Source organism: Flagellimonas rhodophyticola (assembly GCF_049332665.1).
GTDB lineage: Bacteria > Bacteroidota > Bacteroidia > Flavobacteriales > Flavobacteriaceae > Flagellimonas.
On sequence record NZ_CP186326.1, the window covers coordinates 3494119 to 3551286 of the forward strand.

The 57168-nt window shown below is 39.6% G+C and carries 59 protein-coding genes (2 of these 59 cut by a window edge); 22 read left to right on the forward strand and 37 right to left on the reverse strand.

All coding sequences use genetic code 11. From position 1 onward, the window contains the following. Nucleotides 1-20, forward strand: partial view of a hypothetical protein gene (locus tag ACOKFG_RS15675; protein ID WP_422861580.1) — the final stretch only. 727 nt of this gene lie to the left of the window's left edge; the window shows 20 of its 747 coding nt (coding positions 728-747); the start codon falls outside the window, past its left edge; it ends in the stop codon at nt 18-20. Here ACOKFG_RS15675 and ACOKFG_RS15680 read toward each other — a convergent pair. From ACOKFG_RS15680 to ACOKFG_RS15755, 16 genes are all read right to left on the reverse strand, one after another. Continuing rightward, nucleotides 17-541, reverse strand: a complete 525-nt coding sequence (locus ACOKFG_RS15680; RefSeq protein WP_422861581.1) for a hypothetical protein — start codon at nt 539-541, stop codon at nt 17-19. The genes ACOKFG_RS15675 and ACOKFG_RS15680 overlap by 4 nt on opposite strands. Nucleotides 542-596: 55 nt before the next feature. Continuing rightward, nucleotides 597-1478, reverse strand: a complete 882-nt coding sequence (locus ACOKFG_RS15685; RefSeq protein ID WP_422861582.1) for a D-alanine--D-alanine ligase — start codon at nt 1476-1478, stop codon at nt 597-599. A 158-nt stretch (nt 1479-1636) separates the two neighbouring features. After that, complete coding sequence (locus tag ACOKFG_RS15690; protein WP_422861583.1) at nt 1637-2356, reverse strand: NRDE family protein; 720 nt, start codon at nt 2354-2356, stop codon at nt 1637-1639. Next, nucleotides 2344-2829, reverse strand: a complete 486-nt coding sequence (locus tag ACOKFG_RS15695) for a DinB family protein (protein WP_422861584.1) — start codon at nt 2827-2829, stop codon at nt 2344-2346. Before ACOKFG_RS15695 ends, ACOKFG_RS15690 begins: the two co-directional genes overlap by 13 nt. 5 nt (nt 2830-2834) lie before the next feature. After that, nucleotides 2835-3488, reverse strand: coding sequence for a LysE family transporter (locus ACOKFG_RS15700; protein WP_422861585.1), 654 nt, complete (start codon nt 3486-3488; stop codon nt 2835-2837). Between the two features lie 18 nt (nt 3489-3506). Further along, nucleotides 3507-3953, reverse strand: a complete 447-nt coding sequence (locus tag ACOKFG_RS15705) for a YHS domain-containing (seleno)protein (RefSeq protein WP_422861586.1) — start codon at nt 3951-3953, stop codon at nt 3507-3509. A gap of 1 nt (nt 3954) precedes the next feature. Then, entirely contained in the window at nt 3955-4743 is a 789-nt protein-coding gene (locus tag ACOKFG_RS15710; protein ID WP_422861587.1) for a hypothetical protein, read from the reverse strand. A gap of 2 nt (nt 4744-4745) precedes the next feature. Further along, entirely contained in the window at nt 4746-5777 is a 1032-nt protein-coding gene (locus ACOKFG_RS15715) for a Rieske 2Fe-2S domain-containing protein (RefSeq protein ID WP_299174684.1), read from the reverse strand. After that, entirely contained in the window at nt 5777-6172 is a 396-nt protein-coding gene (locus ACOKFG_RS15720; RefSeq protein ID WP_422861588.1) for a hypothetical protein, read from the reverse strand. The genes ACOKFG_RS15715 and ACOKFG_RS15720 overlap by 1 nt, the downstream gene beginning before the upstream one ends. Beyond that, complete coding sequence (locus ACOKFG_RS15725; protein ID WP_299174686.1) at nt 6172-6387, reverse strand: hypothetical protein; 216 nt, start codon at nt 6385-6387, stop codon at nt 6172-6174. The genes ACOKFG_RS15720 and ACOKFG_RS15725 overlap by 1 nt, the downstream gene beginning before the upstream one ends. A 1-nt stretch (nt 6388) precedes the next feature. Continuing rightward, nucleotides 6389-8344 carry a thiamine pyrophosphate-binding protein gene (locus ACOKFG_RS15730; protein WP_422861589.1) on the reverse strand — a complete coding sequence of 652 codons (1956 nt, stop codon included), beginning with the start codon at nt 8342-8344 and terminating at the stop codon, nt 6389-6391. A 25-nt stretch (nt 8345-8369) separates the two neighbouring features. Then, nucleotides 8370-9608: a cation:proton antiporter gene (locus ACOKFG_RS15735; RefSeq protein WP_422861590.1), complete on the reverse strand. Its 1239-nt coding sequence runs from the start codon at nt 9606-9608 to the stop codon at nt 8370-8372. 9 nt (nt 9609-9617) lie between these two features. Beyond that, nucleotides 9618-11231 carry a glutamate synthase-related protein gene (locus ACOKFG_RS15740; protein ID WP_422861591.1) on the reverse strand — a complete coding sequence of 538 codons (1614 nt, stop codon included), beginning with the start codon at nt 11229-11231 and terminating at the stop codon, nt 9618-9620. A 335-nt stretch (nt 11232-11566) separates the two neighbouring features. Further along, on the reverse strand, nt 11567-12037 hold the full coding sequence (locus tag ACOKFG_RS15745) for a hypothetical protein (protein ID WP_299486311.1): 471 nt from the start codon (nt 12035-12037) through the stop codon (nt 11567-11569). A gap of 6 nt (nt 12038-12043) precedes the next feature. Then, on the reverse strand, nt 12044-12361 hold the full coding sequence (locus tag ACOKFG_RS15750; protein WP_298791293.1) for a hypothetical protein: 318 nt from the start codon (nt 12359-12361) through the stop codon (nt 12044-12046). Between the two features lie 52 nt (nt 12362-12413). After that, nucleotides 12414-12992, reverse strand: a complete 579-nt coding sequence (locus ACOKFG_RS15755; protein ID WP_299486314.1) for an RNA polymerase sigma factor — start codon at nt 12990-12992, stop codon at nt 12414-12416. A 127-nt stretch (nt 12993-13119) separates the two neighbouring features. On the opposite strand from ACOKFG_RS15755, the gene ACOKFG_RS15760 reads away from it, so the two are divergent. The 4 genes from ACOKFG_RS15760 to ACOKFG_RS15775 all read left to right on the forward strand — a co-directional run bounded on the left by ACOKFG_RS15760 (nt 13120) and on the right by ACOKFG_RS15775 (nt 15423). Then, nucleotides 13120-13413 carry an EF-hand domain-containing protein gene (locus ACOKFG_RS15760; RefSeq protein ID WP_299486316.1) on the forward strand — a complete coding sequence of 98 codons (294 nt, stop codon included), beginning with the start codon at nt 13120-13122 and terminating at the stop codon, nt 13411-13413. A 10-nt stretch (nt 13414-13423) separates the two neighbouring features. Further along, the gene (locus ACOKFG_RS15765; protein WP_299486318.1) at nt 13424-14191 is read left to right on the forward strand and encodes a YHYH protein; all 768 of its coding nucleotides are present in this window, start codon (nt 13424-13426) and stop codon (nt 14189-14191) included. 103 nt (nt 14192-14294) lie between these two features. Further along, entirely contained in the window at nt 14295-14765 is a 471-nt protein-coding gene (locus ACOKFG_RS15770) for a toxin-antitoxin system YwqK family antitoxin (RefSeq protein ID WP_422861592.1), read from the forward strand. Between the two features lie 25 nt (nt 14766-14790). Further along, complete coding sequence (locus tag ACOKFG_RS15775; RefSeq protein WP_422861593.1) at nt 14791-15423, forward strand: SCO family protein; 633 nt, start codon at nt 14791-14793, stop codon at nt 15421-15423. Between the two features lie 8 nt (nt 15424-15431). On the opposite strand, the gene ACOKFG_RS15780 is transcribed toward ACOKFG_RS15775, so the two are convergent. Then, nucleotides 15432-17018, reverse strand: coding sequence for an aldehyde dehydrogenase (NADP(+)) (locus ACOKFG_RS15780; protein WP_422861594.1), 1587 nt, complete (start codon nt 17016-17018; stop codon nt 15432-15434). An 81-nt stretch (nt 17019-17099) separates the two neighbouring features. Further along, complete coding sequence (locus tag ACOKFG_RS15785) at nt 17100-18233, reverse strand: formylglycine-generating enzyme family protein (protein ID WP_422861595.1); 1134 nt, start codon at nt 18231-18233, stop codon at nt 17100-17102. A gap of 138 nt (nt 18234-18371) precedes the next feature. Here ACOKFG_RS15785 and ACOKFG_RS15790 point away from each other — a divergent pair, with 138 nt between their 5' ends. Together ACOKFG_RS15790 and ACOKFG_RS15795 are read left to right on the forward strand one after the other, a co-directional pair. Then, nucleotides 18372-19592, forward strand: coding sequence for a sulfite oxidase (locus ACOKFG_RS15790; RefSeq protein ID WP_299486330.1), 1221 nt, complete (start codon nt 18372-18374; stop codon nt 19590-19592). Continuing rightward, nucleotides 19592-20077 (forward strand): monoheme cytochrome C, encoded by a 486-nt coding sequence (locus ACOKFG_RS15795; RefSeq protein WP_299486332.1) that lies wholly within the window; start codon nt 19592-19594, stop codon nt 20075-20077. Before ACOKFG_RS15790 ends, ACOKFG_RS15795 begins: the two co-directional genes overlap by 1 nt. A 13-nt stretch (nt 20078-20090) precedes the next feature. On the opposite strand, the gene ACOKFG_RS15800 is transcribed toward ACOKFG_RS15795, so the two are convergent. Beyond that, on the reverse strand, nt 20091-23126 hold the full coding sequence (locus tag ACOKFG_RS15800; RefSeq protein WP_299486334.1) for an aminotransferase class III-fold pyridoxal phosphate-dependent enzyme: 3036 nt from the start codon (nt 23124-23126) through the stop codon (nt 20091-20093). 90 nt (nt 23127-23216) lie between these two features. On the opposite strand from ACOKFG_RS15800, the gene ACOKFG_RS15805 reads away from it, so the two are divergent. Continuing rightward, the gene (locus ACOKFG_RS15805) at nt 23217-24590 is read left to right on the forward strand and encodes an exonuclease domain-containing protein (RefSeq protein WP_299486488.1); all 1374 of its coding nucleotides are present in this window, start codon (nt 23217-23219) and stop codon (nt 24588-24590) included. A 4-nt stretch (nt 24591-24594) separates the two neighbouring features. Here the strand turns inward: ACOKFG_RS15805 and ACOKFG_RS15810 are convergent, their stop codons facing one another. From ACOKFG_RS15810 to ACOKFG_RS15830, 5 genes are all read right to left on the reverse strand, one after another. Then, nucleotides 24595-25368 (reverse strand): aldose 1-epimerase, encoded by a 774-nt coding sequence (locus ACOKFG_RS15810; RefSeq protein ID WP_299486336.1) that lies wholly within the window; start codon nt 25366-25368, stop codon nt 24595-24597. Then, nucleotides 25368-26666 carry a M20/M25/M40 family metallo-hydrolase gene (locus ACOKFG_RS15815; protein WP_299486338.1) on the reverse strand — a complete coding sequence of 433 codons (1299 nt, stop codon included), beginning with the start codon at nt 26664-26666 and terminating at the stop codon, nt 25368-25370. Before ACOKFG_RS15815 ends, ACOKFG_RS15810 begins: the two co-directional genes overlap by 1 nt. Before the next feature lie 22 nt (nt 26667-26688). After that, nucleotides 26689-28101, reverse strand: coding sequence for a CotH kinase family protein (locus tag ACOKFG_RS15820; protein ID WP_299486340.1), 1413 nt, complete (start codon nt 28099-28101; stop codon nt 26689-26691). 29 nt (nt 28102-28130) lie between these two features. Then, nucleotides 28131-29111, reverse strand: a complete 981-nt coding sequence (locus ACOKFG_RS15825; RefSeq protein ID WP_299486342.1) for a pyridoxal-phosphate dependent enzyme — start codon at nt 29109-29111, stop codon at nt 28131-28133. A 163-nt stretch (nt 29112-29274) separates the two neighbouring features. Continuing rightward, the gene (locus ACOKFG_RS15830) at nt 29275-30516 is read right to left on the reverse strand and encodes an FtsX-like permease family protein (RefSeq protein ID WP_299174709.1); all 1242 of its coding nucleotides are present in this window, start codon (nt 30514-30516) and stop codon (nt 29275-29277) included. A 3-nt stretch (nt 30517-30519) separates the two neighbouring features. Between ACOKFG_RS15830 and ACOKFG_RS15835 the strand changes: the two genes are divergently transcribed. Next, nucleotides 30520-31749 (forward strand): DUF1343 domain-containing protein, encoded by a 1230-nt coding sequence (locus ACOKFG_RS15835; RefSeq protein ID WP_299486344.1) that lies wholly within the window; start codon nt 30520-30522, stop codon nt 31747-31749. Here the strand turns inward: ACOKFG_RS15835 and ACOKFG_RS15840 are convergent. Continuing rightward, complete coding sequence (locus ACOKFG_RS15840; protein WP_299486346.1) at nt 31746-32576, reverse strand: sterol desaturase family protein; 831 nt, start codon at nt 32574-32576, stop codon at nt 31746-31748. The two genes, ACOKFG_RS15835 and ACOKFG_RS15840, sit on opposite strands and share 4 nt — an antisense overlap. 21 nt (nt 32577-32597) lie before the next feature. Next, nucleotides 32598-33092 (reverse strand): YkgJ family cysteine cluster protein, encoded by a 495-nt coding sequence (locus tag ACOKFG_RS15845; protein WP_299486348.1) that lies wholly within the window; start codon nt 33090-33092, stop codon nt 32598-32600. Between the two features lie 80 nt (nt 33093-33172). Here ACOKFG_RS15845 and ACOKFG_RS15850 point away from each other — a divergent pair, with 80 nt between their 5' ends. Both ACOKFG_RS15850 and ACOKFG_RS15855 read left to right on the forward strand, forming a co-directional pair. After that, the gene (locus tag ACOKFG_RS15850; RefSeq protein ID WP_299486350.1) at nt 33173-33883 is read left to right on the forward strand and encodes a class I SAM-dependent methyltransferase; all 711 of its coding nucleotides are present in this window, start codon (nt 33173-33175) and stop codon (nt 33881-33883) included. A gap of 42 nt (nt 33884-33925) precedes the next feature. After that, nucleotides 33926-34789, forward strand: coding sequence for a hypothetical protein (locus ACOKFG_RS15855; RefSeq protein WP_298791335.1), 864 nt, complete (start codon nt 33926-33928; stop codon nt 34787-34789). A 5-nt stretch (nt 34790-34794) separates the two neighbouring features. Here the strand turns inward: ACOKFG_RS15855 and ACOKFG_RS15860 are convergent, their stop codons facing one another. Further along, nucleotides 34795-35427: a 7-carboxy-7-deazaguanine synthase QueE gene (locus ACOKFG_RS15860; protein ID WP_299486353.1), complete on the reverse strand. Its 633-nt coding sequence runs from the start codon at nt 35425-35427 to the stop codon at nt 34795-34797. Nucleotides 35428-35539: 112 nt separating this feature from the next. Here ACOKFG_RS15860 and ACOKFG_RS15865 point away from each other — a divergent pair, with 112 nt between their 5' ends. The 3 genes from ACOKFG_RS15865 (at nt 35540) to ACOKFG_RS15875 (ending at nt 38633) form a co-directional block, all read left to right on the forward strand. Continuing rightward, nucleotides 35540-37063, forward strand: a complete 1524-nt coding sequence (locus ACOKFG_RS15865; protein ID WP_422861596.1) for a helicase HerA-like domain-containing protein — start codon at nt 35540-35542, stop codon at nt 37061-37063. 9 nt (nt 37064-37072) lie between these two features. Next, a complete protein-coding gene (locus tag ACOKFG_RS15870; protein ID WP_422861597.1) occupies nt 37073-37603 on the forward strand; it encodes a hypothetical protein in 531 nt (176 codons plus the stop codon). A 73-nt stretch (nt 37604-37676) separates the two neighbouring features. Then, entirely contained in the window at nt 37677-38633 is a 957-nt protein-coding gene (locus ACOKFG_RS15875) for a DUF4440 domain-containing protein (protein WP_299486359.1), read from the forward strand. On the opposite strand, the gene ACOKFG_RS15880 is transcribed toward ACOKFG_RS15875, so the two are convergent. Next, nucleotides 38630-39052, reverse strand: coding sequence for a winged helix-turn-helix transcriptional regulator (locus ACOKFG_RS15880; RefSeq protein WP_299486361.1), 423 nt, complete (start codon nt 39050-39052; stop codon nt 38630-38632). The two genes, ACOKFG_RS15875 and ACOKFG_RS15880, sit on opposite strands and share 4 nt — an antisense overlap. Nucleotides 39053-39149: 97 nt before the next feature. Between ACOKFG_RS15880 and ACOKFG_RS15885 the strand changes: the two genes are divergently transcribed. Further along, entirely contained in the window at nt 39150-39989 is an 840-nt protein-coding gene (locus ACOKFG_RS15885; protein ID WP_422861598.1) for an alpha/beta hydrolase, read from the forward strand. A gap of 69 nt (nt 39990-40058) precedes the next feature. On the opposite strand, the gene ACOKFG_RS15890 is transcribed toward ACOKFG_RS15885, so the two are convergent. Together ACOKFG_RS15890 and ACOKFG_RS15895 are read right to left on the reverse strand one after the other, a co-directional pair. Further along, nucleotides 40059-41504 (reverse strand): Gfo/Idh/MocA family protein, encoded by a 1446-nt coding sequence (locus tag ACOKFG_RS15890; RefSeq protein WP_422861599.1) that lies wholly within the window; start codon nt 41502-41504, stop codon nt 40059-40061. A 64-nt stretch (nt 41505-41568) separates the two neighbouring features. Further along, entirely contained in the window at nt 41569-42357 is a 789-nt protein-coding gene (locus tag ACOKFG_RS15895) for a 3-keto-disaccharide hydrolase (RefSeq protein WP_422861600.1), read from the reverse strand. Between the two features lie 191 nt (nt 42358-42548). Here ACOKFG_RS15895 and ACOKFG_RS15900 point away from each other — a divergent pair, with 191 nt between their 5' ends. Further along, the gene (locus ACOKFG_RS15900; RefSeq protein WP_298791354.1) at nt 42549-42971 is read left to right on the forward strand and encodes a VOC family protein; all 423 of its coding nucleotides are present in this window, start codon (nt 42549-42551) and stop codon (nt 42969-42971) included. A gap of 2 nt (nt 42972-42973) precedes the next feature. On the opposite strand, the gene ACOKFG_RS15905 is transcribed toward ACOKFG_RS15900, so the two are convergent. Both ACOKFG_RS15905 and ACOKFG_RS15910 read right to left on the reverse strand, forming a co-directional pair. After that, on the reverse strand, nt 42974-43600 hold the full coding sequence (locus ACOKFG_RS15905; RefSeq protein WP_299486366.1) for a DUF2306 domain-containing protein: 627 nt from the start codon (nt 43598-43600) through the stop codon (nt 42974-42976). Nucleotides 43601-43607: 7 nt separating this feature from the next. Further along, nucleotides 43608-45335, reverse strand: coding sequence for an alpha/beta hydrolase-fold protein (locus ACOKFG_RS15910; RefSeq protein ID WP_298791357.1), 1728 nt, complete (start codon nt 45333-45335; stop codon nt 43608-43610). Between the two features lie 150 nt (nt 45336-45485). Between ACOKFG_RS15910 and ACOKFG_RS15915 the strand changes: the two genes are divergently transcribed. Continuing rightward, nucleotides 45486-45641, forward strand: coding sequence for a hypothetical protein (locus ACOKFG_RS15915; RefSeq protein ID WP_298791359.1), 156 nt, complete (start codon nt 45486-45488; stop codon nt 45639-45641). Here the strand turns inward: ACOKFG_RS15915 and ACOKFG_RS15920 are convergent. The 3 genes from ACOKFG_RS15920 to ACOKFG_RS15930 form a co-directional block, all read right to left on the reverse strand. Then, nucleotides 45638-46525, reverse strand: a complete 888-nt coding sequence (locus ACOKFG_RS15920; protein ID WP_298791361.1) for a bifunctional 5,10-methylenetetrahydrofolate dehydrogenase/5,10-methenyltetrahydrofolate cyclohydrolase — start codon at nt 46523-46525, stop codon at nt 45638-45640. The genes ACOKFG_RS15915 and ACOKFG_RS15920 overlap by 4 nt on opposite strands. Before the next feature lie 49 nt (nt 46526-46574). Continuing rightward, on the reverse strand, nt 46575-47903 hold the full coding sequence (gene ffh / locus ACOKFG_RS15925; RefSeq protein ID WP_298791364.1) for a signal recognition particle protein: 1329 nt from the start codon (nt 47901-47903) through the stop codon (nt 46575-46577). A gap of 100 nt (nt 47904-48003) precedes the next feature. Next, the gene (locus ACOKFG_RS15930) at nt 48004-49755 is read right to left on the reverse strand and encodes a hypothetical protein (protein WP_298791366.1); all 1752 of its coding nucleotides are present in this window, start codon (nt 49753-49755) and stop codon (nt 48004-48006) included. A 114-nt stretch (nt 49756-49869) separates the two neighbouring features. On the opposite strand from ACOKFG_RS15930, the gene ACOKFG_RS15935 reads away from it, so the two are divergent. From ACOKFG_RS15935 to ACOKFG_RS15945, 3 genes are all read left to right on the forward strand, one after another. Next, entirely contained in the window at nt 49870-50367 is a 498-nt protein-coding gene (locus ACOKFG_RS15935; RefSeq protein ID WP_298791368.1) for a sigma-70 family RNA polymerase sigma factor, read from the forward strand. 86 nt (nt 50368-50453) lie between these two features. Continuing rightward, nucleotides 50454-51365, forward strand: a complete 912-nt coding sequence (locus tag ACOKFG_RS15940; RefSeq protein ID WP_298791370.1) for a FecR family protein — start codon at nt 50454-50456, stop codon at nt 51363-51365. Beyond that, entirely contained in the window at nt 51346-53913 is a 2568-nt protein-coding gene (locus tag ACOKFG_RS15945; protein WP_298791372.1) for a carboxypeptidase-like regulatory domain-containing protein, read from the forward strand. The genes ACOKFG_RS15940 and ACOKFG_RS15945 overlap by 20 nt, the downstream gene beginning before the upstream one ends. Here the strand turns inward: ACOKFG_RS15945 and ACOKFG_RS15950 are convergent. Next, nucleotides 53897-54745 carry a zinc-dependent peptidase gene (locus ACOKFG_RS15950; RefSeq protein ID WP_298791374.1) on the reverse strand — a complete coding sequence of 283 codons (849 nt, stop codon included), beginning with the start codon at nt 54743-54745 and terminating at the stop codon, nt 53897-53899. The two genes, ACOKFG_RS15945 and ACOKFG_RS15950, sit on opposite strands and share 17 nt — an antisense overlap. After that, nucleotides 54745-56523, reverse strand: coding sequence for an arginine--tRNA ligase (gene argS, locus ACOKFG_RS15955; protein WP_422861601.1), 1779 nt, complete (start codon nt 56521-56523; stop codon nt 54745-54747). Before argS ends, ACOKFG_RS15950 begins: the two co-directional genes overlap by 1 nt. Nucleotides 56524-56629: 106 nt before the next feature. Between argS and ACOKFG_RS15960 the strand changes: the two genes are divergently transcribed. Together ACOKFG_RS15960 and ACOKFG_RS15965 are read left to right on the forward strand one after the other, a co-directional pair. Further along, on the forward strand, nt 56630-57055 hold the full coding sequence (locus ACOKFG_RS15960) for a hypothetical protein (protein WP_422861602.1): 426 nt from the start codon (nt 56630-56632) through the stop codon (nt 57053-57055). A 2-nt stretch (nt 57056-57057) separates the two neighbouring features. Continuing rightward, nucleotides 57058-57168, forward strand: partial view of a DUF1648 domain-containing protein gene (locus ACOKFG_RS15965; RefSeq protein ID WP_422861603.1) — the 5' portion only. It continues 402 nt past the right edge of the window; the window shows 111 of its 513 coding nt (coding positions 1-111); the start codon lies at nt 57058-57060; the stop codon falls past the right edge of the window.

Below are 57168 nucleotides of genomic sequence, written 5' to 3' on the forward strand. Positions count from 1 at the left end.
TTAGGGCTTTTACCTCTTAAAGTGCAAACTGATATTGCACGGAAACGCTACCTATAAACCCTTGTTCCACTTCCGCTCCACTGGTAATCGCATTGATTTCCCGTCCGAATCCTAGAGTAAGTCCTATTTGCGAACGCGTATTTTTGATGGGAAGAAAGTAGCCCCCCTCCAGCCAAGGTTGAAGTACCAGCGTATAGGTACTTCCGGAAATTGGAGCATCGGTAGGATCTATATCCGTCCAATTTATATTTAGACTCCAAACATCCAGATTCAAACCTGCAATAAACTTACCCTTTCCCGAAGGGAAATGTCTTCGAAAGCCGATAGAACCCCCAAACCCTTCTCCTTCTTCTGTAATGTTTACATCGCTAAAATCTTTGCGGTCTACAAAGTTTCCGCCCAATCTTAGAAGTACTGATGATTTTTCACTTATGGCGTGATCCAAATTGATTGTTGGAATAATTCCTGCCGGATACAGCTGTACAGAAACTCCCAAGTATACGGGATAATGCGATGAATCCGAATCCTGCGCTTGGGACATTGTATTGCCCAATAGAAACAACGTCAAACATAGAAAAATAAATCGCATTTTCATGTTATATAATTTTTAGCTGGGCTTCCAACTCACCGTTGGCTCGCAACATTTCCCTTCCGTCTTTAAAGCTTAAATAGGTATGCCCTTTTTTATGGTTTATGATGCTTATTTCATTCAACATTCCCCAATGTCTGGTTATCTCTTTCCATGCGAACCACAAGGAATGTTTAGGATCGTAAATGTGTGTAGCTTCTCCACCGGCACCATTAATTTCGATAATGCTGAAGTTTTCTCCATTGGAAAGATCTTCTAAGGAATTATGTAGGACATCCAATCGGCCATAGTGGAAATCCTCAATTTTCGAACAAATGTCATCGATAACCTTTAACAGTCCAGCATTCAATCTGTGGGTATCATCCACGAACTTGGCTCCTCGGGTATGACTTCCAAATGGTACCAGGATGAATTCCTCATCTTTATTCAAAACTTGGTTAAGCTTAAAGCCAAATCTTTTCTGCAATACTTTCAATTGCAAATGGCTCCTCGGGTCTTTTTTAATGAGCTGCAAAATGGAACTTTGCCCATCTCCTGTCACAGAGAGAAATTCTTTGGAAACTATTCCAGTGATTTTACCTTTCTTTTCCCCCGGCTTTCTAACATAGAAAATTCCAACTTCCTTAGCATATGGTATTAGTTCCTGTAATAAAAAGTTCTCAGGAGTTTTTGAAAAGTAATGCTTAAAATCATCCTTATTATGAATTTTGTCCACGCCAAAAGCCTTCATTCCTATATCTGGTTTTGCGATAAAGGGAAAACTTATCCCGGCGTTCAATACACGTTCTAAAGCAACCTCTGGTTGCTCATCCTTTGAAATAAAAACAGTTTGGGGAATATGCTGCTTTGGAATCATCTTATAAATTTCCATTTTAGATTCCATAGCCATGCCCCCATTTTTCATAGAAGGATTGGCAGCATTAAAGAAGAAAAAAGAACGCGCTTTTATAGAATAGTATAACCAAACTGGAAACAAAGGGTAATAAATCGCCCAAAGGGGCCAATACTCCCAATGTGTTAATTTGTGCCATTTTAACCTCCAAGAACTCATAACGTAAGCTGATTTGGTGAAAAAGGAATTATATGCTTCTTATTATTCAATAGGTCGAAATGTTTCAAAACAGACTCTTCCATACCTAAAACCGCTTGTGTTACGCTAAAAGTTTTTAATCCAGTGCCTCGGTTAATGATAAAGCCATTCTCATAATCCTCATGGTTGTTGGAATGAAAATCCACGACATCAGAAGCGGTTATTGTGTTGTTGTTGCCTATAAAATCAGCAAAAAGCGAGCTTCTTTGCTCGATGACCACTTCGTCATACAGCGTAGCCGAAGACCAGATATGGTCTTCATTTTTGTTCAAAGGTTTCATATGTTTCTGCTTTCCATCCCAACGAAGCTCAATCAATTTAGTACCATCGAACAAAACCAATGTAAAGGGTTCAATGTTGTTCAAATCCATTTCCTCAATAAAGAGCATAGGGTTGGGTGCACTTATGACTTCTAAAAGCACCACTCCTCTACTTTTGGAATAATTGCCTGTGGACTCATGTCTTTCGAAAGCACCATTAAGCAATACCGTCACCATACCGTACTCATTCAAAGCAAACCAAGTCCCACCTGCCTTTGGGTCTTTTGGAAACAACACCTTGACTGAGTTTATGATTTCCTCCTTGGGCTCAAACGCATTTGGGCGCGAAATATGTTCATCACGATTTGATGTAATGAAATAGCTGTTATTTCTTGAAATAAAACTTACTGTGCACATGCTTCTCTATGTTGCATTGTTGAAGGAGCAACCCCAAAAGATTCTGGAAGCTCAATACTGGTAAAATGGTTGATACCCACTTTGATCAGTGCATGATGATGTATGGTATGCTCCAAATTGTACATAACCTCTCGGTAGTAATTCGATTCCAGATTGGTCTCCATACCACCAAGGTCATAAGTTACCATTACGGTCTTGTTGGGTCGTTCCAAGTTAGATTGGATCAATTGCAATTGTGAAATGGCAAAATGCACATCTTGTTCTATTCTTTTGTTTCGCTCACGTTTATCGTAAGAAACATCAGAGCTGTCATACCCATTAATCAAACATTGGTAGAGTTCAATAATATGTCTGGTGTGTTGACCTATACTTGCGTTAAAAAGTGCTTCACAAGAATGTGCGTAGCAATCTTGAGGAAGTTGCAACAAAATTTCTTTGAATTGCTCAATAGTAGCTATTGAAGATTTAAACATAGCAGTTATTGTGTTTTAAGTTTAAGGCGTTTTTTAACCAGTAGGAACATAAGGTAGATAGAAAATCCAAGGTACAGTAGTCCCATCAATAAATTGGTAATCATACCATAGCTCTCGTAATTGGTAAAAATGTATTTACCAGCAAAAATGAAAACTCCCAGTCCCATTAAAGATCCTATCCCTATACCTGTGATATAAAGTGCGTACGATTTTTTAGAGGTATCCAGTATCCCTTTTGATGCAAGTACTTTGTTCCAAGTCATCCAAAATGGAATATGCAATGGATTTAAGGCACTTAATAGAAACCCCAATATAAATGCCGAGTTGATTTGAGGTAGCAAGTTTACTTTTGACCCCATTTCCGAAATTTGAGCAGAGGCCATAAAACTGATTATTGCCAAATACAGCAGCAATACTATCCCAAAAGGGATGAGATAGTTGGACAACTTCTCTCCGAATTGTAGTCGTTCATTTCCGAACAAAGTGAGTCGCACCACGATTAGCTCAACCAATACCACTGCCGATGCAAACCAAATGGCCGAAGTTAGGCTCTGCGACGCAGCTATGTCGAAAGCAGTAATATTTAATGTTCCCAAGGGAAGGGCTCCCAAAAAGCTCACCAACAGTCCTGAAAAACCAATCTTTGCGTACTTGTTCATTTTAAAAACTAAGAAACTCTACTTATTCTTTATTGTTTGCCAATTTTTGTCGGCTATAACTTGAAGGTCTTTTGGTGATTGGTCTGTCCAGAGTTGAAGTGTGTTAGTCCCTCCGGAATTGTAGAATAGGTATAATTTTCCATCCCTAATTTCAAAGGTTTCGGGGTTTACGCTTACTTTTCTTCCCGATTTTGCAACCGCAAAAGCGCAATACCCCCCATATTGTGGAATATACTGAGATGGATTTGCAGTAAACTTGTCCTTGTTTTCTTGGGATGAAAATTTAAAGTTAACCCCATCATATTGGGTACTGAATTCTTTACTTCCATTTATGGCATTGCCATCAAAATAAGCTACCACATCATAACCATTAATAGCATATCCTTTTTTGGTATTGTAGTCTATGGATTGGGCAAACGAGATATAGCCCAACATCATAAACAGTGCAATTGCAATCTTTTTCATTTTAATATATTGAAGATTTCTTATCCAATTTTTCAATCTGGGAAACATCGATACGCATAGTATACCAATCTCCCATTTTTTCCACCTCACCACTAAGCAGCGAAGGTTGACCTATATAGGGAAGTATGTCTTTATGGATTGGGTTTCCTTTCAAATCAGTCAATAAAAAGTACTCAGATAAGGCATTATTGTCCGAAGTGACCAGCACAGGGGGAATTCCGCCAGAAATACAAAGAGCAGCGCAGCTGCGGTGTATTTTACCGTAGCCAGGCTTCATCACTCCAAAATAACACTTGGGGTCCACAATTTCGCCGGTCAACTTTTGTTTGCCCATTACCTCCGGGAGCACATAATCCTTGACTTTTGAATTTGTCAAGCTTATTTTTTGGCTATCATCAATTTCCAATAGGGTTTTACCATTATAATAAATTAGATTTCCTTCAATGGTTAAATGCTTGCCATTCAAATTCCCTTCATTTTGTTTGATGTCGTCCAAATAAGAATTGGCCCCAAACTTTCCAAATCCAAGTAAAAGCACATTCTTGTAAGTATCTTCTCCCAATTTTACTCGAAGCATGGGATATGGAGCTTCTTGATAGGTTCCAGAAACTTTGGTAGGGGCATTAAAATCAAAAGCACTATTCGCAGCTTCCTTTTGAAAAAATCCGAACAAAATAGCTCCTAGCAACAATATAACTATGGCAAAGAGCACAAATCGTTTGGTTGTTCTTTTGGTTCCTTCCCCCAAATGGTCCACGTAACCGATATAGAATTCATCTTTCTTTTCCATTTTCAACAGGTTACAGGTTGAACTTCGGTTCCTTCTTCAAATCCATTGGGATTGATGTACACTTTTTGTCCATCCAATCGCAACTCATAAGTAGTCACTTTTTCGGTAAAAGGTGGTGGCGATTGTCCATTATGAGGCAAATATTGATAGCCATGCCAGGGACAGGTAACACATCCATCTACTATCTTACCTTCTCCGAGGGGTCCACCTTGATGTTTGCATACATTATGAATGGCTGATAGCTTTCCTTCGTATTTAAAAATAGCCACCCGTTCTTTCCCTACGGTAAATATTTTAGCTCGGTCATTTGGGATTTCATCGACCTCGCATACTTCCAACCAATCTTCAGAGTTCTTTTCGGAATTAAATTTGTCAATTTTCGATTCTTTAATGGCAGTAATCAAATGCAAGCTGGTTACTGTGATAAATCCAACAATTATTATCCCAATGGTAAACGGGGACGTTTCTTGCTGAAATGCTCCCAAAAACACATGCATCAAAATAAGTCCATAGGCCAGATAGACCATCATATGCAATCCTTTCCAAATTTTTGGGGATAAATTTTTTAGAAAGAAATCATGACTTGTCGAAGCCATATAGAATAGAATAAGCAGGGCTAAAAAGCCCAAAACCTGAAATGGAAAATTGGTCAACGAGTCGTAATCCATATTCGAGGTGAATATGGCATAAATCGGGTTTACATCTCCCAAAGTATGAAACTGAATAATGGAAAAAGCTCCATGCACCAAAGCTGCCAAAAACATGCTTACCCCTAGATGACGACGATTATACAAAATGGGAAGAAATTGGGGATTCAACCTGCACAAAGGGCCAATAACCAAAATAATATGAAGCATTAGTATGGCAAGAGAACCAAAAGCCCTAATAATCATGGTTTCTGCCGTTGTTTCCGGATTCAGCGCCAGTGTTAAGGCCACAAAAACCACTAAGTAAATAAGCATACAAAGAGCGATAATCTTGTCGTAGGTTTTCTTGTGTTTGTTCCACAGCACCAATTTGTAATCCAATCCCATTAGAATTCGAGTTTTAGTATTTCTTGATTTTTGATGACATCTTTAATGATAATGCCACGGATTTCGCTTTTTAATGGAAAAGAATAGGTTCCCACTCCTTCTATTTGCCCGATTTCTTGATTGTCATTTAAGGAAAGGATTATTGAGGATGCGCTTTTTAGTGGCTGTTTCACATTCATCTCTAAAACTCTAGCGCCATCTTTTTCAATCACAACGGCATCCATCAAATTATGCTTTGCTTGATCAATTGGGTTTGACAAACTTTCTATTGTATGATTTGTATCTGCAGTCTGACTAAAATCCAAATCTTTTATGACCAGAATCAATAAAATGGGAATCACTATCGCTAGGAACAACCAAATGTATTTATGTCTTTTTCGTAAACCTGCATCCATTAGTCCGCTGGTTTGGATTTAAACAATTTTCCAATCAAAAAAGGCCAGGTTGCGATTACTCCAGGAAGCAACAACAATCTGACTTTCTTCTTGCTGTCCTCCATTAAAGGGTCGACTTTTGAAGCTCCTAAAAAGATAAAATAAAATCCAAACAGCAGCCCAAGGCTAAAATAGGCGACTAAAATGATCAAAAAGACCATGATTACAGTGTCCATATTAAATCAGATTTACATCTGTCATTACCTCTAGGACCCCAGGTCCTTTTTGGTCGAAAAGTTCTTTCATACCTGTTTCCAAATCTTCTTGATTTTCGATTCTTTTACCCCAGGCACCACAGGATTGCGCAAATTCAGCAAAATTCGGATTAGACAAGGAAGTTTTCCATACATCAAACTCCCCTGCTCTCTGTTCCTTGGATATCTTACCCAGTTCGTGATTATTCAAGACTATGAGCTTGACTGGCATTTTGTATTTCACTAAAGTGGTAATCTCGGCCAAATACTGGCATAATCCTCCATCTCCAGCCACTGCGATCACAGGTCTAGAATCTCCGACGGCCGTCCATGCACCAATTGCAGCAGGAAGGGCAAAGCCAATGGACCCCAAATATCCTGACATCAAAAAATCATGTTCTTTGGATTCAAAATAACGTCCGAAGGAATATGCATTGTTCCCTACATCAACACACATCACGGCATCCTCAGGAGCCAGTTTATTCATCGCATCGAAAACTGCTATGGAACTAACTCCATTTTCCGAAGTTTCCAGAAGTCGTTTTGCCTTTTCGGCTTGCCATATTTTCCATCGCTCAGCGATTTCTTGAGTTTGGTCCGTGGTATTTATTTCGCCTTTCAATTCACCCTGAAACAATTCCAAAGTCCTGGATATTTCTCCCCAAACCGCCACCTCAACTTGATGGAATTTACTCAAGGCCAGGGGGTCAAAATCAACCTGAATAATAGGTTTTTTAGGTGTTATTCCAGTGTGATTGGAGAAAGATGCTCCAAAGACAATCAGCAAGTCCGATTCGTTCATAAACCAGGAAGCAATGGGTGTTCCACTCCTACCCAAAACTCCACCACCCAAAGGGTGATTATCTGGAATAAGTCCTTTTCCCTTAAAGGTGGTAACTACACAAGCATTTAGGCTCTCTGCAAATTTTACGATACTCTTTTTATGAGCCCTTGCCCCATGACCCATAATAATTACTGGTCGTTTCGATTTTTTGATGAGCTTTACCGCATCATCCAACGCTTCTTTTGGAGGCGCTATCTCCATGGAAGTGATTCGGTTTTCAGAGGTCTTTGCGCGTGCACCGGGCTTGGCCTTCCGTTCTTGTACTTCATCTGGGAAGGTCAAATGAGAAACATCGCGTTTTAAAATGGCATGTTTTACTGCCAAGGACATTAATTCACCATGTCTGCTATCACTCTGCACTCTATGATTAAACTCGGCAACGCTCCCAAAAGCCCGAACCAAATCTACTTCCTGAAAATTTCCTGTTCCGACCACCTGAGTGGCCACCTGCCCTGTAAGGGCAAGCAACGGAGCACGGTCTACTTTTGCATCCCACATTCCTGTGAACATGTTCGTAGCACCCGGTCCGGCAATGGAAAAGCACGCAGCTGGCCTTCCTGTTAACTTTCCGTAGGCAGAAGCAGCAAAAGCAGCGGCCCCTTCATGCCGAATCCCATAAAAGTTCAATTTTCCTTTTTCCTCCTGTCGTCTCATGGCATCCGCAAATCCCAAGTTAGAATGTCCAACCATTCCAAAGACCTTGGTAACGCCCCAGTTCACCATGGTTTCCGCCATAATATCAGACACTGTGGTTTCGTGTGGCTGTTCTTCTTCAAGCCCTATATAAATAGCGTCATTTTCCTCTTTAACCTCAAAAGTCTCAATCCCATCATCAAACCCACCAGGAGGTAATCCGGTACAGGGATGAAAATCCCAACCGTGCCATGGACAGCGAAGCATTCCATTCTCGATAGAGCCTTCTCCTAATGGTCCACCTTGATGCGGACATCTATTGTCCAAAGCGGAAAACTTACCTTCGAAATGGGTTAGACAAATTCCTTTGTGGGCGGCGGTAACCGTTTTAACCCTGCCTTCTGGAAGTTCGCTTTTATTATCAAGTACCTTATGCCAAACTTTTTTCTTTGAGGTTGCCATTATTAGTGTTTTTCTAGTTAGTTCATTAGTTTTTAAGCATTTTTGCCACCACCTTATCTATAGTTAATCCTTGAACGATAATGGAGAACACCACTACACAATAGGTGACAAATATCAAAGCTTCCCTGAATTCTCCTTCGGGCAATGTTAGTGCCAATGCTATGGAAATACCACCTCTTAAACCTGCCCAGGTCAATACCGCAACCTTGTTTTTATTGCTTCGATGTTCTTTTTTAAAAAATATATTGGATATAAAAACCGAGATGTATCTGGAAAAGAGGACGATCGGAATTGCCACCAAACCAGCTATCAAATAGTCGGGATGAAAATTGAGGCTTACGATTTCCAGTCCGATCAGAACGAAGAGAATGGCATTCAAAATTTCATCTAGGACCTTCCAAAATATATTCATGTTTTCTTTTAGTGGTTCGCTTTTACATGACTTATGAAGATAATCTCCTATCATCAGCCCCATGACCACCATGGCCAAGGCCCCTGAAACATGTATCATGGAAGCCAACCAATGCCCTCCCATGACAATCGCAATTGAAATGTGGACTGCAATAATTGGGGATTCATATATTCTATTTAGAAAAAGTTTACCTATAAATCCTAATACGAACCCTAAAGCAATTCCGCCAAAGGCTTCTTGCGCAAATTCTAAGAATATATGTGATGGCTCAACACCATGCCCCCCAGTCATTGTGGCAATGGACAATAGTGAAATGAATACTACAATACCTACACCATCATTAAAAAGGGATTCCCCAACAATTTTTATTTCCATGTCCTTTGGAGCTCCAGCTTTTTTGAGCAATGCTAATACTGCAATGGGGTCTGTAGGTGAGATTAAAGCACCAAAAACCAGGCAATAGATATAATCTACGTTCATGCCGAAAAGTCCCACTGTATAATAGAACAGGGTGCCAATCAAAAAGGTTGAAATCAATACACCGATAGAGGCATAGATCAAAACCGGACCTTTTTCTTCAAGAAGTCGATGCAAATTCACATGAATCGAGCCCGCAAAAAGTAAAAAACTCAATAGAAAGTCGAAAAGGATGGTTCTAAAATCAATTTCGTCAATGACCGAACAAACGCTCACAAATGCCTCATGATCAATAAAATCCAAGGCGCCAATAGCCAAAGAAGCGACGATGGCCAATAACATTATGCCGATAGTATCGGGTAGCTTTAACAGCTTTTTATTGATAAAACTGAGCAGTGAAGAGAGTGCGACTATACCTGTAAAAATTTGAAACATCGTTATGATTTATCTAATTCCCGCATAATCAATTCCTGTAAGTTCATGCATCTCTTTGTTGAAAGTAGAGAGGTCATCATGGTTAAATTTCGATATATCATCGTATCCACAAGAACGGGCCACTACTTTAATCAAGTCGTTTGTTGCTGTAAAGAAATTATATAGTTGCTTAGCGGAAGCTTCAATAATCAATCTGCTTCGCAAGTTTTCTTTTTGAGTGGCAATACCTACAGGACAGTTGTTGGTACCACACGCTCGCATTCCTAAACATCCAATGGCTTGTATCGCTGAATTTGAAACAGCAATTGCATCGGCTCCCATCATCATCGCTTTTGAAAAATCTTCAGCAATCCGGAGTCCACCTGTGATGACCAGCGTAACATCTTTTGCTCCAACTTTATCCAAATATTTTCTGGCTCTTGCCAGTGCCGGAATTGTAGGGACGTTTATGTTATCTCTAAGAATTGTAGGTGCGGAACCGGTTCCTCCTCCTCTTCCATCTAAAATGATGTAATCTACCCCAACATCCAATGCAAACTGGATATCTTTTTCAATATGACTTGCTGCAATTTTAAACCCAATAGGGATGCCACCCGTGCGTTCCCTGACCTTTTCTGCAAAAGATTTAAAATCTTTTACCCCATGAAAATCTGGAAAAGTTGCGGGACTAATAGCTGTTTCGCCCTCGTTAAGCCCTCTAACCTCTGCAATTTCCTTGCTCACTTTATTTCCGGGCAAGTGCCCTCCTGTGCCGGTTTTGGCCCCTTGGCCGCCTTTAAAATGAAAAGCCTGAACATTATCCAACTTATCCCAAGAAAAGCCAAATTGGGCAGAGGCCAATTCGTAAAAATATCTGGAGTTGTTCTTTTGTTCATCGGGCAACATGCCTCCCTCTCCAGAACATATTCCAGTTCCGGCCATTTCCGCACCTTTGGAAAGCGCAATTTTAGCTTCCCGTGATAAGGCACCAAAACTCATATCGCTCACAAAAAGGGGAATGTCCAACACTAAAGGCTTTTTCGCCTTTGGACCAATCGTCACCTTAGTGGCAACTTCTTCATGGTCCAATAAGGGCCTAGAAGCCAACTGAGCCGGTAAAAATTGAATATCACTCCATTTGGGCAGCGTATTTCTATCTACGCCCATCGAAGCTGAAAATCCGTGATGACCCAGATTTTTCAAACCGTTTTTGGCCAATTCTTTAATATAACCTGTATACGGTTCGGTGTCCTCCGGGTGGGTATCGGCGTAAGTGCCTAAATAAGCCTCTCTATCAAATGGCTGCGGATGCTCTGTTTCAAAAGTAGCTACTTCATTCTCATCGACTTGAAGCGAATCACCATCTATATATTCTTGGAATTTATGCAGTTGCTCATCATTATTATATTCGCTGATTCCAGTATCATATCGATAATCCCATCCATGAACCCCGCAAATAAGATTTTGTCCATCTACATGTCCATCTGCCAAAAGAGCTCCACGATGATGGCAACGACCGTATAAAACAGATATTCCCGTTTCGTGTTTTATAATGACTAAATCTGTATTTTTTACTAAGGCGTAAGCTGGTTGTTTTTCTTCAAGGTTGGAAATTTTGGCAATCTCAATAAGGTTTTGTGACATTGTTGGTGCGGTATTGGAGTTAGTTGATTTGTTTTTAGGTCGAAAAGTTTCACTTCATATTACAATAGTAAGTTAAGGTTAATACCATTATGTTCAACCAAAACACTTAAAACGAGTCGTCTACACCCCTGTTGTTACGTCTTTTCAAAAGAAAACCCAAGAACCTAATGCTCTTGGGTTTTCATAACCAAAAAATCTAATCACCAATCAAAAAAATGGAATCTGTTCCATTCAACACTATTCACAGGGTGTGAACTCGTGTTTTTCTGACAGTATGTATTTTTAGATGCAGCTACTTAAAAAAACTTGTGTTATAATGTTTGAATGAATGGCTGTCAATGTGGAGGTGGGCCTGGAGGGCCGTGTCCAGGCCCAGGACCTGGGCCTCCTCTAAGTGCCCGCTTAACAATACTTTCCAATTTAAGTTTTTGGTCTTTATTACAGATATTTTCAATTTGTCTAAAGTAACTGAAGATTTCTTTTTCTTTTGCAGCACTCAATTCGCCAATTAAATTGGAAATGGAATCCGCTTTTTCTTCTGTAAAATCGGCATCGTCCATTCCGGTAAAAAGCTGTTCTTTTAAGTTTCGGAAGCGATCACTAATTTCCCTCATCTTAAAATGGTGTATCCTGTCTATTTCCATGAATTCCGATTGTTGGCCCGGATCAAACCCAAGTTGACTTGAAATAAATGTACTTGGCGGACCCTTTCTTTTTTCCGGTTCTTTCAGTAGTAAGAACAGAAGGACAGTGTTCATTACCATCAAAAAAATCAACAAAATCGCTAGGAGTAAATTCTTTTTCATAAGCTCCTAATTTAAAATAGATTGTTGGTCTGTGGAAGAAATCCCAAAAGCATCCGCAAATGTAACTATCTCCTCTTGTTGGTTTGAAGAACGATAATTATAAATCGCCACGGCATTCAACACTACAAAGAGTAATAGGGCTGCTACTTGGTATTTCAGGGTAAACCATCCCAAAATAGGTAATGCCTCTTCTAACTCTTCCCTATTTGTTAAACGGTGAAGCACCTTATCCTTAAAGAATGGAGAGGTATCGACAGTTTCGATTTGGGAAGCTGCTTCCAAAACCTCATCTATCTTTTGCTGTGTAGTTTTTTTACCATCCATGATTGTTAATGTTATATTAAATTAGATGTATTTTTTTATCCAACCTTGCGGTCTATTTTTCATTTTTATAATAAACTGCTAAAATCTTTTGCAAATTCTTCCGTGCTCTAAACAAAAGTGATTCGATTGAGGACACACTCTTTTCGGTGACCTCACTTATCTCTTTGTAACTCAACCCATCAATCTTGTTCAATGTAAATGCAACTTTTTGGTCTTCGGGCAACCTATTAATAGCGTTAAAGAGTGTTTCACTTTTTTCCTTGTTCTCTAGCTGAATACCTGGATGATCAAACTCGGTGAAATAGTTGGATTTATCCATAGGAATATCACCTCCAGTAATAGATTGCATAAAGCCAAAGCGTTTTTTCGCGCTTTTCTTCCGGATGAACTCCAAACTTTTATTGACCGAAATTCTATAAATCCACGTGGAAAGTTTGGAGTTGCCCTTGAACTTATGCACCGAATGGTACACTTCGACAAAAACTTCTTGAGCAATATCTTCAGCATCCTCCCTGTTGGGGACAAATGAAACACACGTATTGAAGACCTTGGCCTGATACTCATCCAACAACCTGCTATATGCAGACTGTTTTTGATCTTTAAGATCTGCTAAAAACTGCTTGTCTTCCAATAAATTGAGTGGTTATTCTTAGTGCAATTTAGAAGGTTTTTTAGAATAACAAGTGAAAAAAAATCTTCAAGCGCACAAGTTTTTAAAAAGATTGACATCTAAAACTAAAAGGCTAAATAATAATAATATGATGAACAAAACCATGAAGCTTAGTATCTATTTAGGTATTGTCGGGGTACTATCCTCTTGCAATCTATTCGCTCAACAAGAAGACAAAAAAGGTGAACGCAAAGGTCCTCCTTCCTTCGAAGTGCTCTTAGAGAAAATGGATAAAAACGATGATGGAAAAATCTCCAAGGACGAAGTCAAAGGTCGTTTGGAAAGACATTTTGATGAAATTGACCTTAACGAAGATGGTCTATTGACCGAAGAAGAATTTGAAAAAGCTCCTAAACCCAAAAGAGGTCCAAAAAAACAATAAAAATATACCTATGAAAAAATCTAGGAATAATAATCAGTTCCCTACTATGCTAATAGCAATGTCATTTTTGTTTATAGGTTTTATAGCTTGTAGTTCAGATAGTGATGATTCTGAGTCTGACGAGGAAACAACCGGAGAATTGCATACAGCTTTTGCAGCATTTGACACAAACAATACAGATATCTATCTGGAGGGCTCCAATGTGGTTATCGAAACCAATGGACTTCCCAATCATACCACCGTATATTGGGGAACAGGGGAGGACCTTTATATTGAAGAGCCAGGCGTTGAGATCACACCGAGTATAATTCCCAACTTCAATGCAGATGCCACGCTACGAGTACCCCAAAATCCAGAACTGGCTTCCAACAGCTCTTCAACGAGTCTTGGAGCTATTGGTATCGCAGTAAGCGGAGCTGCAATTTTTAATGACCAAGAAGGCAATGGAGCGCTGAGTGACGCAGCTGTCAGTCTTGATTACACTGGTGGGCATATCGGACCCGCTGAATATCATTATCATTTGGAACCCACAGCTTGGTCGGAAGATGATGAAGAGCTCATTGGGATTTTGGCTGACGGATTCTTTATTTATGGAAGAAAATGCGATTCTACGGGAGGTTACCCTAGCGATCTAGATGCCTCAGGAGGGCATACATCTGTTACACAGCATAGCACGGAAGCAGAGTATCATTATCATATTGAGAACGAACTCTATCTAAATCAATATTATGTCATTTTCCCAGGAGATTATCAAGGCACTCCGAATGCCATCAATTAAACTGGTTTCATTTTGTATACTTTGTCTACTGTTAATAACTAGTTGTTCACAAATCCATTCAAAGAAGAGAAGCATTAAACAAAAGGAGGTTCTCAAAAGTGAATTGGTATTAAACCAGACCGAAGGTAGATGGTATCATTTGAACCTTCCTTTTGATGGATATGCGTTGGAATATCATAACAATGGTATTCTAGCCGAAAAAACTGGCTACCACAATGGCAAAAAAGAAGGTATGGCCAAAAAGTGGTTCGATTCTGGAGTGTTACGAAGCAACGTTTTTTATCAGGCCAATAAATTGGATGGCATTTGCAAATCTTGGTGGCCTAATGGCGTATTAAGCACAGAATCTTCATATTCCATGGGGGTACGCGATGGCGTCCAGAAAAAATGGTATCCAAATGGTCAATTAGCCCGTATTATGCATTTGAAAAATGGATTTGAAGAAGGATTACAGCAAGCATGGCTCAGAACTGGGAAATTATATGCCAACTATGAGGCTAAAAACGGTCGCTTTTTTGGATTAAAACGCTCTAACCTTTGTTATGAACTTAAAGATGAAGTGGTACAACGCTAGTTTTATTTGTGTCATATGCATTTTGATGACAAATCCATTCTCCAGTTGTAAAAAAACAGCAACCGCAGAGAAGGAAAGTCGGGTTGCCACTTTGCCATTTTATAATGACCCGTCTTTCACTCCAAAATGGATAGCCCCTGGGAATGATTCTATATCAGGAATGCATGCCATTCCCAGATTTAAATTGGTCAATCAACTTGGTGATACCATTACTGAAAAAACGTTCGCAAATAAAATCTATGTAACGGACTTCTTTTTCACTTCCTGCCCAGGCATTTGTCCTAAAATGACCAATAACATGGCCTTGATTCAAGAAGCTTTTGAACAAGATGATACTATTCTATTATTATCCCATTCCGTAACCCCAGAATACGATTCGGTGCCTATCTTAAAAAATTACGCCGATGCCAAAGGAGTACTGCCCAATAAATGGCATTTGGTTACTGGAGTCCGTAAAGAAATATACAACCTCGGAAGGTTTGCCTATTTTGTCGAGGAAGATTTAGGCATCCCCAAAGGGGATGATAATTTTCTTCATACCGAAAACTTCATCCTGGTAGACAACAAAAGACATATCCGAGGAATTTATAATGGATTGAACAAAACCGCAATTTCCCAGTTGATAGCTGATATCAGAACTTTAAAAAAGGAGCTATAGACTGCCGATTATTGTTTGGGAAGCACATAAGCTCCATTTTCCAATCTTAAAATTCCAAGTGGATTTGTTTTTTTAAGTTCATCCGGAAGCAACACATCTGGGTAATTCTGATAGCAAATAGGTCTAGTAAATCTTGTTATCGCAGCTGTTCCTACAGATGTCATTCTAGAGTCTGAAGTAGCAGGAAAGGGCCCACCATGAACCATAGAGTGGCATACCTCAACCCCTGTTGGGAATCCATTGATAAGTAGCCTCCCTACTTTTCGCTCCAAAATTTTGAGTAAATCAGAATATTCCATTAAATCAGCCTCGGTACCTTGAACAGTGGCCGTAAGATGTCCATTTAGTCCCTTGGCAATTTTAATCATCTCGGCCTTGTCCTTAGTTCGCACCAAAAGTGTTGATGGTCCAAAAATCTCTTCTTCCAATTCTTTGTCTGAAAGAAAGTCATCTGCAGATACAGATAAAACCTCTGGAACACCTTGAGCTTGTCGTTCTCCTTTTTTTCCAGCAGAAATGGATTGAACAGTTTCTTTTGATTTTAATTTTTCAAGTCCACGGTTATACGCACTTTGGATGGCATCTGTAAGCATAGTTGCGGATTCGGCATCAGAAATATTCTCCTTTAATACATTTTCGAAAAGATGAACTTCTTCCTGATTGGGAACAATGGTCAATCCGGGATTGGTACAGAATTGCCCAACGCCCAACTGCACAGAATTGGACAGACCCACTGCCAATGCTTCATGATTTTCTTTTAAAGCTCCGGGTAATACAAAAACCGGGTTTGTACTTCCCATTTCAGCGTAAACGGGTATCGGTTCTTCGCGTCTTGCTGCTTCATCAAATAACGATTTTCCACCTCGAAATGAACCTGTAAACCCAATTGCTTTAATGAGCGGATGTCTAACCACCGCTTGTCCAACGGCTATAGAAGCTCCATGAACCATTGAGAACACTCCGTTGGGCATTTCGCATTTTTGGGCCGCTTTATTTATTGCAGTTCCAACCAACTCTGAAGTTCCTGGGTGAGCTGGATGTGCCTTTACCACTACAGTGCAACCTGCTGCTAAAGCCGAAGCTGTGTCCCCACCTGCTACAGAGAATGCTAAAGGAAAGTTACTGGCTCCAAAAACCCCAACTGGACCCAACGCAATTTGCATTTGTCTTGTATCCGGTTTGGGAACCGGGATTCTGTTCGGGTCGGCCGTATCAATTCGTGCATCTACCCAGGATCCATCCCGTAACAAAGAAGCAAACAATCGCAACTGACCTGTTGTTCGTCCTAACTCTCCTGACAACCTTCCTTCTGGTAATCCCGTTTCCTGAGAGCCGATGGCAGCAATTTCGTGCTCTATCTTTGATAATTCCTCCGCAATAGTTTCTAAAAAAACCGCTCGTTCATAACCTGTTTTCTCTCTGTAAACTGAAAATGCCTTCTCGGCAAGTGATATGGCTTTATCCACTTCCTCTAAAGTGGCTTCGTAGTAAGCAGTGCCTAATTTTTCTCCTGTCGAGGGGTTACTTCCATAAAAAAGGGTTTCTCCTTTAGCAGAGTTTGAAAACCCCAAGATATTCTTACCGGTTAATTCCATTAGTTATTAAGGATAGGTTTAACTGTTATCTATGATTTGAAAAATGTAGACAAATGTATTTATTCAAACTTTAAATGCAACTCATTTCGTTAGCATATCTGCACTTGCGACGGTTCTAAATCCCAAATGCCCCATTGATGAATCCATTGTTGAAGCCATTCTTGCAGAAATACGATAGCTCGCACAATAGGAATCACTGCATAAAAACGACCCTCCACGAATCACTTTCTCCCTTACATAGGGGTTGGTTGGATTGAACGGTTCTTTAGCTCCTCTGGGGTTACGAACAATACCTATCGTCTTAAGTTCTTGATAGTAGTTAGGATTGTACCAATCGCCGGTCCATTCCCATACATTGCCAGCCATATCAAAAAGCCCAAATGCATTAGTCGGAAACATTCCAACAGGTGAACTTCCTTCAAAACCATCATTTTTTGTGTTCTCCACAGGAAATTCTCCTTCCCATGTATTGGAATATTTTGATAATTCGGAGACATCATTCCCCCAAAAGAAAGTGGTTCCGTCCTCTCCCCCACGAGCTGCATATTCCCATTCCGCTTCAGTAGGCAATCTTCTGTTAGCCCATTTGCAAAATGCCAAGGCATCCTCATAGGAAATATGAACCACTGGGTGGTCTTCCCTTCCTAAAATTGAACTATTGGGTCCTTCTGGTTTCTTCCAGCTGGCACCAATCGACCAGCTCCACCATTGTGAAAAATCATAAAGGTTAGGTAAGGATGTCTTTGTTTTTCTGAAAATCAAAGATCCCGGTTGCAAGATAGAATCATGTGGTTTAGGAGTTCCTTCAGGAAGCTGTTGTTTAAGTTCTTCCCAATCAGGAACACGCTCGGCAATGGTTACATATCCAGTTTCGTTTACAAATTCGGAGAATTTTGCATTGGTAACCGGAGTAGCGTCCATGAAAAATCCATCAACAGCAACTTCATGTGCTGGTTTTTCATGCTGCATTGCTTCGGCATCCTGCTGAACCGCACCTTGCTTAAAAATGCCTCCAGGAACCCAAACCATCCCATCAGGAAGTTTTATGTTTGAAGGTAACTTCTTGATGAGTCCAATCGTATCTACCTTCTTTGACTGAATCTTCGTTGCTTCTTTTTTACTTGTTCCAATCTCATTTTTCTTTTCAACGCAGGAGCCGATCATAACAATAAGCGTGGTGAAATATACATATTTAAAAAACCGAGATGAAGCCATGTAAATGATTAGATTATTTTGTTACCAGAGTCATCAAAGGTAAATCATTATTATATTCAGATTTTGCAATAATTGTGTTTTTCTACATACCTTGAATCCCAAACCAAGTTGTAAGTCGTTTTCGTAAAAATTATATAAATGCAACGAAGAAAATTTGTCAAAAAAGGCGTGCTCATCTCCTTATCAACACTTCTTGGAGCGGAAATCGTTTATGGGAAAAACCTTCCTATGGGATACGAACTTCTTGGACTGCAAGACCCGGACCCCTTTAAAATGTTTGACAAGGATAGCCAAATGGTTGTATTGAACGATAAACCATGGAATATTGAGGCTCAGGCTCATTTATTGGACGATAAAATTACTCCTAACAGATACATGTTTATCCGTAATAACGGTATAATCCCATCAAATACCTCCGTAGACGATTGGACCCTTTCTTTTGATGGGGAATCCGTGTATGAAAAGAAAACTTTCTCGCTAAAAGATCTGAAGTCTAAATTCAAACAATATACCTATCAACTCACTTTGGAATGTGGTGGAAACGGTAGAAGCGAATTTGACCCTCCGGCCAAAGGAAACCAATGGACCGTTGGAGCAGTTTCTTGTGCTGAATGGACAGGGATTCGTCTCCGTGATGTTCTTGAAGATGTTGGCATCAAAAGTGATGCAGTCTATATTGGTTATCACGCTGTGGATACCCATTTGAGTGGCGACCCTAAAAAAGAACCTATTTCAAGAGGGGTGCCGATTTCCAAAGCCCTGCAAGATGAAACATTACTTGCTTTTAAAATGAATGGGGAAGAAATTCCATTAGCCCACGGGTATCCACTTCGATTGATTGCCGGAGGATGGCCAGCTTCGGCATCCGGAAAATGGTTAAAGGGCATCAGTGTAAGAAATAAAGTGCATGACGGCACAAAAATGACAGGTACTGCTTACCGAGTGCCTTGCGAACCCGTTGCCCCAGGAGAAAAAGTAGCGGATGAGAATATGTGTATTATTGAATCCATGCCGGTAAAATCCTTGATCACTTATCCCAAAAGCGGAGCTGTTATAAATGAAGGAAAATCCTTGAAGATTCGTGGTCATGCTTGGGCCGGTGAATTAAGTGCCGAAAAAGTAGAATATTCAATAGATTTTGGAAGTAGTTGGAAGGAATGTTCTCTTGAAACTCCGGCTAATCGTTTGGCTTGGCAGCACTTTAGTGCCGACCTTCGGTTTCCGAAAAAAGGATATTATGAGGTTTGGGCTCGTGCCACTGATTCGAATGGAGTCGCCCAACCCATGGTTCTTCCCGGCTGGAATCCGAAGGGTTATCTTAACAATGCTTGTCACCGAATAGCAATAAAGGTTAGTTAATGGAAGACCTGAACAAGTTCAGAAAAAGTGCCGACCAGATCCTTAGATTGATGTACCTAGTGTTTTTTGTGTTTATCATTATTGCAGGGTTTCTTGTCTATCTGCTGGTTGACCCTTCATTTTCTGCATTTAAAAAAAATGATTCGGAAGAAAATTATATTTCCATTCAAAATCAAGAAGTCGAGGATTTTGACAAGATTGAAAATGGTATTCACGTGCGAACCGGGTTTGTGGAAGGAGAAGGTTTACAATTGGTTGTGAACAATTGTACGAGCTGTCATTCAGCCAAATTGGTAACACAAAATAGAATGAGTAAGGAACAATGGTCTGCCACTATCAGATGGATGCAAGAAACCCAAAATCTATGGGACCTTGGCCAAAATGAAGAAGCTATACTTACCTATCTGGCCACTCATTATGCTCCAAAAAAGGGAGGAAGGCGCCAAAATCTAAGTGATATCGAGTGGTATGATTTAGAGCAGTAATGCAGTTACTCTTTTAAGAAACATCCTGAATCATAAAATCTTCTGCCAAAACTTTCCTTAGATAGAAAATCAATTCTTCCGCATTTTGCATCGAAAAAACAATTGGCGGTTTTATTTTGAGGACATTATGGTCCGGTCCATCCGTGCTCATCAGAATCCCATGGTCCTTCATGCGATTGGCTAAATAATTTGTCCTTTCTCCCAGAGGATTCATTTCTGCATCTACCAGTTCAATTCCTAAAAAGAGTCCTTGCCCCCTAACATCTCCAATTACTGGAAAATCAACGCTCAACTTTTCCAATTCGTCCTTTAAAAAATCACCAACCGAGAGTGCGTTTTCTTGTAGTTTTTCCCTTTTGACGGTCTTAAGCACTTCAGCCCCAATGGCACAAGAGACCGGGTTTCCTCCAAAAGTGTTGAAGTATTCCATGCCGTTGGCAAATTTTTCCGCAACTTCTTGAGTACATGCCACGGCGGCCAATGGGTGGCCATTTCCAAGTGGTTTACCTATGGTAATAATATCAGGAACAACATCATACAATTGGAAACCCCAAAAGGTTTTACCCATGCGGCCACAACCTACTTGAACTTCATCTGAAATACAAAGTCCACCAGCTTTTCGAATATGCACATAAGCTTTGGAAAGAAATCCTTCTGGAAGTACGATTTGACCGCCACAACTTATAATCGGCTCTATGATAAACCCTCCAACTTTACGTCCTTTGGAATGTACTGCATCAATTTGATGTTGCACTTCTTCGGCATAATATTTCCCCGCGTCTTTCCCCCTATATTTTCCTCTGAAGGCATCAGGTATAGGAAAAATGTGGGTATGCTCTGGCACACCAGCTCCCCCTTTTCCATCAAACTTATAGGAACTGATATCAACACACATATTTGTATTGCCATGATAACCCATTTCTGAAGCAATAATATCTTTTTCGCCTGTTACGGTTTTGACCATTCGAAGTGCTAGTTCATTGGCTTCGCTGCCCGAATTTACAAAGTGAAGCACCGAAAGTTCCTTTGGAAGGGTCTCCAATAATTCTTTTGCCAATTCATTGATGTTGTCATGCAAATATCTAGTGTTGGTATTTAGTAAAGCCATCTGTCGCTGTCCGGCTTTTACCACGGCATGGTTTTCGTGTCCCACATGCGCCACATTGTTTACGGTATCCAGGTATTTTTTTCCATTATGGTCAATCAGGTATTGTCCTAATCCCCGCACCATTTGGATAGGTTCATCGTATTGTAAACTCAAACTTTTCCCCAAGTGTTTTCTTCTATAACTGAGAAGCGTTTTATTGTCACCACTCTCATGGCTTTTAAGTGCTTCCAGTTTAAAAAGGTCATTGGGGTCTGGGCATAGTTCCTTCCAAACACCTAACTGATCGGGATAGGCCACTCCGGGAAAATCATCGACGTACCCTAAAAGGGACATCATTATTTGAAAATGAAGATGGGGCGCCCAATTCCCATTTTCAGGGAAATTTCCTAAAAAACCTATACGCTCACCGGCTTTAAGCTGGTCTCCTATTCTGTGTTTCGTCGCACTCTCGGGAGTAAGATGGCCATATAGTGTATAAAATTCCAATTCCTTAAAACTATGCTTTAAAATGACCAAGCCTCCGTACTCTTTATCACCTTCATCATTTGTTGCTGTGATAACTTCGGCATCAAAAAGGGTATGGACTGGGGTAGTATCCGGCAGCCAAAAATCCACACCTAAGTGGACTGTTCTGCTTTCCCTTCCTGAATTTCCAACTTTATCATAGGAAGACGAGGTATAGAGTGCCCGGGGCTCCAAATATCCTCCCGCAATGATTCTATCCGGATGTTCTTTTTGAAGTCTATCAAATTTAAATTGAAGGAATTCCAAATCGTTAAACTCTTCTTGGTGTCCCACCCATGGACTGGAGACACTTAAATCGACATGAACTGCATCATTCATAGCTGCCGATGGAAACAAAGATTTTAGTGAAAAACTATTTTCTTTAACCCATTGATTAAACTCCTCCCTATTAGGATGTGCATTAAACCCACAGGCATGACGAAAGCTGAAATGCGCAAAATCAGGATTTACTTGGTACCATTTTCTCAACACTTCCCAGGCTGGTTTTTCGCTAACAAGTAAATAGGTGTTGTCGGGTTCTTTGACCTTGTTCTGGGCCGATTTTGTAACCGAAATAGCCAGTCGCATCGCTATCGCTGCATACAAATGTTCCAACTCCTCTTCCATTAATGGAAACGTTGAATGATATCCTTTTACAATAGGTAATGCTGCATCCAAAGCATCATTATGATGCATTATTGCATAGGCACAGGCGATTGCAACATCATTTATAATTTGGGTATGGATTGCATCACCATAATCGATAAATGCATTTACGTTGGGAGCAACTAAATCCTCCGAAACTATAATGTTATTGTCGTTCGCATCATTGTGGACAACCGATTTCCTGAGTTTTAGATATTCATTTTGACCTTTTTCAAAAAGAGCAATGAAAGAAGAAAGAATTTTACGCTCTTCATCATCAAATAAGTCAAGATGTTTTTTAACCCAAAGGGACTGGGCAACATCCCATTCAAAAATTCTATGTGCCTGAGGGTCATCAAAGCCTTGGAGAGCGGTAGTCAACAATCCACATTGTTCTCCCAAACTATAACGAAGCTCATCCAACTGTGGGTTTACCCCGCTCCAAATTCGACCTGGAATCCAACTGAGCAGACGTACTTTTCTCAAATCTCCATGATCGTCCATGTATTCAGAAATGGGTTTTCCGTCTTTATCTAAGATAACCTTAGGAGAAATCAGGGATTTGCCATGTTTCTCAACATATTGTAATAATCGCTGCTGATAATCAAGATAGTCTTCATTCTCGTCCTTTCTGGAAACTTTAAGGATGTATCCATTCCCCTCGGCTGTCTTTATTCGAAAATTAAAGTCAATCTCCCCAGGTAAAGACGTGGCTTCTCCTTTAATTCCAAAAAGTTTCAAAACCATTTGACCTGCTTCTTCAGGCGTAATTTTCAACTTGTGATATTCCATGGGCTCTTAATAATTCAAAAGTGAAATTATTGTATTAAGATTTTGTCCAAAGTTTGCCAACTTTTTACAATATCCCTAATTTCAAGATTCATTTTTATCGATTTGTATACCATCATCGACATAGAGACTTCCGGCAACGGAATTCGCGGTAACAGGATTACCGAAATTGCCATTTTTAAATTTGACGGAAATCAAATCGTTGATGAGTACACCTCATTGGTCAATCCGCAGTGCCCAATCCCATTTTACATTACAGGTCTTACTGGAATTGATGACCAAATGGTTCAAGATGCTCCTACTTTTAAAGAAATTGCGACCTCTGTTCTAGAAATGACTGAGAACTGCATTTTTGTAGCGCATTCCGTGAATTTTGATTATGGGGTCATTAAAGAGGAGTTTCGACAGATTGGAGTTGATTTTATCCGAAAAAAACTGTGTACGGTCAGATTATCACGACAATTGATTCCAGGACTCCGTTCCTACAGTTTGGGGAAACTTTGCTCGGCAGTGCAAATCCCATTGACAGACCGACATCGGGCCCGTGGTGATGCGCATGCGACAGTTTTATTGTTCCAAAAGTTGCTGAATACACCTGATTCAGAAGTCACTGTCAAAAAGTTTTTGAACGCCAGGAGTCAAGAAGCAACGCTTCCTCCCCATCTGCCAAAATCCGTTTTTGATAATATTCCACATGAGCCGGGAATCTACTATTTTAAAAATCAAAAAGGAGACATCATCTATGTTGGAAAGGCCATTAATCTTAAGAAAAGGGTTTTGGGTCATTTTTATGACAAAAGCACCAAAGAAATACGAATGTGCAGCGAAACCGCATCTATAGATTTTAAACTTTCCGGTAGTGAATTGGTAGCGCTTTTGATGGAATCTGCAGAGATAAAACGATTATTTCCACCCTATAATAGTGCGCAAAAAAAGATTGTAAAGCAATACGCAATTTTTGAATATGAAGACAGAAATGGGATTATCCATTTGGCCTACAATGTGCTAAAGGGCGCGCCCAACCCTATTAGAGTCTTTTATAATCAAACCGATTGCAGAGCCTTTTTAGAAGAGATTTGCAAAAATCATAAGCTTTGTCCAAAGTATTGCCATCTGCAGCAGGTGAATACCTCGTGCTCCCATCATGAAATACGGTCATGTGAGGGTATTTGTACTTCAGATGAATCAGTTTCCGATTACAATGAAAAGGTCAAAAACGCCTTATTGGCCATAAAAATGGAAAAGGAAGGGATTCGTATCATTAAGGAAAAAGGAAGAAATTCCAATGAAAATGCCTTTGTTCTTATCGATGAAGGAATGTACAAAGGATATGGATTTATTGACCATGAACAACATATAACTTCATTGACCGATATTGAAGCTCATATTATTCCTCAAAAAAATACTCTGGAAACCCAAAGAATTGTGGAATCACTGCTCCCAAAATCAGAATCCTTTGTTCTCTAAATTATTAGACTTTTAATCTAACTTTAAAAACGGCTTCAGTATCTCCCAAGTATTGGAAACCTTCGTGCAATTCTGTTTGTTCAACAGCATAGGGATAGAAGGTAATAGGCTCAATACAAATCATATTGTTAACTTCTGTCCAGCACATGAAGTGTCCAAAACCTTCAGTTTCAATACGAATATCTCGTTCATCTTTTAAAGTAATCGATTCCGTATCAGCAACCTGAAACGCCCGACTTCCAACGGCCAAAACCTCATCTAAAGTAATTTTTTGGCTATCCGTGACAATTGTAGGTTGATTTGTGTGGAGCTTAAATGCCGGGTGATATCCCAGCATAAAGGGTGTATCACGTTCTCCAGAAATTTTAAAGGTAATCTCGAGCTGGTCTTCTTTTAACTCAAAAGACTTTTCAAATCCAAAACTATACGGCCATAACTGCCATTGTTTAGGTGATTTTTCCGGGAATTTGGAGTTTTTAATAGGAGTTCCGGCTTTATACTCTTTTTTAAAGGTAGCCGAAGTATCAGACTTGGAAATCAGCTCGTATTCCAACTCACGAAGTAATCCATGTTGATCCTGAATCGCAGTGCTTCTTGGCACCTGAATTCTAAAACCAGCTTTATCCAACGGCCCAATGATTGGAAACATCTCCGTATCGGCACTACGCCATCCCGGACTTCCTTTTTGGTGGATAAATTCATGTTCATCATGGCTAAGACCTACCAGCTCTCCCTTGTCAATTCTTGTGGTGCAGTTTCCACATTTTAATGTTATCATTATTTCGAATTAATCAATCGGTAAATTAAGATCGCGGTTCGTTTGGTCAATGCCTCAATGGTATTGAGGTTTACAGTTTCTTCTGGGGTGTGCGCGCCTGTTCCCATGGTCCCAAGACCATCCAAACAATCTACATATTGTGCTACAAAAGAGACGTCTGCTGCCCCTCTTTTTCCAGGGTCATATGCTAAAACCTCTCCTTGGTCCAGGTCCAAACTCACTTTGTTCAGCATATTCAATAGTTCCGTATTACCTGGAGTAGGTTGCATTGCCGGATAGCTGTCCGTGAAAGTAACTTTTGCCGAAGTTCGCGGAAGGTTGTTGCTCACTACTTCTTTCATTTTTGCCCTAGCTCTTTGCTTTTGCTCTTCCGAGATAAAACGAAGTCCACCTCTCGCCACTGCTTTCTGCGCAACCACATTTCCTTTGCCAAAAACATCTCCTTTACTTGTAGAACTATCGAAATTAACAAAAGTCCCTCCTAACAATGTTCCCGGATTGAATGTCAACAGATCTTCACCCTTCACTTCAGTATAAAACTCATGTAGAATTCTAGAAATCTCAAAAATGGCACCGGCCCCTACCGATTCGTTGAATATTCCGGAGGAATGGGCTCTTTTTCCTTCTACTTCCAAAGCCCAACCGGAAGCTCCTCTTCTGGCCACGGTGGCATAGTTGAATCCGGTTGAGGTTTCAAAACCAAGAGCGATATCACTTCGCTTCGCAACTTCGACCAAATCTTTCCGACTAATGTCCAAAGGTTTCCCGGTACTTTCTTCATCCCCGGTGAATGCCACAACGATTTGCGCATTATTTAAAAGTCCATTTTGGTGCAGTGCTTTTAAGGCATACAAGACAATAACATTTCCACCTTTCATATCATTTCCTCCGGGTGCATGTGCAATGCTGTCATTGACCATTTTAAATTGTTGAAAGGGACTGTCCTCTTCAAAAACGGTATCTAAATGCCCTATCAACAATAGTTTTTTTCCTTTTTTTCCTGTGGTTTCAGCAAATAGGTGACCTGCCCTGTTCATTTCCTTAGGCATTTCAATCCAATTAGTGCTAAAACCTATATTTTCAAAAGCATCCTGAAACACTTTGCCTACTTCTTTAACTCCTTTTGAGTTTAAGGTTCCACTATTAATGTTTACCACCTTCTCCAAAAAAGAAATGGCCTCACCATTACTTTGTTCAATTGAAGTAAGTATCTTTTTTTCGGTTGTGCTTAAGTTTTGGGCGCACAAATTGCTACTGAAAGCAAAAACAATGGTTAGCAGAAAAATACTTCTCTTCATTTTATTTTTGAAATTAATTAAACTACAATTGACTTATTTCAGTATCTAACCAAGATAACCTGTTTTCTATCCAGTTGGTCAAATACCCTATTTCTTCTTCATAACTACTACCTACAAAGTTGTTGGGCCATATATAAGTTCCGAGGACAGGCCAGGTGTCGAAATTTTGTACCACTGAACCTGACTCATTCAATTGCAATAGATACGCATCAATGTGGTCCATAATAGCCGCATTTGACAGCTGCCCACCTCTTAAACTCGACCAACGTTCTTGTAACTGCGCAACAAATGCTGGATCTTCCAATAGTCTATCCCACCAAAAGGGTACCAGCCAAATATCATCTGGGCAACGATCATTAAATTTATAGGCCCAAACATTTGGACTACCGCCGCCACAATAATCAGCATTACCAAAGGCCAGGTTAAAATCCCAAATGGGACCCATTTTTAATTTTTCGTTTTTATCCTTGTGCATAAAAGTGCTCAATCGATAACCATCGACATTATTGGACAACTCGTTCAACAAGAAAAAGTCTATAAAGCTTTCCTTATCTATAAAATTAGCATAGCCCAAATCCGGATCTAAAAAATCTTCTGAGGCAAGTGCATCCTCAAAATCGGCCATGTATGTCGAAATATATTCTTTTTGCTCTGCGGTAATGTCCTCGGCATCCGGATATTCGTAAAGAAAATATGTTTCTTGTCCTCCTGAGGCATTGGGTGGAGGATATGCAGACACAAATGAGTTTAGTTCGTTATACCCTTCACCTAAATTATTCCCTGCTGTTTTATCGATCTTCAATATATAACCTCCGGTAAGATCTTCTCCAGAATTTTCATCATCTTTTAGCTTATTTATATCTATGCGCTCCCCATCTCTTTTTAATTTCTCCATAAAAACATACACACCTTGGTATTGATCATTTAATGTTAAATCAACGAAAAGGGTTCTACTTGCATATTGGTCTAAATCCCTGGCTATGTCATATATTAAAACATTTCGCATTAAGGTTTTGTCGCTGTAAGGACCGTATAATATCCAATCTTCTTCTTCTGGAAATCCAAAAAGTGATACGTTAATGTCTTCACCATTCTCGTCCCAGGTCTCTAGCCCATAAGATTTTTTATCGAAAATAAGTTGTGATGTGGCGCCTCTGAATTCAATACCCAGATTCCCTTTATAAATAGTATCGCCAGTTACAACAAACTTAGCTTCTGAGCTTATCTTAGGTTCATCAACAATTACACCTCCATTTGTATTTACAAATACTTGTGGCAAGCGGTCCTGTAATGGTATTTCAGTATTCTCATCATCTTCACCGGTTTCATCATCGGTGACCACTATAGAATTGTCACTACTACAAGAAAAGGAAAGAAGCGATGCGATAAGTAAACCTAAAATTTTTATGTGTTTTGTTTGGAAAAGAAGGGTCATGTCAATTTTTTGACACCAATTTACCAAATCTAATCGATGTAACCCATTTGTTGCATCCACTCATCATTGAACATTTTGCCAACGTATCTGCTTCCATGATCATGGAAAAGTACTACAACAACATCATCTTTGGTGAATTGCTCTTTTAACTGAAGGAGTCCCTTTATTGCCGCCCCTGCAGAATTACCCAAAAACATGCCCTCTTCCTTGGCCAAACGTTGAGTATAAACAGCTGCATCTTTGTCTGTTACCTTGGTAAAGCCGTCTATAACATCGAAGTTGACATTTTTCGGAAGAATATCCTCCCCGATTCCCTCGGTAACATATGGGTAAATTTCATTTTCATCGAAAATCCCAGTTTCATGATACTTTTTAAATACCGAACCATAGGTATCGATACCCCAAACTTTGATGTTAGGGTTTTGCTCTTTAAGATAGGTTCCCACACCAGAAACGGTACCACCTGTTCCTACGCCAACCACAAAATGCGTGACTTTACCATCGGTCTGATTCCAAATTTCAGGTCCGGTGCTTAGATAATGAGCCTTGGTATTACTTGGATTGTCATATTGGTTTACATACCATGAATTTGGAATTTCTGTGGACAATCGTCGAGCGGTTGAATAATAACTTCTTGGGTCATCAGGCGCTACATCTGTAGGACATACATGTACTTCGCTACCAACTGCTTTTAAGATGTCTATTTTTTCTTTAGACTGCTTATCACTGATAACACAGATCATTCTATACCCTTTAACGACGGCGGCAAGAGCCAACCCCATTCCCGTGTTCCCTGAAGTTCCTTCAATAATAGTCCCACCAGGTTTTAATAGTCCAGATGCCTCCGCATCTTCAACCATTTGAAGGGCCATTCGGTCTTTTACTGAGTTTCCAGGGTTAAAAGTCTCATATTTGGCCAACACCAAACAAGGCAAGTCGGCCGTAAGCTTGTTGAGTTTTACCAACGGGGTATTTCCGATGGTCTCAAGAATATTTTCAGCGTATTTCATAATCGTTGCAAAGGTAAACTTTTGGACTATTGAATTTTGCTGGGATTGGATTTTTGGACATCCATTAAACAAACGGTGATAGGAGTTCGGAAAATTGAACGTATGTCATTGTAGATGAATAAAAAATTGAGCATTTCCTCCACTTTGTTACGGAAATGTCAATTTACTCAAACTTAATAGCCTTAACCGGGGTTATTTTGGTAATAATGTAGGACGGCAACAGCAACATCAACAGACATAAAAGCATTACGCCCAAGTTCAACATGAGTACCGTAGGTATGTCAATATGAATAGGAATATATTCGATGTAATACTCCTCTGGATTCGGGAATTTAAAGATTCGAAATTTATCTTGAAGATAAAGCAGGGCCAATCCAATACCATTGCCCCAAAGTAAGCCGATTGCAATCAGATATCCGGCATTGTACAAAAACACCTTTCGAATACTCCAGTTTTCAGAACCAAGCGCTTTTAAAACACCAATCATTTGAGTTCTTTCCAAAATCAACACCAATAAGGCAGTAATCATATTTATGCCTCCCACAATAATCATGATTCCAATTATGAGAGCAATATTGAAGTCGAATAATCCAATCCACTCGAATATGCGGAAGTATTTACTCTTAATGTTTTGTGTATCTAAGCTGGAAAGTGTTTTACCATAAATTTCATTGCTTTTTGCCTCCATTCGGTCAAAATCTTCAACAAAGACCTCAAAATTTCCAATTTCGTTGGAGTCCCATTTATTCATGCGTTGAATATGGCGTAGGTCCACAAAAATGATATCCCTGTCAAATTCCTCGAAACCGCTGTCATAAATACCAACTACATTAAACTTTCTATTATTGGGTGGCTTAGAAGGGTCATTTTCCTTGAGAAAAATGGCAAAAAAAGAATCTCCAACCTTCAAATTCAGAAGATTAGCCTTGATTTTGGAAATCAGAACTTCATCGTTTAGTTTTTCAGAATAATCTGGTAATCTGCCATCAACAAGATATTCTTCAAAAAACGTCCAATTGTAGTCTTTACCAACTCCTTTGGCCAGCATTCCTTCAAAAGTATCCGTAGTTCTGATTATCCCACCTTTGGTGGCGACAGCCTGGACGTGGGAAATGCCTTCTACATCTTCAAATTTCGGGTAAAAATCCTGTTCTATAGAAACCGGGGTCACCGAAACTTCCGAAGTGTTGTTATCATAGTTTGAGATTTGAATATGGCCATTAAAGGCAGCAACTTTTTCCCGAATCTTATGCTTTAAGCCTACTCCGGTGGCAATGGCAATGAGCATCATTACAATGCCAATAGCAATAGCTGCAATGGCAATTTTTATTATAGGTGCGGAAATACTAATTTTATGCTCCTTCCCTGTAATCAGGCGTTTGGCAATAAACAATTCTAAATTCAACGAATGCCCATTTTATCTATATTCAAAAGTACAGTTTTATTGTTGGTTTTACTGTTCTCGTCATGTAGAGGACAAGAAAAATCCAATAACCCCATCACGGAAAATGTAAAAACCGATACAATCGTACCAATTATTGTCGGAGCCAATAGAACAGAACTCTATCTTAAAGAACTTCAAGGAAAAAAAGTCGGAGTTGTCGCCAACCAAACGAGTGTCATCTTCAAAAAAAATAGCGGACATACCCATCTTGTGGATTCATTGCTCTCACTCAATGTGAATATGGTAAAAGTTTTTGCACCAGAGCATGGCTTTCGTGGAAAAGCTGATGCGGGCGAACATGTAAAAGATAGCATGGATGCCAAAACGGGACTTCCCATTTTTTCACTTCATGGAAAAAACAAAAAACCTACTGCAAAGCAACTGGATGGTTTAGATATCATGGTCTTTGATATTCAAGATGTCGGAGTTCGATTTTACACTTATATCGCCACTTTACAACTGGTAATGGAGGCCTGTGCTGAGGGCAACATTCCTGTTTTGGTCCTAGACCGACCCAATCCGAATGGACATTATGTAGGTGGTCCTACTATGAAAAATGAGCATACCGGATTTTTAGGAATGACTAAAATTCCTCTCGTGTATGGAATGACCATTGGCGAATACGCTCAGATGATTAATGGGGAGAAGTGGTTGAAAGGAGGAAAAAAAGCTAATCTGACCATAATTCAACTTAAGAATTACACGCATAATTCACCATATCATTTACCGATAAGACCTTCTCCGAATCTACCGAATGATGTCTCAATTACGCTATATCCAAGCTTAGGTCTTTTTGAAGGCACTAATGTGAACGCGGGACGTGGCACGGAATTCCAGTTTCAGCGCTATGGGGCATCATTTTTAGATAGTACCGCATACGATTTTAGTTATGTTCCAGAACCTAATTTTGGGTCGAAATACCCGAAAGAGGAAGGTAAAAACTGCTTTGGAGAAGACCTTTCAAAAGTTAAAAGAATGAACGTTGTTTCCCTTCAATGGTTGATTGATGCATATACCCATTCGTTGGATAAATCAAAATTCTTTAAGACCAATTCCTTTACCAAACATGCCGGCACAACTGAGTTGCAAAAGCAGATTGAATCTGGCATAACTGAAGAAGAGATTAGGAAAACCTGGCAAACGGAACTAGAAAACTTTAAAAAAATCCGAAAAAAATATCTTGTTTACGACTAGTCTTCAGTTGTTGGCTTCCGATATTTATGAAACGGCTGTTTAAGTAAGCTAATAATGCTACTATTTTCTTTTTCATCCGGAAAGGTATCCACTCCGTAGACTATTTTCTCTGTATCCATTGACATATAAGTCCCAAAAAGCCTATCCCAAATAGAGAAAATATTCCCATAATTAGAGTCGGTATATGGCAATTTATAATGATGATGTACTTTGTGCATATCCGGGCTTACAATAATCCAGCTTATTGCATTATCCAGTTTTTTGGAAAGTTTGATGTTGGCGTGATTGAATTGTGACAGCACTACGGACATGCTTTGGTACAACATTATTATTCCAATCGGAGCGCCTACGATCAAAACACCTATAAGCGTGAATGTATATCTAATCAAACTTTCCAGCGGATGGTGACGGTTAGCTGTTGTCGTGTCCACATTATGATCTGAATGGTGCACTAGATGAACCATCCAAAGGGGTTTAACCTTATGTTCTACCCAATGGGCCGTATAAGCGCCAATTAAATCGAGAAACATCACGCCCAGCACCACATAGAGCCACAAGGGCATTTGAGGCAACCAATTGATGATTCCAAAATCGTTGGCTATGCTCCAATCGGAAGTTTTTAGAAGCAAAAATGCTAAAGGGAAATTCACCAAAATCGTTGTCAACGTAAAAAAGAAATTCGGAACGGAATGCCTCCATTTCTTGTAGGGAATATTGAAAAGGGGCACAATACCTTCCAAAATCCAAAAAAAAGTAATTCCCCCCACCAAAATAAGGCTTCGATGCAAGGAGGGAATAGTTTCAAAGTAGGTCATTAGCTGTTCCATATTCCCAAATATAAGAAATCATTAAAGTTTGATTCTACGCTTCATTTCTTCCACAATTCGAAAAGCAGCAGGGCAAATAGCCACATTTTTTAAGGTTATATTGCTAATTTGATGGAACTTTTTTCGGTCTGTATGCGGAAATTCACGACATGCCTTTGGCCTCACATCGTAGATGGAACAATAGTTATCACTTCCCAAAAAGGCACAAGGCACCTGCTGTAACACATAATCATTTTCTTCATCGACCCTTAAATATTGCGCAATAAATTGTGAAGGTTTTAATCTGAGGTGTTTGGCAATGCGTTCAATATCCGAATTCGTAAAAAGTGGTCCCGTTGTTTTGCAGCAGTTGGCACAGGTTAAGCAGTCTGTCCGCTCGAACTCTTCATCATGCAATTCCCGCATAATATAATCCAGCTTTTTTGGCGGTCTTTTTTTCAACTTTGCGAAAAACTTCTTGTTTTCCGCATGCTTTTCCTTTGCTTTTTTGGGTAATTGCGCCAGTTCTTCTTCCATACAACAAACATAAAAAACTGTAGCTATTTAAACCTTTATGTATAATTAAAGTCCCATTTTTGCATCACCATTTGTACCATATGGCAGATATTTTAGGTAAGGCGTTGTTGGATTATCACTCAGGAAACTACACCGAGGATATAAAAACCTATTCGTCGTTGGACGAAGAAGATAGCCTGCCGCTTCCCTATTTATTCCGAAGTTTTAAGGAAATGCCCATTTTAGAACAAAAAGCGCTTCAAATAACAAAAGGAAAAGTTCTTGACATCGGCAGCGGAGCTGGAAATCATAGTCTTTATCTTCAAAACAAAGGGTTCGATGTGACCGCTTTGGACGCATCCGAAGGCGCCATCGCAGTATGCAATCAAAGAGGGCTAAAATCCACTGTCAAATCATCTATTCTTGATTTTTCACGGGATAAGTTTGATACCCTATTGCTACTTATGAATGGCATAGGATTGGCAGGAAAACTTAGTGCCATTGATGGGTTTTTGAAACATTTGAAATCATTATTGCTTCCGAAGGGGCAGATTTTATTGGATTCCAGTGATATAATCTACATGTTCGAACAAGATGAGGATGGCGGGTATTGGATTCCAGACAACGCTCAATATTATGGGGAAGTGCAGTTTCAAATGGAATATAAAGGCCAAAAAGGTTTACCTTTTGCATGGCTTTACCTTGATTACAACACATTGAAAAATGCCTGCGAAGCAAACAATTTAAATTGTGAAATTGTAATATCCGGTGAGCATTACGACTATTTAGCCAAATTGTCAATAAAAGAATAATAGAACCTGGTATTGAGCGTTCTATTTAAATAGCATTTTAGCATGAAAAAGAAAATCTTACTATATACCCTTCTTGGTATAACCTTGGTTTGGTCTTGTTCCAAAAGTTCAGATGATACTCCTGGACCTACAAGTGTTGATAAATCGGCCAATCTTTTAGCGACCGGAGCTTCGGCCAGTGACATTCTGGGCAATGCCAATTTTGATAGATTGCTTATTGAAGTAGCTCATGTCAATGGTTTTAGGCCTACGGATGCCACCATGGACAATTTTGAAGCCTTCCTTAGGGAAAGGACTTTTAAAACAGATATCGAATTTACCTTCAATGCATTACCTTCTCCTGGTGAAGAAACTTTGACTCTTCAGGAAATTGCAGATTTGGAGAGTGACAACCGCACCGCATACAATAGCGGAAATACCCTGGCTATTTATATTTATTTTGCTAACGCCCCCTCGGATGATGATGATGAAAATGAGGGTCTAGTAACATTAGGAGCTGTATACAGAAACACTTCCATGATCATCTATGAATCTACCATAAGGAACTTAGCTGGTCAAAGCAATTTGGTCTCTGTTACAGATATAGAAAGTGCTACCTTAAACCATGAGTTTGGACATTTGTTCGGTTTAGTGAACCTAGGGACCCCAGCAGTAAATAACCATGAAGACCCTGATGCCGAAAATCATTGCAATGTTCAAGGTTGTTTAATGCGTGCAGAACTACAATTCGGAGCAACGAATAAGAGTTCTAGTTTAATCTCAAAAAGTGAACTACAATCGGCGTGTCATTTATCTGGGATGGGCATGATGAAATTATTGCAACAACAAGTCTCAAAAGGACTTCCTGTAGTGCCTGTTTTAGACTCTGAATGCGTTTTAGATCTTCAAAACAACGGAGGTAGATAAAGCTCTTAAGGTATATTCAAATATTTATGGGTCTGTAAAGACACTATCCATTTTGGATGTTGCATTACATAATCTACTATAAGAGGAATCATTTTCTCCCTCACACTCCATTCAGGCTGAAGATAGAGGATGCAATTTTCATTGACCTTCGCTGCTTGTTCCTCTGCAAAAATTAGATCGTGTTTGTTGTACACGATTACCTTTAATTCATGCGCAACCTCGTAGATTTCTTCTTCCGGAAGTTTATTTTTTTTTGGTGATAAACAAATCCAGTCCCAGCTTCCTGTCAATGGATAGGCACCTGAGGTTTCTATGTGAATTTTTAAATTCTTCGCTTTCAAGCTTGCGGTAAGAGGTCCCATATCCCACATCAACGGTTCTCCCCCGGTTATCACAATAGTATTGGAATATTTGACAGCATTATCCACGATATTCTCAATAGCTGTAGGTGGATGGGTTTCAGCATCCCAACTTTCCTTTACATCACACCAATGACAACCCACATCACAACCTCCAATGCGAACAAAATAGGCGGCGGTTCCTTTGTGATAGCCTTCGCCTTGAATGGTATAAAACTCCTCCATTAAAGGAAGCATAAGCCCCTTTTCCACCAAATCCGATATCTGTTCTGAAACCATGGCGCAAAGATACGTTGGATGGTTGAATTACTTTACAACCACAAGAAGTTGTTTCTGTTTGCTGTTTCAGAATTGTTTAAAATAACCCTATTTTTATCGCAAATTGAATTCCATGAGCACTACCGATAAATTCTTTGAGCATATTGAGAAGGGCTATGCCACCAAAGGCGATTATATTACCATGGGGGCAGGAATGCTCAATGGAGAGGCTGTAACGGAAGCTTTTATTAAAGTTCCACTAAAGACACTCAATAGGCATGGACTTATTGCAGGTGCAACGGGTACTGGAAAGACAAAAACACTACAAGTAATTTCTGAAAATCTTTCAGAAAAAGGGATTCCCGTTTTGTTAATGGACCTCAAAGGTGACCTAAGTGGTATTGCACAACCTAGTCCGGGACATCCAAAGATTGATGAACGACATGAGAAAATTGGACTTCCATTTGAGGCAAAAGGTTTTCCCGTTGAGATTTTATCGCTTTCAGAACAAGATGGGGTGCGATTGCGAGCAACAGTGTCCGAGTTTGGGCCTGTACTATTATCAAGAATCTTGGACCTTTCGGTAACCCAAGAAGGCATTGTTGCAGTGGTTTTCAAATATTGCGACGATAATAAACTCCCTCTTTTAGATTTAAAAGACTTCAAAAAAGTGCTGCAATATGCCACAGGAGAAGGAAAAAAGGAATTTCAGGATGCTTATGGTCGAATTTCCACGAGTTCTACTGGAACTATTTTAAGGAAAATCATAGAATTGGAGCAGCAAGGCGCTGACCTTTTCTTTGGAGAAAAGTCCTTTGATGTGGATGATTTGGTGCGAATCGATGAAAATGGACGAGGTTATATCAACATTATTCGATTGACCGATATTCAGGACAGACCTAAACTGTTCTCAACTTTTATGTTGAGCCTCCTGGCGGAGATATATGCCACATTCCCAGAACAAGGGGATAGTGACAGACCGGAATTAATACTATTTATTGATGAGGCACATTTAATTTTTAAAGAAGCATCCAAAGCTCTATTGGACCAAATCGAAAGCATTGTCAAATTGATACGTTCCAAAGGCATTGGCCTATACTTTGTCACTCAAAACCCTACCGACGTGCCAGATGATGTTTTGGCACAATTAGGTTTAAAAGTACAGCATGCGCTCAGAGCATTTACTGCAAAGGACAGAAAGGCCATAAAACTGACAGCAGAGAATTATCCTGATTCAGAGTTTTATGACACCAAAGAAGTACTGACTTCTTTAGGAATCGGTGAGGCTTTAATTTCTGCATTGGATGAAAAGGGACGACCAACACCTTTGGCAGCAACCCTACTTCGGGCTCCTATGAGTCGAATGGACGTGCTTACCGAAGCTGAACTCAAGGAGGCTTTGGGCAAGTCAAAACTCATTAAAAAATACAATGAGGATATTGACCGAGAAAGTGCTTATGAAATCCTGAATGAGAAAATCGAAAAAGCCGAAAAAGAGGCCGAGAAAGAAAAAGAACGGGAAGAAAAACGAAAAACCTCTTCACGAAAAAGCTCCTCTACACGAAGAAGTACCCGAATGAATCCTGTAGTAAAAGTGCTCACCAGTGCCACATTTATTCGTGGTGTGTTGGGTGTATTAAAAAAAGTTATACGATAGAAAAAGTATATGAAGAAATTAGGCCTGGCTCTTGGTATTTGTCTGTTAATAATTGGATGTGGAGAAAAGGACACCACTTTTTTGATAACGGAGAAGTCTGTGGGCTCTCTTTTAAGCGAGACTACCGTTGCTAATTTAAATCAGGTTTTTGCCCAAGATTCTATCTCAAAGGATACGGCCAGTTCTGACTCTGGAAAAATTAAAATCTATCAAAAGAACGGAAAACATTTATTGACCCTAACCTCAAGTTCGGATAGCATTCCAACAATCGAGAATATTCGCATTTTTGACAATCGCTATAAGACTGACAAGGGTATTGGACTTAATAGTACCTTTCAGGATATCCAAGAAAACTATTCCATCAAGAAAATTGTTACCACAATCAATAGTATTGTCATCTTTCCAAAAGAAAGTAATCTGTATTTTACCATTGATAAGGAAGAGTTGCCTTCCAATTTGAGATATACTACCTCTAAAGTTGAAGCCGTTCAAATTCCGCCTACTGCTAAAATTAAATATCTAATGCTCGGCTGGGAGTAGTGCCTGTTAATTAATTCCTAAAGAGGTTTAAAGAGAGCGACCATTTGGGTAATTTCAGGGCAAAACCAACCCAATGAAGATAGCTTTCCTTTTTCTTTTAGTACCAGTTCTCTCCTTTGCACAATACGATTTTGAACCTTCATCCGAGCATCCTTTTGGTCTTCCCAATCCTGAGGCCCCGAAAGAAATCATGGATTTTGCTCCATTGATCGGAGAATGTAATTGCAAATCGTACAGTCTAAAAGCGGATCAAACCTGGGCGGAACCCATTGACATGGTCTGGCGGTTTAAATATATAATGAATGGAATGGGGGTCCAGGATGAAACGCTAAAAAAGGATGGCAGGCATTCCGGAAGTATTCGTCAGTTTATTCCCGACAGCACAAAATGGTATGTGCATTATTATAGCTCAGGTGCCCCATCTACTAGACTTTCAACATGGGAAGGCAACAAAACCGAGGAAGGTAAAATTATACTCTACCGCGAACAAAAGGCACCGAATGGAACAGATGGGTTTTTCCGGCTCTCTTTTTATGATATTGATGAAAAAGGATTTAAATGGGTCGGTGAATGGGTAGACAAAACGGAACAGGTAGTATTCCCTACTTGGAAAATTGATTGCTCTAACGGCAAGACTTCCCAAACAGATGAAGAGGAAAAGAACAAAATAGTTACGGCGTCCCGAAATTTTTCAAAAGCGTTTATAGCCCAAAATTTTGATGAAATGGGCAATATTTATACAGATGATGCCAAACTAATTCCCCCAGGAGTGTCCATAGTTGATGGTCGTGAAGCCATCAAAGCGCGTTGGGAAATGGGAAAGGAAACCAAGGTACTCTCACATAGCATGGACGCTTCAGAAATAAACATTATCGGAGATTATGCTTACGATTATGGGTATTACCGTGGCACCAGTCAGAAAGGGAAAGAATCGGTTTCTACATGGAAGGGAAAATATGTCGTGGTTTGGAAAAAGACATCAGGTTCTTGGCAAATGTATATCGACATTTGGAATAGACTAATGGATTAAATTAATCCATATTTTTCCCGATTGGCAAGCACCTTAGGACTGTTTGTTTGCATCCACTCTGTTAGTTCCAGAAGTCGTTCAACGTAGGACTGTCCAAAATCGGTAAGGCTATATTCCACGCGAATGGGTACTTCAGCATAGACTTTTCTTGAGATATATCCATCTGCTTCCAAGACTTTTAACCGTTGGCTCAACACTTTACTCGAAATGCCATAGACAAATTTCTTCAATTTATTAAAACGTAAAACGGGAAAATACCCCAACCATAAAATGATAAGTGTACTCCACTGGTCTGAAGCTACAGACATTACATCTCGAACAGGACAAAGTTCAGGTGGATTCTTGTAATCAATATGGCCAAACATTTTTTGCAATTTTTTTGCCATTCTAACCTGCTGATTTTCAGTAACAGTTTCCATTTTTATACTTGGTTTTGGAGAGGTGACTTCTTTTTTCTTCTAAAATGAATATGTAATTTTAGTTTCTAATAAAAAGTAAGTTACAAAAAGTAACCATATGAAAAAAGTGATCGCAAAAATACTTCCCCTAGCTTATGGGCAATATTTTAACCTTAATTCTCTCTTTTTTCCTAAAAAAACTGCCCATAGGGCATTTAATCTATTATGTACGATAAGAAAAGGTAGGGTACAGCCCCAACAGGCAGATTATCTGGAAAAAAGCAAGAATGTAGTTGAACAGGTTGCGAATCATCAATTGCAGACCTATCATTGGCCAGGAAATGGTGAAACCGTGCTCTTGGTGCACGGCTGGGAAAGCAACACTTTCCGTTGGCGAAATCTGATTAAAAAACTTCAAGAAGCCAATTTCAATATTATTGCTTTTGATGCTCCTTCGCACGGACATTCCTCGGGTAAACTTTTGTATGTGCCGCTTTATGAAGAAGCAGTGCATTACATGGTAAAAAAATACAACCCAAAGTACTTGGTTGGGCATTCCGTCGGTGGAATGACCTTAATGTACAATGAATATAAAAATCCTAATCCAGCCGTAGAAAAAATTGTCACTATTGGTTCTCCCTCCGAATTCCATGAAATTATGGAGCATTCTCAAAACATCCTAAGGTTTAGCAATCGCTTTATGGGTATTATCGATAATTACATCCAAGACAGGTTTGGTTTTAAAATTCATGATTTTTCTACTTCCCAATTTGCGAAATCCAACACCAAAAAGGGACTCTTATTTCATGATTGTTTAGATCTTGTCGCCCCCTATCATGCCTCTGAACAAGTCCACGCTAATTGGAAAGGAAGTAAACTGGTAACTACTCAAGGTTTAGGACACTCCATGCACCAGGAAGAAGTTAATGATGAAATCATTAATTTTCTTTTGGCATAACCCATTCAAAAAAAATCCCTAGCGCTTTTTGCATTAGGGATTTTAAGAGTACTCGTTAAGATGGAGAAACTAGAATTTTCTATATTCTCCTTGCAAATATTGATTGGCTTCTTCTTCTGCAAACTTGGCATTTTCACTATCCCAATGCAGCGTTTTATTCGGGAAACGTCCCGCTATAACACCCAGGAGAATGGTTTCCGTCAAACGGGCAGCATACTCAAAAGGAGCAGTACATTTGTCCTTGCCTAAGCAGGCGTCGATAAATTGATGATAGTGTTTGGGTCCTTCACTAGCGTAGTTTCTGACAGGTTCTCCTAAGTTATGCTTGGCAATGTCTTTGGAAATATCGACATATTTGCCTCTTACAATCTTTCTTGGCAATTGCATAAAATGAGGTAGGAGCAAGCGTCCCTTTGTTCCCACAAACATAGCCCCCTGTTCTGGAAGTTCTCCTGCATTCGCAACTTTAGCATCCAGGGAAATGTCTGTTTTGGAAGCTTTCTTTTTGGTGTTTACCCCACCCTTTGCGCCCGGAAGCACCAAATCTTCATGGGCAGGAGGCATTCCTGGACCGTCATACCAAATCCACTTTAATGATTTGTCTGTGTATTCCGTTCCTGGGAATTCGTATGTAACGGTATTGTTTTCTGGATACCCATAACCGTTCGGCTCGCGGCATTCATTTATAATGGTCTTGGGAACATCAAGGTTTAATGCATTATAAGGTGTGTCGAAAATATGAACGCCCATATCACCTAAAGTACCGCATCCATAATCCATAAGTTTTCTCCAGTTTCCTGGGTGGTAATATCCTTCCTTATAAGGACGCTCTGCCGAAGTGCCCAACCAAAGGTTCCAGTCGAGTTGTGCAGGTACAGCGTCTTCTCCTTCTGGCTCAGCTCCATTATATCCCCAAGATTTTGGACTCCAAGCATGCACCGTATGTACTTTTCCAATTATACCATCCTGTATCAACAATGTGGCCAATTTATAATCGTAAAAAGAATGTACCTGTATACCCATTTGGGTAACCAGACCCTTGTCTTGGGCCACCTTCTTCATGGCCCGAGATTCAGAAACATAATGAGTCAGCGGTTTTTGGCAATAGACATGCTTGTCCATTTCCATAGCCATCAATGAGGCCGGTGCATGGGTATGGTCCGGTGTAGATACAATTACCGCATCAATTTCATCGGCCATTTCATCCAACATCACACGATAGTCAAAAAACACTCGAGCCTTCGGGTGTTGCTTGCGTGCCGTGGATAAGTTGATTGCATCTACATCGCAAAGTGCCACCACATCAACCTGTGAGTGCGATGATATGTCATTTAGATCTGCAGCTCCCATATTGGCCACCCCAATATGAGCTGTTCTTATCCTGCCATCAGGTTTTATCGTTCTCAACTTTTCATTGGCACTAAGAACGGAAGGTGCGGCCAGCAAACCGAGGGCGCCCACACCACTTTTCTTTAAAAAATCCCTCCTATCTTGATTTGACATCTTCTTACTCATACTATTATCTTAAAAATTATTTTTTCTACTGTAACTTTTGGCTGTGACCCTTCCTTTACTAGTTCTATAGCCTTCTTATTTTTATATTCTTGAACCAAATAGGACTTGAATGATCCTGCAATGCTATGAAACCCTTTTTGAATTTTCCGTAATCGGGAGCATTGTCCCACTTTCCTGAATTTTTCTTTTTGTTCCAATCCTCTGACCATGGTTGAAACTCCAACAGCTTTTTACCATTGAGCCAATGTTCCACTTTTTCCGGGGTAAAAACAATCCTGGAGGAATTCCATTCCCCAACGGGATTTAATTCCTTTTGGGATTCATCGGCAACGTGCATAGCATAATCAGCACCGGTCTTTTGCCAGTCCTGCAACACTTCTGGATTTTTAGCCCCAAACTGAGAGTTATAATCAGTCAAATTATGGATTCTGGCATAATTCTCATCATCTATAAGCTGATATTCTGGAGAAACTACAGGAGGACCATCATATCCCTCCTTCACATGATAGAAGATACCACTATTGCCTCCTTCGGGTATTTTCCATTCTAAATACAACTCAAAATTGTCAAACTCCTCTGCGCCATAGATAATATCTGTGCCTCCTTCATAATCTTGCTCCAATCCCAACGCGGTATCGAAGGTTAGCGTGCTGTCCTTAATAGTCCATCCTGGTGGCAAGGAATCACCATTATATGCTCTCCACCCTTTGGTAGTTGAACCATCGAAAAGATACACCCATTCATTCGTCTCTGGATTGGTTTCTACTATTGCTTCTTTTTTGACCTCTGTCTTTTGCGCTACTTTACAAGAACTAATAATAATAAACGATACCAGAATCGCGATTTTTTTCATTTTAGTTGCTATTTAATTAGTTATGTTGTCAGTTATTAAAGATAATCACATTTGCCCGTGGTAGGAATTTTTTTATACCATCAACACAACATAAACCACGAATGCTGTTTTGTAAAGAATTATCTGGTGTTATTCTAAAAAATCCCAAAATCAATTTATTAATTTTGTGAATACAGTAATCATCTATCCTTATGCAGACCATTACTCCTTTCCATATTGCCATTCCGGTTCATAATCTGGCCGAATGTCGTAGTTTTTATCGTGAAATATTAGGTTGCGAAGAAGGTAGAAGTAGCGACCACTGGGTCGATTTTAACCTTTTTGGACATCAATTGGTCATTCATTATAAACCAAAATCAGAGGAAACCCTGCACACCAACGCGGTAGATGGTAAGAATGTTCCCGTTCCGCATTATGGAGTGGTATTACCATGGGATATTTTTCAGTCTTTTTCAAAAGAATTAGTGGCAAAAGGAGTTGAATTTGTTATTGAACCCTATATCAGATTTGAGGGTGAGGTTGGAGAGCAAGCTACCATGTTTTTTCTTGATCCAGCAGGGAATGCTCTAGAATTCAAGGCCTTCAAGGATATGGGACAACTTTTCGCGCAATAATTTTATGCCAGTGTCAATCCTTTTTTTCTGACCCAGAAATAGGCGAAAATCATGTTTGGCACCCAACAAAGCCATGCAACTATTTTGTATGCAATTAAGAATTCTCCAAAAGCCATTGTCAAAAGTGGCAGCCAAATACGTAGAGTTACAGCGGCAAAGCAGGCGGCATAACTGTAAATCATCATGCCTTGATGTAATTGCAAATCTTTTACACGAATGGCTTTGTAAGCTCTCACCGTGGTATACAACCATATTACTCCCAAACTGAGGAATCCTAAAGCCGAAACCGTACCTCCAGTGGCAAAAAAACCGATATAGATTGCACATAGCCCACTAATCAAGGCTGTCAGAACATATATCTTACCTAAGTTTCTATGAAGTTTTAGGCTCCTTTTCCTTATTTTTTTACTGAATTGTGACCATCCGGTAAGTAGAGCAAGACCTCCAAAGCTTATATGTCCATAAAAAGCAATACTCCAGAGCTGATCGGATAATAATTCGGTTGTTTTACTTTGCAACAGACCAAAAGGTTCGGTTACTATCCAATACACTAAGGGATAAAGCCCCACCCCTATTGCCAAAAAGGCAAATATGAACCAAGCTATTTTATTTCTTATTATGCCAGCCATTTCTGAATCATTTATAACGCCAACTAGTTAAATCAGCTCCTTTCGGTGCACTTTTCGCTATTCGTTCCATTATTTTGGGGACATACATCGTGTTATAGCGCATTCTAGTGATATGATTGGGTAATTCTGGATCTCCATTCCAACAATGTTCTGCTCTGTCTCCATACAAAACTTCACCTCCATAGTATGGGTCCGTTGTGCTCTCTAAAAAATCCTCCATTAAGTAAACTGCATTGTTTAAGTAGTAATTATCCATATCCCCGCAATAAATGTGGATTTTGCCCTTGAGATTTTCCCCTAATTTATCCCAATCACGTTCTAAAATATGTTTTAGGTCATAGTTCTCTTGCCAATATTTTGCAACTTCCGGGTCAATTTCTCCTGTCATCTTATCCCAAATCCGTTGTGGATAGCCGTCTTCTCCTTGCGGTGAATAGGTTGCTTCCCAAATATCCCATTGCTGACCTGACCGCGATTTTGTTCCCAATACCAACTCCAAATGATTGTTTTCCCGAACCGTGCTCTGTATGTGACCGAGATAATCGCGATGAGCAGGTACTTCTATTGCTTTGTGATCACTTTTATAATAATAGGCGTTCTCGTCTTCATAAATATTGGTGAGGCAATAGGCCCTAAAATCGATGGGGTCTGGACAAGCCGCGAAACATCCGTTGTATTCTTCCGGGTATTTAACTTGAACAGCGAGTGCTTCCCAACCCCCAGTGGAACCGCCATATAAAAATCGTGACCAACCTTCTCCAAGTCCCCTAAATTCTTTTTCTATATAAGGAATCAACTCATGGGTAATTGCATCGCCATAAGGTCCTTGACTTGCGGAGTTCACTGCATAAGAGTCGTCATAATAAGGGGTTGGATGCTGGATTTCAATAATCAAAAACCGAGGAAAATCAGGTTCGTTCCATCTTTTATAAAAATCGTAAGCCTCTTGCTGTTGAATAATATTATAGCCTTCTATATCAAAACGTGAAGAATACTCAGGCTTAGTTTCAGGGTCTGGTGGTGTTGTTCTAAAACCGCCAAAATCACTTGGAAAATGCCCATGAAAAATCATCAATGGGTACTTTGCCTCTGGATGTTCATCAAAACCCTTTGGCAGCAATATATGAGCTCCCAAGTACATATCTCTTCCCCAGAATTCAGATAGCTTTTCAGATTTAATTTTTATGTGCTTTATCCATTTAGTATCCTCCGGTTCTTCTATGGGAGGTATGACCTTATCCATTGTTATGTGTAGGTTCTGAATGCCTTTTTCTGTAATTGTCACTTTAACAGGATCGCTATATACATTTCCTGGTGACCTGTTCCATTGTTGTCCTTCTCCATTGTCCATTGGTAGTTTAACGGTATGTCCGGTAGATAGGTTAAAGGTCTCATAGGTGTGCAACAGTGCTTGCGCATTATATTCCCCTGGAGGCACTTTGTTTAGACTTGGATATGGAAATCCGAAAACAGAATCGTCAAAAACAATTTCTTGTTCGGACTTCATACCATTCACATCCATCCCAAAAATCAATTGAGCATCCAATCCGGTCCCTATTTGAAAACGAGGTTCTTTTTCATCATTGGTGGAAAGCATTAGCAGCAATCTTCCGTCAAGAGTTTCTTCATTGGCCTCCTTTGAAAAGGAAACCACAACCTTATTGGTGTTCTGCGTCTTGTCGCACGAATTCAATAGAAGAGCAAGACAAACGGTTATCAAAAGATAGTTTTTCATGGTTGGATTGGAATTTGATAAAAAGATACTGATTTTAAATCACGGTTCAAATGATTTAGCACCACAACCATAAATTGATACTAATAGGTACCAAAAATGCGTTATATATCTAGAAATCATAGGGTATAACACCTACTAAACTACCAAGTGATGAAAGTAATCTTACTCTTAATTATCGTATTATTCTCTTCTTTGGCTATATCTGGCTGCACGAATGATGAAGGTGAAGGTGACCTAGATATTCTTATCCCTGAAGATGAGCAGGAACAACTATCAACCTCTTCCAAAAAGAAAATTAGCGATTAGTTGTTGGTTGATTGATGTCTTTCCCTAGCCAGAAGGGTGTTCTTAAGTAGCATGGCGATGGTCATAGGACCTACACCTCCGGGTACGGGAGTGATATACGAAGCTTTTTTGCTGACAGCTTCAAAATCTACATCACCTGTGATGTAATATCCTCTTTCCCGAGTCTCATCAGGTACACGTGTTATCCCAACATCAATAATTGCTACGCCTTCTTTAACCATATCCGCCTTAAGAAAATTTGGAACTCCCAAAGCCGAGACAATAATGTCGGCCTGAAGGGTCAATTCTTTGATATCCTTGGTTCTGCTATGCGTCAATGTAACTGTTGAATTGGCGGCTTTTCCTTTTTGACTCATTAAAATACTAATGGGTCTTCCCACGATGTGACTTCTTCCAATGACAACGGTGTGTTTACCCTCGGTATCGACATCATATCTGCGGAGTAGTTCCATGATACCAAACGGTGTGGCTGGGATGAATGATTTCATATCCAACGCCATTTTTCCAAAATTGGTAGGGTGAAATCCATCTACATCCTTATCTGGGTCAACGGCCATCAACACTTTTTGCTCATCGATATGTTCGGGCAGTGGAAGTTGTACAATGTACCCATCAATATCGGCATTGGAGTTCAAAGCAGCTACTTGGCTTAGTAATTCATCTTCTGTGGTCTCTTCTGGTAAATGAATCAAGGTTGATTCGAACCCTATTTTCTTACAGGAACGTACTTTGCTGCCCACATAGGTTAAACTTGCACCATCGTTCCCAACCAATACAGCAGCCAAATGAGGAACTTTTTCTCCTCTTTCCTTCAGCTGAGTTACCTCAACAGCAATTTCATCTTTAATTTGGTTTGATATTTTTTTTCCGTCGAGAATTTCCATCTGGATTGGTTATTGGGTTAAAGGTAAAAGGTTTGGTTATTTCGCGCTTTTATCTCATGTTCTGCATCATCTGCATCATCTTTTTGCCACCGCCGCCTTGCATCATCTTCATCATTTTACTCATTTGCTCGAATTGCTTCAATAATTGGTTCACTTCTTGAATAGTTCGCCCACTTCCGGCTGCTATACGCTTTTTGCGGCTGGCATTCAGTTTAGAAGGAGTCGAACGTTCATCAGGTGTCATGGAGTGAATAATGGCTTCGATATGTTTGAAGGCGTCATCGTCTATATCAAGTCCTTTCAAGGCTTTTCCCGCACCGGGAATCATACCCATGAGGTCTTTCATATTCCCCATTTTTTTGATTTGCTGAATCTGGCTTAAGAAATCGTCAAATCCAAAACGGTTTTTGGCTATTTTCTTCTGGATTTTGCGTGCTTGCTCCTCATCAAATTGTTCTTGGGCACGTTCAACTAAGGAGACCACATCACCCATTCCCAAAATCCTATCGGCCATTCGAGAGGGATAGAAGACATCAATTGCCTCCATTTTTTCTCCTGTACCAATGAATTTTATGGGTTTATCTACAACAGATTTGATTGAAATGGCTGCACCGCCTCGGGTATCACCATCCAGTTTGGTAAGGATGACCCCATCGAAATTTAAAACATCATTGAAGGCCTTAGCCGTATTCACTGCATCCTGACCGGTCATGGAATCCACCACGAACAAGGTCTCTTGAGGAGTTATTGCCTTATGGATGTTTGCAATTTCCGTCATCATTTGTTCGTCAACAGCCAAACGACCTGCGGTATCTATAATGACTACATTGCAACCATTTGCTTTCGCATGTGCTACACCGGCTTTGGCAATTTTAACCGGGTCATTGTTTTCACGGTCGGAAAACACCTCAACGCCGACTTGTTCACCAACTACATGCAACTGGTCTATTGCCGCAGGGCGGTAAACGTCGCATGCTACCAACAATGGCTTTTTGGTTTTTTTGTTTTTGAGGTAATTGGCCAATTTACCCGAGAATGTGGTTTTACCAGAACCTTGAAGACCCGACATTAGAATTACCGATGGATTCCCCGAGAGGTCCACTTCTTCGGCATCGCCACCCATCAATTCGGTCAATTCATCTTTTACAATCTTGACCATAAGTTGGCCAGGTTGCAAGGAGGTCAATACATCCTGACCAAGAGCTTTTTCCTTGACCTTATTCGTAAATTCCTTAGCTATTTTAAAATTGACATCAGCGTCCAATAATGCCCTTCTAATTTCTTTGAGGGTCTCTGCAACATTGATCTCGGTTATTTGCCCGTGTCCCTTGAGGACGTGTAATGCCTTATCGAGCTTTTCACTTAAATTGTCAAACATCTATTTGTGTCATTTTAAAAGAGGGACAAATTTAAGAATAAAAAGAAAAGGACGGCTTTGGGGAGAGCCGTCCTTTTCAAAAAAGATAGGGGAAAAATATTTATATCTTCTCGAAAATTAGAATTTCTGTAGAATTCTCATCTTCATGAACCAATACTATTTTATTGGCGGTGACAGATTCAATATACCAATCATCTGTAATCTCTCCGAACTTGGCATCATTTGCAAAGTTGAGGAAGAACTTTAACTCATTATCATGGTTTCTGATAACCCTCCATAGCCCTTCAATAATTGGATTGTCATTCTCATCCACTTGAACACGGTGCATTTCATTGAAATAGAAATCCAAACCATCAAATTCAGTGGTCATTTCCACATTATCTTCAACGTACTCGGTAATATTCCAAGCACCATCCATTAGAGTTGTTCTGATTTCAACAACGTCTCCATCATTTGCATTATCATCACACACACGCAATAAAATCAATTCATAATCAATTTCGTCAACTTCAAACCTCAATCTGGTATCGTTTAGATCTCTCAATGGCCAATCGAAGCTTACTCCAGGTTCATCACCCATGGTAATCAATAGGGATGGAATTCCTTCATTGTTTGGACCAACTTCCCATGTACCTTCTGAAGTTGTATCGCCATCACTCAAAGTAACCACACCATCTGGCAAGAATTTGAATTCAAATCCTATAAGTCTTTCAATTTCTTCGCCTTGATTTTTTACTTTTTTGATGATCCACTCACATTCTTTCAAGATTTCTCTTAATGTATCTGGCTCAGGAACATCATCCTCACAAAGTTGCTTCATGATAATCTTGTTACCACCTTCAGCATAAAGTTTGATAGTGTGATCTCCGATTTCATATACCAACCACTCTAGGTTAAAGTCAACCAAAGTATCGAACTCAAGGGTTAGTAGCGGACCACGATCGGTAAAACTAGAACTCCATGTACCGTTAAGTATGTTTCCTTCTCTGTCCTTAACAGTTACTCCTCCGTCTTCGGTAAAAGTCATTAAGTATTCAAAATACTGATCTGTTTGGTTTACTTCGTCTCTTACAACTTCTTTTACCAACCAAGGACACTGCGTTAAGCAAAAATCAAATCTTTCTTCATCAAAATCGTCATCATTGAAATCATCATCATCATCTTCATCACATTCGTCTTCCGCCATTTCTAAGGCCTGGGCCAACTCGGCGTTACTACCTGCAGTAATTTCCGTACCATCAAATTTTTTCAAAGTGATTGGAAACTCAATACTAACTAAATCTCCATCTTCCAATCCATCAAAGAACTTTCTTAATTGTTCATCACTTTCAACCATAACCTCACCGGTCTGTTGGCTGTTGATGTCAAACGTAAAAAGGGTAATAGGGTAAACAAAGTCGATACACTCAATATCGTCATCATCTCCACCTTCCACACATTCCGCGGCCAACTCTCTTAATTGTTCCTTGTTTTCGATAACAAGTTCTGAGAAGTCGGCATAGGTAATGGTAATTGGAAATAGGATTTCCAAAATGTCTTCATCCACATCTACTTCATCAAAAATATCTTCAATAGTTTGAAGGTCTTCTTCAGAATCGATGCTCACATCAATACCATTTACATTTACGGTATATGGAAATTTAAGTGCAAAACAGCTTGCGCCATCTACAATGTTATCGAAAGAACCATCATTGGATGATGTTTTTTCAATTAAAAGTGCGGTGGATGAACCAGCCTCTAACGTTTCTTGGTTATTGCCGTTCACCTCTTCAAATTCTTCTTGACAAGAAGTGAATGTAAGTGCCACGGCAAAAAGCGTGACGTACATTAAGTTATTTATCAACTTTTTCATAACGATTTGGATTTTTTGGGTTATGCTTTGACCATTAAACAACTGTATTGGAAAAAACCCTACCTGATCTTAATTTTTTTCAAATATCTTTGGTTATCAGACAAACCCTTCTACATGAACAACGTTTGCGAAGAGCAGGTCTTTAGCTCTATTTTCAAGGCTAATTCCAAAACGGTTTTCAACTATATATATTATAAGTTTGGGAATGAGGAGAAAGCACATGATGCTGTACAAGAGGCTTTTGTAAAGCTTTGGGAAAATTGTGCCAAGGTAATGCCCGAAAAGGCGAAGTCCTATTTATATACGGTGGCCAATAATTTATACTTAAATGTAATCAAGGCGGAAAAAGTTCGATTGAAGTATGCAAAGCCCACTTTAGAGATTTCAAATGAGTCTCCAGAATTTTTGCTTGAAGAAAAAGAATATCAGCAAAAACTGGACAATGCGCTAAATGATTTACCTGAAAATCAAAGAACAACATTTTTATTGAATAGGATAGATGGTAAAAAGTATGCTGAAATAGCTGAGATGGAAGGGGTAAGTGTAAAAGCGATTGAAAAACGGATGCATTTGGCCCTAAAAACCTTGAGGGAAAAGATAGATGGGATTTAGTTTTTGAAGCTAATTACCTAATACTGAAATAAAAAAGTAGGGTTTTTTAAAACCTAATTGTTATTAAAACGTAAAGCATAGAAATCATGCAAGAAAATTACTTGGCAAAATGGCTTAGCGGAGAGCTTTCTGAGCAGGAGCTGGCGGAATTTAAAAAGTCCGCAGAATATGCTTCTTATCAGAAACTAAAAGAGGTTTCAAGCAACTTGAAAGCTCCTGAATTCGATGTTGACCAGGCTTTAACACAACTTACGGAAGAACGTATTGGCAATGCTCCAAAAGTCATTGCATTAAATCCGTTCAAGAAATTCTTGCGTGTTGCTGCCGCCATCGCTGTACTTATTGCTGGCTCTTATTTTTATGTGAGTACTTTGGACGAATCAGTGGCAACCCAGTTTGCTGAACGTTCTGAAGTGGTTCTTCCCGATAATTCAGAAATTGTATTAAATGCTGGTTCTAGCGTTTCTTACAGTGAAAAAAAATGGGATAAAGAACGAAATGTCGCTCTTAAGGGAGAAGCTTTCTTTAAAGTGGCTAAAGGCAAAAAATTCACGGTATCAACTGAACAGGGTACTGTAACGGTCTTGGGAACGCAATTTAATGTGGAAAACAGGGAGGGCTTTTTTGAAGTTACCTGTTTTGAAGGATTGGTCAGTGTTACCTTTGATGGTATCGAGACCAAATTGCCAGCAGGCTCTTCGTTCATGGCCATAAACGGCCAAGTAATGGACACTTCGGCCCCAACCACTTCACAGCCAACATGGATGAACAACGAAAGCTCTTTTGAGCGTATTCCATTGAGCTACGTTCTCAATGAACTTGAAAGACAATACAATATTGAGGTAAATACAGAGAATGTTGATAAAAATCTGCTATTTACCGGAACTTTTAGCAACACAGACTTGAAAATGGCGTTAAAAAGTATAAGCACCCCATCTAGAATGAATTACAAAATTGAGGGTGATAATGTGCTTTTCTATGCTGAAAAAACTCCGTAGTTACCTTTTTGGTGTCTTCTTAGGTTTTTTGGTCCTTCTTCCTGTTACCACGAAGGGTCAGGAGCAGCAAGAAACACCTATTTCTCTTATTGCCTATATCAAGAGTCTTGAAAGTAAATTCGATATCAAATTTTCTTTTATCAATGAGGATTTGGAGGATATCACCATTGCAGTACCAGATAACCTTGCTGCCCTAGAGGACATTCTTGAATATATCCAGAATCAATTTCAGATAAAAACCCAAAAACTAAGTGATCGGTATTATACACTTACCAAACGAACCTTGGTAACTGTATGTGCCAAAGTGTTAGACAACTTTGCCGAAAACACCGTTCCAGGAGCAACGGTAGAGATCTTTGGAACAGAAATAGCATTGACTACCAATCCGGATGGCTCATTTTCAATAGACGACATTCCTCGAAATGCTACCCTGAAAATTAGATATCTCGGATACAATACAAAGTATATAAGTGTTGAAAATTTAATCAAAAGAGGCGGGTGTCCCCCCATTTTGATGGCACAGCATTATGAACAGTTAAAAGAGGTTATTGTATATAAATTCCTTACAACAGGAATAATAAAAGAATCAGATGCAAGTATAACCCTGAATACTGGGGAATTTGGGATTTTACCCGGTCTAATTGAGCCAGACGTTTTACAGACCGTTCAGGCCCTTCCAGGTATTAAAAGCATAGATGAAACCGTTTCCGACATAAATGTACGAGGTGGCACCAATGATCAGAACTTGATTTTATGGAATGGAATAAAAATGTACCAATCTGGGCACTTTTTTGGTTTGATTTCAGCCTTCAACCCCTACCTGACCGACAAAATTACCATTATCAAAAACGGAACACCAGCAACCTTCGGCGATGGGGTAAGCAGCGTAATTCAAATGGAAACGGACAACGAGCTCTCCGATTACTTTACAGGAGGAGCTGGTTTCAATTTCATCAGCGGCGATGCTTACGGACAAATTCCTATTACTGACCGTTTAGGCCTGCAGTTTTCGGCTCGACGTTCAACCACCGACTTTTTAAACACCCCAACCTATAACAAGTTTTTTGACCGTGCCTTTCAGGATAGTAAGGTTACCAATCAAAATAATGTTACCGTGGATGATGATATATTGCGAAGCGAAAACTTCTTTTTTTATGATTTCACGGGCAAATTACTCTACGATATAAACGACCAACATCAACTGCGACTGAATTTCATCAGTATTACCAACAACTTGGAATACACTGAAAATAATCTAACGGACCTTGAAACAACCAACAGTCTGCTTAATCAGACTAATTTATCGGTTGGCGGCCAATTGCAAAGCCAGTGGACGGATAGACTTTCCTCTAATTTGAATATCTACTACTCACGCTACAATTTGGATGCAGAAAGTCTTTTTGGAAATCAAATACAGTTGTTATTTCAGAACAACCAAGTTTTGGAAAATGCAGTTAAGTTGGACACCGATTACAAGCTATCTGACAAACTTCATTTCCGAGGTGGATATCAATATATCGAAACAGGTATTATTAATACCACGATTCTTACCCAACCTTTTTTTGAAAGCGAGATAAAAGGAGTCGTTCGAATACACGCCCCACATACTGAAATAGGCTATACTTCAGATGGCAACAAGTTTATTGGTAAAGCCGGAGTTCGCTTCAATTACATGGAGAATCTGGGCACTTTCACCAAATTCTTGGTCGAACCCAGGTTGAATATGAGTTTTAGGCTTGCTAATTACCTCCGGGGAGAGGTTTTAGGTGAATTTAAGAGTCAGACAACCAATCAAATCATTGATTTGGAGCAAAATTTCTTGGGAATTGAAAAACGCAGATGGATTCTATCTGATGACGATACACTACCCATTACCCAAAGTAAACAAGGTTCAATTGGCATCAATTACGAAAAAAACGATTTCTACCTTGGTCTTGAAGGCTTTTATAAAAAAGTAGATGGTATCAGTACCAGTACCCAGGGATTTCAGAACCAAAACCAGTTTAATGGTGAAATCGGCAGCTATGATGTAAAAGGAATGGAGTTTTTAATCAATAAAAAAGGGGACAATTATAGCACCTGGCTAAGCTACACTTACAATAAAAACGACTATACTTTTGAAACCATAATCCCTAACAGCTTTCCCAATAATTTAGATATTAGACATACGTTGACTTTTGCTGGCACGTACTCCTATAACAATTTACAATTAGGGTTGGGAGCTAATTTTAGATCTGGCAGACCAATTACCGAACCTCAAGATGGAGATTTGGCGCTTGACACTTCGGTTTTTCCAGCGCAAATCAACTACAAATCCCCAAACGGCAATAGACTACCAGAATATCTTCGCGTAGATGCTTCTGCAATCTACAAGTTTGACATTGGAAGAAATGTAAAAGCCAATGCCGGTATTTCCGTACTCAATGTAACCAACCGTAAAAATAGTTTGAACAAATACTATCGAGTCAACGAAGACAACGAAATTGAAGCTGTGGAGAATATCTCATTAGGGTTTACTCCAAACATCAGTTTTAGGGTACATTTTTAAGTCTCCAATGGGGTTTGTTGAGGTCAAAATTCAACATCCTGCGCATTGTATCGTATAAATCAGGATGCTTCTTGGAAAATTCAGCTGGGCTTTCGATAAAATTTTCCATGATAACCGCAAAAAACTCATAAAAATTAGTCTTTCCATAAGCCCTAAAATAAGTAGATGTAGCTAACTCCCTTTGAAAACCCTCTTGGTTATAGATGTTTTTGATTCGTGTTAGGCCTACCCTGAATCGTCTAGCTTCCCAAGAAGATTTTTTCCTTGTTTCGAACATCAATGCATGGGCGACCTCATGGATACCCAGGTTTCGATTATCATTGGGGATTTTGAATCCATTTTCCAAATCCTCAGCCGAAAACACCAAGATTTTTAGCCTCGGATTATATTCTCCAATATGGTGGTTTTTTCCAATACGCGAGTAATAGTTATCGGGATAGATGATGATTCTTGAAATGGACCTTTCAAACCTGAAATCGCGCATCCCCATGCTCAATAAGGCAGCGGAGGCTGAAACATAGGCCTTTATTTGCTTTTCATTGGTAATCCCGTTATAAAAGACGAACTTCTTTTTCGATTTGAACCAGATAAACCGTTTTAAAAAGGTTTTCTTCTGCTCAGGGTTAAACTGTTGATATGGAATAAGAAAATCAGAAATAAACTGCCTTTCCTTGGCGGTAATTCGTCTTACCGGATGAAAAACATTGTAAAAAGTAAATCGCTCTCCAAAAAATTGCTGATAACCAACTCTCGCAAACACATAAAGTAAACCAACTGCCAAGACCAAGGCAGCAATTTCTTTTTGAGTTTCAGTAAGTCCTAGTCCATCCATTACATGCGTTCAGGAACATCTATACCCAAAAGTCTAAAAGCAGACTGAATTATCTCTCCTACTTTTTTGGAGAGTTGTACACGAAAACACTTCTTCTGTTCATCGGTCTCCCCTAAAATGGACACCTGTTGATAAAAAGAGTTGAATTCCTTTACCAAATCATAGGTGTAGTTGGCAATCAACGCCGGACTATAATTCTCCGCAGCCAACTGAACCGTTTCCGGAAAAAGTTGGATGTGTTTAAGCAATTCCTTTTCCTTTTCATGAAGTTCAAAGGCCATATCCAGCGTAGTTGAGATATCAAAATCGGCCTTTCGTAAAATGGACTGGATTCGTGCGTAGGTGTATTGGATAAATGGACCAGTATTTCCCTGAAAATCTACAGATTCCTCCGGATTGAACAGGATACGTTTTTTAGGATCTACTTTTAAGATATAATATTTTAAAGCACCCAATCCTATCGTTCTATAAAGTTGTTCCTTTTCTTCTTCGGAATAACCATCAAGTTTGCCCAATTCTTCGGAAATGGATGCTGCAGTTTTTTCCATGTTTTCGATTAAATCATCTGCGTCCACAACTGTACCCTCCCTACTCTTCATTTTTCCACTGGGAAGATCTACCATCCCATAACTCAAATGGTACAATTGTTGGGCCCAATCGTATCCCAATTTCTTAAGGATCAAGAAAAGTACTTTAAAATGGTAATCCTGTTCGTTTCCAACCGTATAGACCATACCATTGATATCTGAATGGTCGGTTACCCTTTGGATAGCCGTTCCAATATCTTGGGTCATATAGACGGCGGTACCATCTGACCGTAATACTATTTTCTCATCCAGACCTTCATCCGTAAGATCTATCCAGACACTTCCATCTTCTTTTTTAAAGAAAACATCCCGTTCCAGGCCATCTTTTACAACATCCCTACCCAAAAGATAAGTGTCACTTTCGTAGTAAAGTTTATCGAAATTGACACCTAAGTTTTTGTATGTGACATCAAAACCTTCATAGACCCATCCGTTCATTTTTTTCCAAAGAGACACGGTTTCGTCATTACCACCTTCCCATTGACGAAGCATTTCTTGGGCCTCTAAAAGAATGGGAGCTTCTTTTTCAGCTTTTTCTTTTTCTGTTCCTTTGGCAACCAATTCCGCAATCTGTTCCTTATACGCCTTGTCAAACGCTACATAATACTTTCCTACCAAATGGTCCCCCTTTAATCCTGATGATTCTGGAGTTTCTCCTTCACCAAATTTCTGCCACGCCAGCATACTCTTGCAGATATGAATCCCGCGATCGTTAATGATTTGGGTCTTGTATACTTTTTTTCCAGCTGCCTTTAAGATTTCAGCAACCGAATATCCCAAAAGATTGTTTCGGATATGGCCCAAATGCAGTGGTTTATTGGTATTTGGAGAAGAATACTCCACCATCACGGCATCTTCGGAAGGTGCTTTTACATATCCAAAGTCCGCCTCATTATACATGGAATTGAAAAAATTCAGATAAAACTTGTCTTCCACAACAAGATTCAAAAAGCCCTTGACCACATTAAATTTGGCTACCTCGTCTACATTCTCCTGTAAATATTCGCCAATCTTGGTGCCAATTTCAACGGGATTCCCTTTTACAAAGCGCAACATAGGAAAGACAACCACGGTAATGTCCCCTTCAAAATCTTTTCGGGTAGGTTGAAATTCAACAGTTGGCAGTTCTACTTGGTACAACTCCCTAACCGCTTGGATCACACTTTGAGAAATAACTTTTTGCAAACTCATGTATATGCTCTTTTCAGCCTGCAAAACTACATATTTTTTACCCGTTTCTATCAATATTAATAGGCTTTGCCCATAACAAACCCATTGATTTTGGTTAATTTTAAAGATGCTTTTGAACGTCTCTTACAATGATAAAACCGTTACCCAGAAAATTGATGCGGCCGTAGGTAAGCCTTTCCCCCTAAAAGAGCGTTTCGCTATGGGCGGAATTGGTTCACCGAAACTCTTTATCACAGAGACCAGTGTTGAGATACAGAATCTGTTGATTTTGGACAATAATTTGAATTCTTGCAATATAGAAATGCGTCCAAAAGGTATCATTGTTCGATTTAGGTCACTGTTAGAAACCTATGGTTTGGTAATTCCATATTACAAACTGAACCTGTACAAAGGGGATTTTGCAGTGTATTCGATTTATAAAGACCATTATTTCATCAAAGTAAGGTCCGATACCAAGGCCATTCAGAAGTATTTCAAAAAGGTATTGGACTATAAAGCAGACAACGCCCAACCCTCAATTGAAGATTTATAAACATGTTCAGAAAAAGACCAAAAATTGAGGTAAAACCTACCACAAGGGACAAAAACCTGGTCAAATTGGGATGGATAATCGTGGCTTTGAATATCCTAATGGTTCTAGTCTTC

Bases quoted from the DNA above. Each gene is read 5' to 3' on its own strand.
- ACOKFG_RS15680 (WP_422861581.1), bottom strand. From the start codon at position 541: ATGTCCCAAGCGCAGGATTCGGATTCATCGCATTATCCCGTATACTTG.
- ACOKFG_RS15685 (WP_422861582.1), bottom strand. From the start codon at position 1,478: ATGGCTATGGAATCTAAAATGGAAATTTATAAGATGATTCCAAAGCAG.
- ACOKFG_RS15690 (WP_422861583.1), bottom strand. From the start codon at position 2,356: ATGTGCACAGTAAGTTTTATTTCAAGAAATAACAGCTATTTCATTACA.
- ACOKFG_RS15695 (WP_422861584.1), bottom strand. From the start codon at position 2,829: ATGTTTAAATCTTCAATAGCTACTATTGAGCAATTCAAAGAAATTTTG.
- ACOKFG_RS15700 (WP_422861585.1), bottom strand. From the start codon at position 3,488: ATGAACAAGTACGCAAAGATTGGTTTTTCAGGACTGTTGGTGAGCTTT.
- ACOKFG_RS15705 (WP_422861586.1), bottom strand. From the start codon at position 3,953: ATGAAAAAGATTGCAATTGCACTGTTTATGATGTTGGGCTATATCTCG.
- ACOKFG_RS15710 (WP_422861587.1), bottom strand. From the start codon at position 4,743: ATGGAAAAGAAAGATGAATTCTATATCGGTTACGTGGACCATTTGGGG.
- ACOKFG_RS15715 (WP_299174684.1), bottom strand. From the start codon at position 5,777: ATGGGATTGGATTACAAATTGGTGCTGTGGAACAAACACAAGAAAACC.
- ACOKFG_RS15720 (WP_422861588.1), bottom strand. From the start codon at position 6,172: ATGGATGCAGGTTTACGAAAAAGACATAAATACATTTGGTTGTTCCTA.
- ACOKFG_RS15725 (WP_299174686.1), bottom strand. From the start codon at position 6,387: ATGGACACTGTAATCATGGTCTTTTTGATCATTTTAGTCGCCTATTTT.
- ACOKFG_RS15730 (WP_422861589.1), bottom strand. From the start codon at position 8,344: ATGGCAACCTCAAAGAAAAAAGTTTGGCATAAGGTACTTGATAATAAA.
- ACOKFG_RS15735 (WP_422861590.1), bottom strand. From the start codon at position 9,608: ATGTTTCAAATTTTTACAGGTATAGTCGCACTCTCTTCACTGCTCAGT.
- ACOKFG_RS15740 (WP_422861591.1), bottom strand. From the start codon at position 11,231: ATGTCACAAAACCTTATTGAGATTGCCAAAATTTCCAACCTTGAAGAA.
- ACOKFG_RS15745 (WP_299486311.1), bottom strand. From the start codon at position 12,037: ATGAAAAAGAATTTACTCCTAGCGATTTTGTTGATTTTTTTGATGGTA.
- ACOKFG_RS15750 (WP_298791293.1), bottom strand. From the start codon at position 12,361: ATGGATGGTAAAAAAACTACACAGCAAAAGATAGATGAGGTTTTGGAA.
- ACOKFG_RS15760 (WP_299486316.1), top strand. From the start codon at position 13,120: ATGATGAACAAAACCATGAAGCTTAGTATCTATTTAGGTATTGTCGGG.
- ACOKFG_RS15765 (WP_299486318.1), top strand. From the start codon at position 13,424: ATGAAAAAATCTAGGAATAATAATCAGTTCCCTACTATGCTAATAGCA.
- ACOKFG_RS15775 (WP_422861593.1), top strand. From the start codon at position 14,791: ATGACAAATCCATTCTCCAGTTGTAAAAAAACAGCAACCGCAGAGAAG.
- ACOKFG_RS15780 (WP_422861594.1), bottom strand. From the start codon at position 17,018: ATGGAATTAACCGGTAAGAATATCTTGGGGTTTTCAAACTCTGCTAAA.
- ACOKFG_RS15785 (WP_422861595.1), bottom strand. From the start codon at position 18,233: ATGGCTTCATCTCGGTTTTTTAAATATGTATATTTCACCACGCTTATT.
- ACOKFG_RS15790 (WP_299486330.1), top strand. From the start codon at position 18,372: ATGCAACGAAGAAAATTTGTCAAAAAAGGCGTGCTCATCTCCTTATCA.
- ACOKFG_RS15795 (WP_299486332.1), top strand. From the start codon at position 19,592: ATGGAAGACCTGAACAAGTTCAGAAAAAGTGCCGACCAGATCCTTAGA.
- ACOKFG_RS15800 (WP_299486334.1), bottom strand. From the start codon at position 23,126: ATGGAATATCACAAGTTGAAAATTACGCCTGAAGAAGCAGGTCAAATG.
- ACOKFG_RS15810 (WP_299486336.1), bottom strand. From the start codon at position 25,368: ATGATAACATTAAAATGTGGAAACTGCACCACAAGAATTGACAAGGGA.
- ACOKFG_RS15815 (WP_299486338.1), bottom strand. From the start codon at position 26,666: ATGAAGAGAAGTATTTTTCTGCTAACCATTGTTTTTGCTTTCAGTAGC.
- ACOKFG_RS15820 (WP_299486340.1), bottom strand. From the start codon at position 28,101: ATGACCCTTCTTTTCCAAACAAAACACATAAAAATTTTAGGTTTACTT.
- ACOKFG_RS15825 (WP_299486342.1), bottom strand. From the start codon at position 29,111: ATGAAATACGCTGAAAATATTCTTGAGACCATCGGAAATACCCCGTTG.
- ACOKFG_RS15835 (WP_299486344.1), top strand. From the start codon at position 30,520: ATGCCCATTTTATCTATATTCAAAAGTACAGTTTTATTGTTGGTTTTA.
- ACOKFG_RS15840 (WP_299486346.1), bottom strand. From the start codon at position 32,576: ATGGAACAGCTAATGACCTACTTTGAAACTATTCCCTCCTTGCATCGA.
- ACOKFG_RS15845 (WP_299486348.1), bottom strand. From the start codon at position 33,092: ATGGAAGAAGAACTGGCGCAATTACCCAAAAAAGCAAAGGAAAAGCAT.
- ACOKFG_RS15850 (WP_299486350.1), top strand. From the start codon at position 33,173: ATGGCAGATATTTTAGGTAAGGCGTTGTTGGATTATCACTCAGGAAAC.
- ACOKFG_RS15855 (WP_298791335.1), top strand. From the start codon at position 33,926: ATGAAAAAGAAAATCTTACTATATACCCTTCTTGGTATAACCTTGGTT.
- ACOKFG_RS15860 (WP_299486353.1), bottom strand. From the start codon at position 35,427: ATGGTTTCAGAACAGATATCGGATTTGGTGGAAAAGGGGCTTATGCTT.
- ACOKFG_RS15865 (WP_422861596.1), top strand. From the start codon at position 35,540: ATGAGCACTACCGATAAATTCTTTGAGCATATTGAGAAGGGCTATGCC.
- ACOKFG_RS15870 (WP_422861597.1), top strand. From the start codon at position 37,073: ATGAAGAAATTAGGCCTGGCTCTTGGTATTTGTCTGTTAATAATTGGA.
- ACOKFG_RS15875 (WP_299486359.1), top strand. From the start codon at position 37,677: ATGAAGATAGCTTTCCTTTTTCTTTTAGTACCAGTTCTCTCCTTTGCA.
- ACOKFG_RS15880 (WP_299486361.1), bottom strand. From the start codon at position 39,052: ATGGAAACTGTTACTGAAAATCAGCAGGTTAGAATGGCAAAAAAATTG.
- ACOKFG_RS15885 (WP_422861598.1), top strand. From the start codon at position 39,150: ATGAAAAAAGTGATCGCAAAAATACTTCCCCTAGCTTATGGGCAATAT.
- ACOKFG_RS15890 (WP_422861599.1), bottom strand. From the start codon at position 41,504: ATGAGTAAGAAGATGTCAAATCAAGATAGGAGGGATTTTTTAAAGAAA.
- ACOKFG_RS15895 (WP_422861600.1), bottom strand. From the start codon at position 42,357: ATGAAAAAAATCGCGATTCTGGTATCGTTTATTATTATTAGTTCTTGT.
- ACOKFG_RS15900 (WP_298791354.1), top strand. From the start codon at position 42,549: ATGCAGACCATTACTCCTTTCCATATTGCCATTCCGGTTCATAATCTG.
- ACOKFG_RS15905 (WP_299486366.1), bottom strand. From the start codon at position 43,600: ATGGCTGGCATAATAAGAAATAAAATAGCTTGGTTCATATTTGCCTTT.
- ACOKFG_RS15910 (WP_298791357.1), bottom strand. From the start codon at position 45,335: ATGAAAAACTATCTTTTGATAACCGTTTGTCTTGCTCTTCTATTGAAT.
- ACOKFG_RS15915 (WP_298791359.1), top strand. From the start codon at position 45,486: ATGAAAGTAATCTTACTCTTAATTATCGTATTATTCTCTTCTTTGGCT.
- ACOKFG_RS15920 (WP_298791361.1), bottom strand. From the start codon at position 46,525: ATGGAAATTCTCGACGGAAAAAAAATATCAAACCAAATTAAAGATGAA.
- ffh (WP_298791364.1), bottom strand. From the start codon at position 47,903: ATGTTTGACAATTTAAGTGAAAAGCTCGATAAGGCATTACACGTCCTC.
- ACOKFG_RS15930 (WP_298791366.1), bottom strand. From the start codon at position 49,755: ATGAAAAAGTTGATAAATAACTTAATGTACGTCACGCTTTTTGCCGTG.
- ACOKFG_RS15935 (WP_298791368.1), top strand. From the start codon at position 49,870: ATGAACAACGTTTGCGAAGAGCAGGTCTTTAGCTCTATTTTCAAGGCT.
- ACOKFG_RS15940 (WP_298791370.1), top strand. From the start codon at position 50,454: ATGCAAGAAAATTACTTGGCAAAATGGCTTAGCGGAGAGCTTTCTGAG.
- ACOKFG_RS15945 (WP_298791372.1), top strand. From the start codon at position 51,346: ATGCTGAAAAAACTCCGTAGTTACCTTTTTGGTGTCTTCTTAGGTTTT.
- ACOKFG_RS15950 (WP_298791374.1), bottom strand. From the start codon at position 54,745: ATGGATGGACTAGGACTTACTGAAACTCAAAAAGAAATTGCTGCCTTG.
- argS (WP_422861601.1), bottom strand. From the start codon at position 56,523: ATGAGTTTGCAAAAAGTTATTTCTCAAAGTGTGATCCAAGCGGTTAGG.
- ACOKFG_RS15960 (WP_422861602.1), top strand. From the start codon at position 56,630: ATGCTTTTGAACGTCTCTTACAATGATAAAACCGTTACCCAGAAAATT.